Source organism: Nonomuraea sp. NPDC049655, from assembly GCF_044465465.1.
Taxonomy (GTDB): Bacteria; Actinomycetota; Actinomycetes; order Streptosporangiales; family Streptosporangiaceae; genus Nonomuraea.
The window spans coordinates 164706-219866 of sequence record NZ_JBITLS010000011.1 but is presented as its reverse complement, the minus strand read 5'-3'; the positions used below and the strand labels follow the sequence as shown (position 1 = coordinate 219866).

At 72.6% G+C, this 55161-nt stretch carries 53 protein-coding genes (2 of these 53 running past the window's edge); 25 read left to right on the top strand and 28 right to left on the bottom strand.

All coding sequences use genetic code 11. From position 1 onward, the window contains the following. Together ACIBQ6_RS32855 and ACIBQ6_RS32850 are read left to right on the top strand one after the other, a co-directional pair. Positions 1 to 1112, top strand: the 3' portion of a protein-coding gene (locus tag ACIBQ6_RS32855; protein ID WP_358284713.1) for an ABC transporter permease. It extends 151 nt beyond the left edge of the window; the window shows 1112 of its 1263 coding nt (coding positions 152-1263); its start codon lies off the left edge, out of view; its stop codon occupies positions 1110 to 1112. Between the two features lie 35 nt (positions 1113 to 1147). After that, positions 1148 to 2353: an ROK family transcriptional regulator gene (locus tag ACIBQ6_RS32850; RefSeq protein ID WP_352325906.1), complete on the top strand. Its 1206-nt coding sequence runs from the start codon at positions 1148 to 1150 to the stop codon at positions 2351 to 2353. Here the strand turns inward: ACIBQ6_RS32850 and ACIBQ6_RS32845 are convergent. The 3 genes from ACIBQ6_RS32845 to ACIBQ6_RS32835 are packed head-to-tail and all read right to left on the bottom strand — an operon-like array spanning position 2350 to position 4898. Beyond that, entirely contained in the window at positions 2350 to 3099 is a 750-nt protein-coding gene (locus tag ACIBQ6_RS32845; RefSeq protein ID WP_358284715.1) for a neutral zinc metallopeptidase, read from the bottom strand. The two genes, ACIBQ6_RS32850 and ACIBQ6_RS32845, sit on opposite strands and share 4 nt — an antisense overlap. Before the next feature lie 36 nt (positions 3100 to 3135). Beyond that, positions 3136 to 3948, bottom strand: coding sequence for a neutral zinc metallopeptidase (locus ACIBQ6_RS32840; RefSeq protein ID WP_358284717.1), 813 nt, complete (start codon positions 3946 to 3948; stop codon positions 3136 to 3138). A gap of 53 nt (positions 3949 to 4001) precedes the next feature. After that, positions 4002 to 4898 carry a neutral zinc metallopeptidase gene (locus ACIBQ6_RS32835; RefSeq protein ID WP_397216582.1) on the bottom strand — a complete coding sequence of 299 codons (897 nt, stop codon included), beginning with the start codon at positions 4896 to 4898 and terminating at the stop codon, positions 4002 to 4004. Between the two features lie 140 nt (positions 4899 to 5038). Here ACIBQ6_RS32835 and dxs point away from each other — a divergent pair, with 140 nt between their 5' ends. Beyond that, on the top strand, positions 5039 to 6931 hold the full coding sequence (gene dxs, locus ACIBQ6_RS32830) for a 1-deoxy-D-xylulose-5-phosphate synthase (RefSeq protein WP_397176389.1): 1893 nt from the start codon (positions 5039 to 5041) through the stop codon (positions 6929 to 6931). Here dxs and ACIBQ6_RS32825 read toward each other — a convergent pair. Continuing rightward, positions 6876 to 7514: a DedA family protein gene (locus ACIBQ6_RS32825; RefSeq protein ID WP_397216580.1), complete on the bottom strand. Its 639-nt coding sequence runs from the start codon at positions 7512 to 7514 to the stop codon at positions 6876 to 6878. The two genes, dxs and ACIBQ6_RS32825, sit on opposite strands and share 56 nt — an antisense overlap. Positions 7515 to 7604: 90 nt before the next feature. Between ACIBQ6_RS32825 and ACIBQ6_RS32820 the strand changes: the two genes are divergently transcribed. Further along, positions 7605 to 9068 carry an amino acid permease gene (locus ACIBQ6_RS32820; protein ID WP_358284725.1) on the top strand — a complete coding sequence of 488 codons (1464 nt, stop codon included), beginning with the start codon at positions 7605 to 7607 and terminating at the stop codon, positions 9066 to 9068. Positions 9069 to 9110: 42 nt separating this feature from the next. Here the strand turns inward: ACIBQ6_RS32820 and ACIBQ6_RS32815 are convergent, their stop codons facing one another. The 4 genes from ACIBQ6_RS32815 to ACIBQ6_RS32800 form a co-directional block, all read right to left on the bottom strand. Next, on the bottom strand, positions 9111 to 9506 hold the full coding sequence (locus ACIBQ6_RS32815; RefSeq protein WP_358284727.1) for an SSI family serine proteinase inhibitor: 396 nt from the start codon (positions 9504 to 9506) through the stop codon (positions 9111 to 9113). Positions 9507 to 9594: 88 nt separating this feature from the next. After that, positions 9595 to 11682 (bottom strand): 3-hydroxyacyl-CoA dehydrogenase NAD-binding domain-containing protein, encoded by a 2088-nt coding sequence (locus tag ACIBQ6_RS32810; protein ID WP_397216578.1) that lies wholly within the window; start codon positions 11680 to 11682, stop codon positions 9595 to 9597. Beyond that, positions 11679 to 12842, bottom strand: a complete 1164-nt coding sequence (locus ACIBQ6_RS32805) for a thiolase family protein (RefSeq protein WP_397216805.1) — start codon at positions 12840 to 12842, stop codon at positions 11679 to 11681. Before ACIBQ6_RS32805 ends, ACIBQ6_RS32810 begins: the two co-directional genes overlap by 4 nt. 61 nt (positions 12843 to 12903) lie before the next feature. Then, positions 12904 to 13632, bottom strand: a complete 729-nt coding sequence (locus ACIBQ6_RS32800) for a hypothetical protein (protein WP_358284731.1) — start codon at positions 13630 to 13632, stop codon at positions 12904 to 12906. Between the two features lie 353 nt (positions 13633 to 13985). On the opposite strand from ACIBQ6_RS32800, the gene ACIBQ6_RS32795 reads away from it, so the two are divergent. Beyond that, positions 13986 to 15371, top strand: a complete 1386-nt coding sequence (locus ACIBQ6_RS32795) for an LCP family protein (RefSeq protein WP_397216575.1) — start codon at positions 13986 to 13988, stop codon at positions 15369 to 15371. A gap of 13 nt (positions 15372 to 15384) precedes the next feature. On the opposite strand, the gene ACIBQ6_RS32790 is transcribed toward ACIBQ6_RS32795, so the two are convergent. Further along, a complete protein-coding gene (locus tag ACIBQ6_RS32790; RefSeq protein WP_352365580.1) occupies positions 15385 to 15678 on the bottom strand; it encodes a helix-turn-helix domain-containing protein in 294 nt (97 codons plus the stop codon). A 93-nt stretch (positions 15679 to 15771) separates the two neighbouring features. Here ACIBQ6_RS32790 and ACIBQ6_RS32785 point away from each other — a divergent pair, with 93 nt between their 5' ends. The 8 genes from ACIBQ6_RS32785 to ACIBQ6_RS32750 all read left to right on the top strand — a co-directional run bounded on the left by ACIBQ6_RS32785 (position 15772) and on the right by ACIBQ6_RS32750 (position 25127). Next, a complete protein-coding gene (locus ACIBQ6_RS32785; protein WP_397216573.1) occupies positions 15772 to 17199 on the top strand; it encodes an FAD-dependent monooxygenase in 1428 nt (475 codons plus the stop codon). A gap of 91 nt (positions 17200 to 17290) precedes the next feature. Next, the gene (locus tag ACIBQ6_RS32780) at positions 17291 to 18400 is read left to right on the top strand and encodes a hypothetical protein (protein ID WP_397216571.1); all 1110 of its coding nucleotides are present in this window, start codon (positions 17291 to 17293) and stop codon (positions 18398 to 18400) included. Between the two features lie 124 nt (positions 18401 to 18524). Then, on the top strand, positions 18525 to 19526 hold the full coding sequence (locus tag ACIBQ6_RS32775) for a LacI family DNA-binding transcriptional regulator (protein WP_358284741.1): 1002 nt from the start codon (positions 18525 to 18527) through the stop codon (positions 19524 to 19526). A 31-nt stretch (positions 19527 to 19557) separates the two neighbouring features. Next, positions 19558 to 20331, top strand: coding sequence for a TIM barrel protein (locus tag ACIBQ6_RS32770; protein WP_358284743.1), 774 nt, complete (start codon positions 19558 to 19560; stop codon positions 20329 to 20331). An 8-nt stretch (positions 20332 to 20339) separates the two neighbouring features. Continuing rightward, complete coding sequence (locus ACIBQ6_RS32765) at positions 20340 to 21257, top strand: alkaline phosphatase family protein (RefSeq protein ID WP_397216569.1); 918 nt, start codon at positions 20340 to 20342, stop codon at positions 21255 to 21257. 34 nt (positions 21258 to 21291) lie between these two features. Continuing rightward, entirely contained in the window at positions 21292 to 23862 is a 2571-nt protein-coding gene (locus ACIBQ6_RS32760) for a PEP/pyruvate-binding domain-containing protein (RefSeq protein WP_397216567.1), read from the top strand. Positions 23863 to 23879: 17 nt separating this feature from the next. Next, on the top strand, positions 23880 to 24026 hold the full coding sequence (locus ACIBQ6_RS32755) for a hypothetical protein (RefSeq protein ID WP_397216565.1): 147 nt from the start codon (positions 23880 to 23882) through the stop codon (positions 24024 to 24026). A gap of 57 nt (positions 24027 to 24083) precedes the next feature. Beyond that, complete coding sequence (locus tag ACIBQ6_RS32750; protein ID WP_397216563.1) at positions 24084 to 25127, top strand: glycoside hydrolase family 88 protein; 1044 nt, start codon at positions 24084 to 24086, stop codon at positions 25125 to 25127. On the opposite strand, the gene ACIBQ6_RS32745 is transcribed toward ACIBQ6_RS32750, so the two are convergent. The 5 genes from ACIBQ6_RS32745 to ACIBQ6_RS32725 form a co-directional block, all read right to left on the bottom strand. Further along, positions 25124 to 25984: a sugar phosphate isomerase/epimerase gene (locus tag ACIBQ6_RS32745; RefSeq protein WP_358284754.1), complete on the bottom strand. Its 861-nt coding sequence runs from the start codon at positions 25982 to 25984 to the stop codon at positions 25124 to 25126. The genes ACIBQ6_RS32750 and ACIBQ6_RS32745 overlap by 4 nt on opposite strands. Next, on the bottom strand, positions 25981 to 27141 hold the full coding sequence (locus ACIBQ6_RS32740; protein WP_397216561.1) for a DUF993 family protein: 1161 nt from the start codon (positions 27139 to 27141) through the stop codon (positions 25981 to 25983). The genes ACIBQ6_RS32745 and ACIBQ6_RS32740 overlap by 4 nt, the downstream gene beginning before the upstream one ends. Further along, a complete protein-coding gene (locus tag ACIBQ6_RS32735) occupies positions 27138 to 28283 on the bottom strand; it encodes a Gfo/Idh/MocA family oxidoreductase (RefSeq protein WP_358284758.1) in 1146 nt (381 codons plus the stop codon). Before ACIBQ6_RS32735 ends, ACIBQ6_RS32740 begins: the two co-directional genes overlap by 4 nt. Before the next feature lie 132 nt (positions 28284 to 28415). Continuing rightward, positions 28416 to 29630 carry an HRDC domain-containing protein gene (locus tag ACIBQ6_RS32730; RefSeq protein WP_397216559.1) on the bottom strand — a complete coding sequence of 405 codons (1215 nt, stop codon included), beginning with the start codon at positions 29628 to 29630 and terminating at the stop codon, positions 28416 to 28418. 45 nt (positions 29631 to 29675) lie between these two features. After that, a complete protein-coding gene (locus tag ACIBQ6_RS32725) occupies positions 29676 to 30272 on the bottom strand; it encodes a DUF3000 domain-containing protein (RefSeq protein WP_352365603.1) in 597 nt (198 codons plus the stop codon). A gap of 629 nt (positions 30273 to 30901) precedes the next feature. On the opposite strand from ACIBQ6_RS32725, the gene hemE reads away from it, so the two are divergent. Continuing rightward, positions 30902 to 31924, top strand: coding sequence for a uroporphyrinogen decarboxylase (gene hemE, locus ACIBQ6_RS32720; protein WP_397163606.1), 1023 nt, complete (start codon positions 30902 to 30904; stop codon positions 31922 to 31924). 3 nt (positions 31925 to 31927) lie between these two features. Here hemE and ACIBQ6_RS32715 read toward each other — a convergent pair whose 3' ends face one another. After that, entirely contained in the window at positions 31928 to 32875 is a 948-nt protein-coding gene (locus tag ACIBQ6_RS32715) for a DUF4349 domain-containing protein (RefSeq protein WP_397216557.1), read from the bottom strand. 107 nt (positions 32876 to 32982) lie between these two features. On the opposite strand from ACIBQ6_RS32715, the gene hemG reads away from it, so the two are divergent. The 3 genes from hemG (at position 32983) to ACIBQ6_RS32700 (ending at position 36267) form a co-directional block, all read left to right on the top strand. After that, positions 32983 to 34386, top strand: a complete 1404-nt coding sequence (gene hemG / locus ACIBQ6_RS32710; protein ID WP_358284764.1) for a protoporphyrinogen oxidase — start codon at positions 32983 to 32985, stop codon at positions 34384 to 34386. A gap of 5 nt (positions 34387 to 34391) precedes the next feature. After that, positions 34392 to 35093, top strand: a complete 702-nt coding sequence (gene hemQ / locus ACIBQ6_RS32705) for a hydrogen peroxide-dependent heme synthase (RefSeq protein ID WP_352365611.1) — start codon at positions 34392 to 34394, stop codon at positions 35091 to 35093. A gap of 328 nt (positions 35094 to 35421) precedes the next feature. Beyond that, on the top strand, positions 35422 to 36267 hold the full coding sequence (locus ACIBQ6_RS32700) for a hypothetical protein (protein WP_397216555.1): 846 nt from the start codon (positions 35422 to 35424) through the stop codon (positions 36265 to 36267). 195 nt (positions 36268 to 36462) lie between these two features. Here ACIBQ6_RS32700 and msrB read toward each other — a convergent pair whose 3' ends face one another. After that, the gene (gene msrB / locus ACIBQ6_RS32695; protein ID WP_352325044.1) at positions 36463 to 36864 is read right to left on the bottom strand and encodes a peptide-methionine (R)-S-oxide reductase MsrB; all 402 of its coding nucleotides are present in this window, start codon (positions 36862 to 36864) and stop codon (positions 36463 to 36465) included. Positions 36865 to 37235: 371 nt separating this feature from the next. Between msrB and ligD the strand changes: the two genes are divergently transcribed. Then, entirely contained in the window at positions 37236 to 38246 is a 1011-nt protein-coding gene (gene ligD / locus ACIBQ6_RS32690; protein WP_364328479.1) for a non-homologous end-joining DNA ligase, read from the top strand. A gap of 112 nt (positions 38247 to 38358) precedes the next feature. Here the strand turns inward: ligD and ACIBQ6_RS32685 are convergent, their stop codons facing one another. Further along, positions 38359 to 38658: a hypothetical protein gene (locus tag ACIBQ6_RS32685; RefSeq protein WP_358284770.1), complete on the bottom strand. Its 300-nt coding sequence runs from the start codon at positions 38656 to 38658 to the stop codon at positions 38359 to 38361. Between the two features lie 323 nt (positions 38659 to 38981). Here ACIBQ6_RS32685 and ACIBQ6_RS32680 point away from each other — a divergent pair, with 323 nt between their 5' ends. After that, a complete protein-coding gene (locus tag ACIBQ6_RS32680; RefSeq protein WP_397216553.1) occupies positions 38982 to 39554 on the top strand; it encodes a hypothetical protein in 573 nt (190 codons plus the stop codon). Positions 39555 to 39873: 319 nt separating this feature from the next. On the opposite strand, the gene ACIBQ6_RS32675 is transcribed toward ACIBQ6_RS32680, so the two are convergent. From ACIBQ6_RS32675 to ACIBQ6_RS32660, 4 genes are all read right to left on the bottom strand, one after another. Next, entirely contained in the window at positions 39874 to 40686 is an 813-nt protein-coding gene (locus ACIBQ6_RS32675; protein ID WP_358284774.1) for an MBL fold metallo-hydrolase, read from the bottom strand. 5 nt (positions 40687 to 40691) lie between these two features. Beyond that, positions 40692 to 40886 carry a hypothetical protein gene (locus ACIBQ6_RS32670; protein WP_358284776.1) on the bottom strand — a complete coding sequence of 65 codons (195 nt, stop codon included), beginning with the start codon at positions 40884 to 40886 and terminating at the stop codon, positions 40692 to 40694. 94 nt (positions 40887 to 40980) lie between these two features. Next, the gene (locus tag ACIBQ6_RS32665) at positions 40981 to 41628 is read right to left on the bottom strand and encodes a response regulator (RefSeq protein ID WP_397216551.1); all 648 of its coding nucleotides are present in this window, start codon (positions 41626 to 41628) and stop codon (positions 40981 to 40983) included. Beyond that, positions 41625 to 42800, bottom strand: a complete 1176-nt coding sequence (locus ACIBQ6_RS32660) for a sensor histidine kinase (RefSeq protein ID WP_397216549.1) — start codon at positions 42798 to 42800, stop codon at positions 41625 to 41627. The genes ACIBQ6_RS32665 and ACIBQ6_RS32660 overlap by 4 nt, the downstream gene beginning before the upstream one ends. Positions 42801 to 42948: 148 nt before the next feature. On the opposite strand from ACIBQ6_RS32660, the gene ACIBQ6_RS32655 reads away from it, so the two are divergent. After that, the gene (locus tag ACIBQ6_RS32655; protein WP_397216547.1) at positions 42949 to 43485 is read left to right on the top strand and encodes a YceI family protein; all 537 of its coding nucleotides are present in this window, start codon (positions 42949 to 42951) and stop codon (positions 43483 to 43485) included. Here ACIBQ6_RS32655 and ACIBQ6_RS32650 read toward each other — a convergent pair. Next, complete coding sequence (locus ACIBQ6_RS32650) at positions 43445 to 45550, bottom strand: acyl-CoA dehydrogenase (protein ID WP_397216545.1); 2106 nt, start codon at positions 45548 to 45550, stop codon at positions 43445 to 43447. The two genes, ACIBQ6_RS32655 and ACIBQ6_RS32650, sit on opposite strands and share 41 nt — an antisense overlap. A 321-nt stretch (positions 45551 to 45871) precedes the next feature. Here ACIBQ6_RS32650 and ACIBQ6_RS32645 point away from each other — a divergent pair, with 321 nt between their 5' ends. Then, positions 45872 to 46240 (top strand): RNHCP domain-containing protein, encoded by a 369-nt coding sequence (locus tag ACIBQ6_RS32645; protein ID WP_397216543.1) that lies wholly within the window; start codon positions 45872 to 45874, stop codon positions 46238 to 46240. Between the two features lies 1 nt (position 46241). After that, a complete protein-coding gene (locus tag ACIBQ6_RS32640) occupies positions 46242 to 46643 on the top strand; it encodes an RNHCP domain-containing protein (protein ID WP_352365635.1) in 402 nt (133 codons plus the stop codon). 73 nt (positions 46644 to 46716) lie between these two features. Here ACIBQ6_RS32640 and ACIBQ6_RS32635 read toward each other — a convergent pair whose 3' ends face one another. After that, positions 46717 to 47604 (bottom strand): tetratricopeptide repeat protein, encoded by an 888-nt coding sequence (locus ACIBQ6_RS32635; RefSeq protein ID WP_397216541.1) that lies wholly within the window; start codon positions 47602 to 47604, stop codon positions 46717 to 46719. Positions 47605 to 47621: 17 nt separating this feature from the next. Then, complete coding sequence (locus tag ACIBQ6_RS32630; RefSeq protein WP_397216539.1) at positions 47622 to 49067, bottom strand: aldehyde dehydrogenase family protein; 1446 nt, start codon at positions 49065 to 49067, stop codon at positions 47622 to 47624. A 57-nt stretch (positions 49068 to 49124) separates the two neighbouring features. Between ACIBQ6_RS32630 and ACIBQ6_RS32625 the strand changes: the two genes are divergently transcribed. Together ACIBQ6_RS32625 and pgeF are read left to right on the top strand one after the other, a co-directional pair. Further along, entirely contained in the window at positions 49125 to 49709 is a 585-nt protein-coding gene (locus ACIBQ6_RS32625; protein ID WP_397216537.1) for a GNAT family N-acetyltransferase, read from the top strand. 9 nt (positions 49710 to 49718) lie between these two features. Then, positions 49719 to 50426 carry a peptidoglycan editing factor PgeF gene (gene pgeF, locus ACIBQ6_RS32620; protein WP_397216535.1) on the top strand — a complete coding sequence of 236 codons (708 nt, stop codon included), beginning with the start codon at positions 49719 to 49721 and terminating at the stop codon, positions 50424 to 50426. A 21-nt stretch (positions 50427 to 50447) separates the two neighbouring features. On the opposite strand, the gene ACIBQ6_RS32615 is transcribed toward pgeF, so the two are convergent. Genes ACIBQ6_RS32615 through ACIBQ6_RS32605 form a run of 3 tightly spaced genes read right to left on the bottom strand, consistent with a single transcriptional unit; the run spans position 50448 to position 52669 of the window. Next, positions 50448 to 50786 carry a hypothetical protein gene (locus ACIBQ6_RS32615; protein WP_357964915.1) on the bottom strand — a complete coding sequence of 113 codons (339 nt, stop codon included), beginning with the start codon at positions 50784 to 50786 and terminating at the stop codon, positions 50448 to 50450. A gap of 27 nt (positions 50787 to 50813) precedes the next feature. Continuing rightward, positions 50814 to 51950 carry an ATP-dependent DNA ligase gene (locus ACIBQ6_RS32610; RefSeq protein ID WP_364328449.1) on the bottom strand — a complete coding sequence of 379 codons (1137 nt, stop codon included), beginning with the start codon at positions 51948 to 51950 and terminating at the stop codon, positions 50814 to 50816. Further along, positions 51947 to 52669, bottom strand: a complete 723-nt coding sequence (locus tag ACIBQ6_RS32605) for a pyrimidine reductase family protein (protein ID WP_364328446.1) — start codon at positions 52667 to 52669, stop codon at positions 51947 to 51949. Before ACIBQ6_RS32605 ends, ACIBQ6_RS32610 begins: the two co-directional genes overlap by 4 nt. A 132-nt stretch (positions 52670 to 52801) precedes the next feature. On the opposite strand from ACIBQ6_RS32605, the gene ACIBQ6_RS32600 reads away from it, so the two are divergent. After that, positions 52802 to 53203, top strand: coding sequence for a hypothetical protein (locus ACIBQ6_RS32600; protein WP_358284798.1), 402 nt, complete (start codon positions 52802 to 52804; stop codon positions 53201 to 53203). Between the two features lie 28 nt (positions 53204 to 53231). Here the strand turns inward: ACIBQ6_RS32600 and glgX are convergent, their stop codons facing one another. Beyond that, a protein-coding gene (glgX, locus tag ACIBQ6_RS32595) for a glycogen debranching protein GlgX (RefSeq protein WP_397216533.1) crosses the window boundary here: on the bottom strand, positions 53232 to 55161 show its 3' portion. It continues 200 nt past the right edge of the window; only the last 1930 of its 2130 coding nucleotides appear in the window; its start codon lies off the right edge, out of view; it ends in the stop codon at positions 53232 to 53234.

Below are 55161 nucleotides of genomic sequence, written 5' to 3'. Positions count from 1 at the left end.
CGGTCTTCGCCCTGGCCCGGCCCGCGTTCGTCACGTCGATCAACTTCGCCAACCTGTTCACCCAGGGCGCGAACGTCACGCTCATCGCCATGGGCCTGGTGTTCGTCCTGCTGCTGGGCGAGATCGACCTGTCGGCCGGCTTCGCCAGCGGCGTCTGCGCGGCGGTGCTCGCCGTCACGCTGGCCACCTTCGGCCTGCCCTGGTACGTCTGCGTACTGGCCGCCATCGCCACCGGCGTGCTCATCGGCATCGTCCTGGGCACGCTGGTGGCCAAGGTCGGCATACCGTCGTTCGTGGTCACGCTGGCCGCCTTCCTGGCCTTCCAGGGCCTGGTCCTGGTGCTGGTCAACGAGGGCACCAACATCTCCGTCCGGGACAGCGTGATCGTCGCCGTGGCCAACAAGAACCTGCCGCCGCTGCTCGGCTGGATCCTGTACGCGGTGTGCGTGGCGGGCTTCGCGGCCGTGCAGCTCCTGCGGGCCAGGAACCGGTCCGCGCGCGGCCTGGTCGCCGACCCGCTGTCGCTGATCGCGGCCCGTGTGGGCGCCCTGGCGCTGCTCGGCGGGCTCGCGGTCTACGTGCTCAACCTGGAGCGCAGCCGCAACCCCGCGCTGGTCTCGCTCACCGGCGTGCCGATCGTGGTGCCGGTGATCGTCGTGCTGCTGGTGGTCTGGACGCTGGTGCTGCGGCGCACCGCGTTCGGCCGGCACCTGTACGCGGTCGGCGGCAACACCGAGGCCGCGCGCCGGGCGGGCATCCCGGTGGACCGCATCAAGATCGCGGCGTTCGTGATCTGCTCCGCGATGGCGGCGGTCGGCGGGATCGTGGCCGCCTCCCGGGCCAGCTCGGTCGACCCGAACACGGGCGGCAGCTCGGTGCTGCTGTACGCGGTCGGCGCGGCCGTCATCGGCGGCACCAGCCTGTTCGGCGGCAAGGGGCGGGTGCTCGACGCGGTGCTCGGCGGCGCCGTGGTGGCCGTGATCGAGAACGGCATGGGCCTGATGGGCTACGGTGCGAGCGTGAAGTACCTGGTCACAGGGTGCGTGCTGCTGCTCGCCGCGGGCGTCGACGCCCTGGCGCGCAAGCGGGCGGCGGCTGCTGGTCTAAGGTGATCAGCGACCCGCAGCCCCTGAAGGAACCCCAGACGATGCGTGCCGGACCGTCCCAGGAGGACATCAGGCGCCACAATCTCGGCGCGCTGCTTCGCCATGTCCATCTGGGCGGGCCGATCTCGCGCGCCGAGCTGACCTCGAAGATGGGGCTCAACCGCAGCACCATCATGGCGCTGACGTCCGACCTCACCGCCGCCGGGCTGGTGCGGGAGGAGCTGCCGCGCGAGACCGGCCGGGCCGGCCGGCCCTCGCTGGTGGTGCGCCCGGAGTCGGCGCGCGTCTACGTGTTCGCGTTCGACGTGGGCCCCGACCGGCTCGTGGCGGCGCGGGTGGGGCTGGGCGGCGTCATCCTCGACCGCAGGGAGACCACCCGCGACCGGGGCAGGTTCGCCCTCGACGAGCTGGCCGGGGTGCTGTCGGGGTTCGCCAGGCAGATGCGGCGCAAGACGCGCGACGACACCGTGTGCGTCGGCGCCGCCGCCGCCGTGTCCGGCGGGGTGCGCAAGGGCGACGGCGTGGTGACGTTCGGGCCCAACCTGATGGCCCACGACGTGCCGTTCGGCGAGGAGCTGGGCCGCAGGCTGGGCCTCGGGCTGCCGGTCAGCGTGGGCAACGACGCCAACCTGGCGGCCCTGGCCGAGCACAGCCGGGGCCTCGGCGTGGGCGTGCGCGACCTCATCTGCCTGCATGGCGACGTGGGCATCGGCGGCGGCATCATCACCGGCGGCCACCTGCTCGGCGGCTTCGACGGCTACGGCGGCGAGGTCGGCCACATGGTCGTCAACCCCGGCGGGCGCGAGTGCTCCTGCGGCTCGCACGGCTGTCTGGAGGCCGAGGTGGGGGAGCGGGCGCTGCTGGAGCTGGCCGGCCGGTTCGGGCCCGGCCAGCACGGCCGCGACGCGGTCCGCGCCGTGGTCGACGCGGCCGACCGGGGCGACATCGTCGCGCAGGAGGCGCTGAGCCGGGTCGGCGACTGGCTCGGGCTCGGCGTGGCGAACCTGGTCAACATCTTCAACCCGGAGATGGTGATCTTCGGGGGCATGTTGCGGGAGGTCTACCTCGGCTCGGCGGCGCAGGTCCGCACCCGGCTGGCGCTGCACGCCATGGCCCCCCAGCGCGAGCACGTACGGCTGCGCACGTCGGCGCTCGGCGACCACGTGACCCTGGTCGGGGCGGCCGAGCTGGCCTTCGCCCACGTGCTGGCCGACCCGCTGGAAGTGCTGGCCAGGGTCAGCTCCTAGCGCACCCGGGCCTTCGGGGCCGTCCAGGTGTCGCAGGCGGCGGCGGAGCCGTCGCGGTAGCCGCGGTTCTGCCAGTAGGCCAGGTTGCGCGGGCGTCCGTGGATCTTGCTGTAGTCCGCCCGGCGGACGGCGTCCAGCCATTCGCGCCAGGTGACGTCGGGTTTGATCGAGGCGAGGGCGGCGCTGTAGAAGACGCCGGCGAAGCACTCGGCCTGCATCTCCAGCCGGTGGCTGAGCAGGGTGCGGGCCCCCGTGGAGGCGGGCTGGTACAGGGCGTTCTGCGCGTCCAGCACGCCGGTGAGCTCCTGGACGTGGTGTCCCCACTCGTGCGCGACGGAGTGCGCGACGTTCATCCGGAACGGGTCGTCCAGGTCGTGCTTCATGACGCGGATGACGATCGTGCGCTGCACCGGGCAGTACTGCGCGCCGTTGGCGGTGATCCGGCCGCAGACCGAGTCGGCGCCGGTGGTGACGGTCACCTCGGGCGGGGTGTAGGTCAGGCCCGCGGCCGCGAACCGGCCGGCCCAGAACCGGTCGGCGCACCTGGCCATGGCCCGGTGGAAGGACTTGAGCGAGGCGGCGCTGCCCGCCCGGATGGCGGGGACGGCGCAGGCCAGGCGTTCCCGTGAGACGACCGGCGCGGCCGACAACCCCCCTCGCGCCGGGCGGCCCGCCGCGGCCGACGGAGCCGGCGACAGAAGAACCGCGATCATGCACATGGCGAGCGCCATGAGGGGAATGCGCACGATCGCGGATCTTAGAGGAGTTTGTACGAGTTTGGCTTAGCTGACCTTGCCCTTGGGGGCGGCCCAGGTGTTGCAGGAGCCCGCCGACTTGCCGGTGAAGCCGCGCTTGAGCCACCACGCGACGTTGGCGTCCGAGCCGTGGCTCAGGTCGGCCGAGGAGCGCGTCTTCACGCCGAGCGCGCTCAGGTCGGCCGGGTCGTGCGTGCCCTTGAGCAGGGAGTCGAACTCCTTCTGGCTACGGCCCAGCGAGTCCCAGACGCTGCCCATGAACACCCCGGCGTAGCACTCGGCCTGCAGCTCGGTACGGCGCACCGGCTCCAGGTTCCGCGGGTTGTCCAGGACGTACTCGCCGCGCTTGTTGTGCCGGAGCATGCCGGTGAGCTTCTGGACGTGATGGCCGTACTCGTGGGCCACCACCAGCATCAGCACCGGGTCCGACGGCTCCTCCACGACGTTCGGGCTGAGCAGGAGGGTCATCGTCTTGTTGACCGGGCAGTACAGCGCCTGCGCGCCCTCCGGGAAGCCGCCGCAGCCCGTGGGGGCGCCCAGCTTGGTGATCACCTGGAACTTCGGCTTGCTGAAGGCGAAGCCCGCCTGCTTGAGCTTGGGGGCCCAGGCCTTGTCGAGGCATTCGAGCACCGCCTCGAAGTAGACCCGCGCCTCGTCCTCGGTCCCGGACCGGACCGGCGGCTCCTCGCACGTCCTGAGCGCGAGCCGGCCGGTCTTGTAGATCGGGTTCTTCGTCAGGACCGGCTTGCTCGCCGGGGCGGCCACGGCCGCGTGGGCCGTACCGGCGACGAAAACGCTCGCCAGGGCTCCGGCAATGATCGCCAATCGGGGGGTACGCATGGGAAGGCACACTACAAAAGAGAGAGATCAAGGTAAAGCGGAAATGCCAGACGTCACTGGACGTTTCGTGCAGCCGCCGCCCACGTGTTGCACGAGCCCGGCGCGCCCCGGTTGAAGCCCCTGGTCATCCAGGCCGCCTGCGTCGGGCCCTTGCCGTGGTCGTTCTGCGGCCAGCCCTTGGCGCCGTTCTTGTAGAACCACTCCACCGTGTAGGCCCAGTCGGACTGCGTGACCAGCGGCGACTCCTTCATCGTGCTCATGAAGATGGAGGAGAAGCACTCGGCCTGGAGCTCGGAGTTGCGCGACAACTGCAGGCGCCTGGCCTTGCTCGCGGTGGACCTGGCCGTCCAGTAGTAGTTCCAGATGCCGGAGGCCTGCTGGACGTGGTGGCCGTACTCGTGGGCGACCAGGCGGGTGATGCCGAGCGGGAACGGGTTGCGGAGCTGGTCGCGGCTGATCATCAGGTACATGGTGCGGTCCGTGGAGCAGTAGACGCCGTCGGCGCCGGTGTTCCACGCGCCGCAGGGCGTCCTGACCTTCTTGGTGATGATGCGCAGGCGCGGCTTGGTGAACGGCAGCCCCGCCTTGCGGAACTGGGCCGCCCACGTCCTGTTGAGGCAGTTCGTGACCCGGGTGAGGTAGCGGCGGTAGGCGATCATGCTGCCCGGGGGCAGGTCGCCGGGCTCGCAGTTCACGTCCACGAGCTTGCCGGTCCTGTACAGCGGGTTGGCCGTGGCCAGTGTCCTGCCGCCGGAGGTGGTCGGTCCCTTGCTCTTGGCGGTCGCCTTGGCCGGCGGCGAGGCGACCTGCTGGGCCTCGTTGATCGGCGAGCGCCCGGTCGAGGTCGTGGCGACCTCGGCGAGCACGAGCACCAGGGAGGCGGCGGCCAGGGCGAGCGCGACGGCCGCGCCGACCAATGCCGCGACCTTACCTTTTGGGACGGAGTTCATATGTCCTGCAAGACTAGGTCAAGATCTGACATAGGTGGGCGGATTTGACTCGATGGAGTCAGCGAGACGTCGGCGAACTAGACTCTTCTGCGTCGTCGAAAAGGAACAGACGGCGAACGAGGCAGAGGGGAGTCGCATCCGTGAGCGGGTTGCTGGGCTCGATAGAGGGACCGCACGACGTCAAACGGCTCGCTGTCGATGAGCTGCCGCGGCTCGCGGGGGAGATCCGTGACCTGCTCGTCGACGCCTGCGCCAGGTTCGGCGGCCACCTCGGGCCGAACCTGGGCGTGGTCGAGCTCACCATCGCCGTCCACCGCGTCTTCGACTCCCCGCGCGACCCGGTCATCTGGGACACCGGCCACCAGGCGTACGTGCACAAGCTGCTCACCGGCCGCGCGGCCGGCTTCGAGGCGCTCAAGCAGGAGGGCGGCCTGTCCGGCTACCCGAGCCAGACCGAGTCCGAGCACGACTTCGTCGAGAACTCCCACGCCTCCACCGCGCTGTCCTACGCCGACGGCCTGGCCAAGGCGTTCAAGCTGCGCGGCGAGCGCGAGCGCACGGTCGTCGCGGTGATCGGCGACGGCGCGCTCACCGGCGGCATGGCCTGGGAGGCGCTGAACAACATCGCCGCGATCAAAGACCTGCCCGTCGTGATCGTGGTCAACGACAACGGCCGCTCCTACTCCCCGACCATCGGCGGCCTGGCCTCCCACCTGTCCTCGCTGCGCGTCAACCGCCGCTACGAGGACATGCTCGAATACGTCAAGGACAAGCTCGGGAACGTTCCCGTCCTCTACGACGCCCTCCACGGCTTCAAGAAGGGCGTCAAGGACGTCCTGGCCCCCCAGGTCATGTTCGAGGACCTCGGCCTGAAGTACGTCGGCCCCATCGACGGCCACGACGAGCAGGCCATGGAGGCGGCGCTGCGCAAGGCCCGCGCCTTCCGCGGCCCGGTCATCGTCCACGCCCTCACCCAGAAGGGCCGCGGCTACACCCCCGCCGAGAACCACGACGAAGACCAGTTCCACTCGCCCGGCGCCTTCGACCGCGCCACCGGCGCCGAGAAGCCCAAGCCGCGCATCTGGACCAACGTCTTCAGCGAGGAGCTGGTCAGGCTCGGCAAGGAGCGCGAGGACCTGGTCGCCATCACCGCGGCCATGCTCCACCCCACCGGCCTCAACGCCTTCGCCGACGCCTTCCCCGACCGCATCTACGACGTCGGCATCGCCGAGCAGCACGCGCTGACCAGCGCCGCCGGTCTGGCGCTCGGCGGCCTGCACCCGGTCGTGGCCGTCTACGCCACCTTCCTCAACCGGGCCTTCGACCAGCTCCTGATGGACGTCGCCCTGCACCGGCTGCCGGTCACCGTCGTCCTCGACCGGGCCGGCGTCACCGGCGACGACGGCGCCAGCCACAACGGCATGTGGGACCTGTCGATCCTCCAGGTCGTGCCCGGCCTGCGGATCGCGGTGCCGCGCGACGGCGACCGCGTCACCGAGCTGCTGCGCGAGGCCGTGGAGGTCACCGACGGGCCGACCGTGCTGCGCTTCCCCAAGGGCCCGGTGGCCGAGCCCCTGGAGTCCGTGGGCCGCCTGGGCGAGATGGACCTGCTGCGGGCCGCCGAGGGCGAGCCGGACGTGCTGCTGGTGGGCGTCGGCCCGATGGCGCACGTGTGCATGGAGGCGGCCGTCCTGCTCGACGCGCAGGGCATCTCGGCCACCGTGGTCGACCCGCGCTGGGTCAAGCCGCTCGACGAGGCGCTGACGCTGGCCGCCGGCGCCCACAAGCTGGTCGCCGTGGTCGAGGACAACGGCCGGGTGGGCGGGGTGGGCGACGCCGTGGCCCGCCTGCTCCGCGACGCCGACGTCGACGTCCCGGTGCGCACCTTCGGCATCCCGCAGGAGTTCCTCGACCACGCCAAGCGGGCCGCGATCCTCGGCCGCATCGGCCTGACCGGCCAGGACCTCGCGCGCCAGATCACCGAGGCCGTCGCGAAGCGGACCTCCCGCGTGGAGCAGCCGGTCCGCCGTTGAGCACCCGGCGGACCACGGCGGTGATCGCCAGCATGACGACCACCGCCGCGGCCGCCGCCGGCAGCAGCAGGCCCGCCTCCCGCCGCGCCATCTGCCCGGCCACCGCCCCCAGCACGATGTACGTGCTCACCCACGCCGTGCTGCCCAGCAGGGCCCACGGCATGAACCGGCGGTAGGGCATGCCCACCGCGCCCGCCAGGGCCGGCGTCAGCGCGTGCACCACCGGCAGGAAGTAGGCCAGGGCCAGCGCCCAGCCGCTGCGCCGCAGGATCTGCTCCGCCCGGCTCCAGCGCTCCTCGCCGACGCGCCGGCCGAGTCTGCTGTTGCGCAGGCGGGGGCCGTACCGGCGGCCCAGGCGGTGGCCGCTCGTCGCGCCCAGGAGGCAGGCCAGCACGCCGGTGCCGATCAGGGCCAGCGTCTCCGGCACGCTGCCCGACGTGGCGCCCGCGACGATCAGCAGGCCGTCGCCCGGCGTGATCAGGCCGATCCCGACCGAGGCGTCCAGGGTCAGGAAGACCAGGACGAGCGCCAGCACCACCGCCACGTCCTGACCGGCCAGCGTGTCCAGCAGGTCGTCCACCATGATGCGGGTCCGCTACCCCCGACGAGGCGCTTCACCGGCCGGCGCGGCCCGAGCGCATGATCACGGAGGGTCTGGGAAGGATCGCTGATCGTGGACATCTTTCGCACGAAGAGCGTCGAACAGTCGATCCGCGACACCGAGACTCCCGAGCATCAGCTGCGTAAACGCCTGACCGCCATGGACCTGATGGTGTTCGGCATCGGCGTGATCGTCGGCACCGGGATCTTCGTGCTCACCGGCCAGGTGGCCAAGGAGGTGGCCGGGCCGGCGGTCGCGGTCTCGTTCGTCGTGGCGGCCGTCGTGTGCGGACTGGCGGCGCTGTGCTACGCCGAGTTCGCCTCGACGATCCCCGTGGCCGGGTCCGCCTACACCTTCTCCTTCGCCACCCTCGGCGAGTTCCCCGCCTGGGTGATCGGCTGGGACCTGATCCTGGAGCTGGCGCTGGCCGCGGCCGTGGTGTCGGTCGGCTGGTCGGGCTACTTCGCCTCGATGCTCGACTCCGTCGGCATCCACCTGCCGGCCTCCATCGCGGGCGACGATCCCGTGGTCAACGTGCCCGCGGTGGCCATCGTGCTGATCCTCACCGCGATCCTGGTGGCCGGCATCAAGATCTCCTCGCGGGTCAACCTGATCCTGGTGATCACCAAGATCACTGTGGTGCTGCTGGTCATCGTGGCCGGGCTGTTCTTCGTCAAGGCCGCCAACTACACGCCCTTCATCCCCGAGCCGGTGGCCTCGCCGCGGGTCGAGGGGCTGAAGGCGCCGCTGATCCAGGTGCTGTTCGGGGTCACGCCCGTCGCGTTCGGCGTGATCGGCATCTTCTCGGCCGCGGCGATCGTGTTCTTCGCCTTCATCGGCTTCGACATCGTGGCCACCGCCGCCGAGGAGACCGTGCGCCCGCAGCGCGACGTGCCGCGCGGCATCATCGGCTCGCTGGCCGTCTGCACGATCCTCTACGTCGCCGTCTCGCTGGTCGTGGTCGGCATGCAGCCGTACAAGCAGCTGAGCACCAGCGCGCCGCTGTCGGACGCGTTCACCGCCGTCGGCCACCCCTGGCTGGCCGCCATCATCAGCGTGGGCGCCATCGCCGGTCTGACCACCGTGGTGCTGGTGCTGCTGCTCGGGCAGACCCGGGTGTTGTTCGCCATGTGCCGCGACGGCCTGCTGCCGCGCCGGCTGGCCGTCGTCCACCCGACCTTCGGCACGCCCGCCAGGCTCACCGTCCTCATCGGCCTGGTGACCATGGCGCTGGCCGGGTTCGTGTCGTTCGGGGAGCTGGCCGAGCTGGTCAACATCGGCACGCTGTTCGCGTTCATGGTGGTGTCCGTCGGCGTGATCGTGCTCCGGCGCACCCGGCCCGACCTGGAGCGGGCCTTCCGGGTGCCGATGGTGCCGCTGCTGCCGATCCTGTCGGTGCTGGCCTGCCTCTACCTGATGCTCAACCTGCCGCTGGAGACCTGGCTCAGGTTCGTCGTCTGGATGATCATCGGCGTGGTCGTCTACTTCGCCTACGGCTACCGGCACAGCAGGCGGGGCGCCGTGCCCGGCCGGTGACGCGCGAGAGGGGCGGGCCGGCCGCCCGCCCCCCTCACCCGCTCAGATCGCCAGGAGCGTTCCGAGGCCCGCCTTCATCGTGCAGGCGTTGGTGTAGACCTTGCCCCACTGGACGGTCTTGCCGTACCACTTGCCGAGGATCATGACGGCGCGCGGCTCCACCTCCTTGCCGCAGGCCGCGGCCGCCTTCGGCGAGACGTTGATCTTGGCCGGGTCGCCCTTCACCTTGCGCAGGAGCTCGCAGGCGGCGTGGGCGGAGGGGTGGGTGCCGCCGTCGGGGCTGCAGTTGAGCCAGGCGCCCTTGGTGGGGCCGTTCTTCACTGCCACGGTGACCTTGAGGACGACCTTGGGGGTGGGGGGCGCCGCCGCCAGGGAGGGCGACGACGCGCCCAGCACGAGGGCTCCGCACAGAGCGATCGTGCCGACTGCTCGCATCATGGTTACTCTCCGTTCGTAGGACGGCACAGTACGCTACGGCGAAGGCGGCCATGACGTACGGAGACCCGCCGGGCGGGCCTCCGTAAAATCACGCGGGCAGCGAGGCCACACCGGGCGGAAGGAACCGGGGCTGGGCGATCCCCGACCTGTCCAGATAAGGCGTGATGCCACCCAGATGGAACGGCCAGCCGGCGCCCAGGATCATGCACAGGTCGATGTCCTGCGGCCCGGCGACGACGCCCTCGTCCAGCATGATCCGGATCTCCCGGAACAGCGCCCCGAGCACGCGCTCGCGGACCTGCTCGGCCGTGGACGGCGACGTGCCGCCGGCGAACAGGGCCACCGCCTCCGGGTCGAGCGAGAAGTCCGGACGGTAGACGCCGGGCTTGCCCGAGGCGACCAGCTTGGCCATGTTCTCCGAGACGCCGAACCGCTCGGGGAAGGCCGCGTGCAGCGTCTCGGCGACGTGCAGGCCGACGGCCGGGCCGACGAGCTGCAGCAGCGCGAACGGTGTCATCGGCAGCCCCAGGCCGTCGAGCGCGTGCTCGGCGACCTCCAGCGGCGTGCCCTCGTCCACGGCGGCCACGACCTCGCCCATGAAGCAGGTCAGCAGCCGGTTGACCACGAACGCCGGCGCGTCCTTGACCAGCACGGACGACTTCCGCAGCGACTTGCCCACCGCGAACGCCGTGGCCAGCGTGGCGTCGTCGGTCGAGGCACCCCTGATGATCTCCAGCAGCGGCATCACGGCGACCGGGTTGAAGAAGTGGAACCCGACCAGCCGCTCGGGGTGCGCCAGCCCGGCGCCCATCTCGGTGAGCGAGAGCGAGGAGGTGTTGGTGGCGAGCACGCACTCGGCCGACACCACGGCCTCGACCTCGGCGAACACCTGCTTCTTGACCGCCATGTCCTCGAAGACGGCCTCGATGACGAAGTCGGCGTCGGCGAAGGCGTCCTTGGTCAGGGAGCCGGTGACCAGGGACTTGAGCCGGTTGGCCTGGTCGGCCGAGACGCGGCCCTTGCCCAGCAGCTTGTCGACCTCGGCGTGCACGTACCCCACGCCCTTGTCCAGGCGGGACTGGTCGAGGTCGGTCAGCACGACCGGGACCTCCAGGCGGCGGGCGAACAGCAGCGCCATCTGCGAGGCCATCAGCCCGGCGCCCACGACGCCGACCTTGGTGACCTTGCGGGCCAGCGACCTGTCCGGCGCGCCGGCCGGACGCTTGGCCCGGCGCTGGACCAGGTCGAAGGAGTAGAGCCCGGCCCGCAGCTCGTCGCCCATCAGCAGGTCGGCCAGCGCCTGCGTCTCGGCGGCGAAGCCCTCGTCGCGCGAGGCGGTCGCGGCCAGGGCGATCAGGTCGAGCGCCCGGTAGGGGGCGGGAGAGGCGCCGCGCAGCTTCATGTCCACCAGGAAGCGCGCGTCGGCGACGGCCTTGTCCCAGCCGTCGTGCTCCTGCCGCTCGACGGCGACCTCGCCCTTGACCACGCGGGCGGCCCAGCGCAGCGACTCCTCAAGGAAGTCGGCCGGCTCGAACATCGCGTCCACGACGCCCAGCTTGTACGCGTCCGCGCCCTTGATCATGCGGTTCTGCGACAGCGGGTTCTCGATGATCAACTTGATCGCGTTCGCCGGGCCGATCAGGCGGGGGAGCAGCTGCGTGCCGCCCCAGCCGGGCACCAGGCCGAGGAAGCACTCGGGCAGCGCCACCGCGGGCACGCCGGAGGAGATCGTCCGGTACGCGCAGTGCAGCGCGATCTCCAGGCCGCCGCCCATGGCCGCGCCGTTCACGAACGCGAACGTCGGGATCGGCAGCTCGCCCAGCCTGCGGAAGACGTGGTGGCCCAGCGCGCCGATGGCCTCGGCCTCCTCGCGGGAGGCCACGGCGGCCGCGCCCTTGAGGTCGGCGCCGACGGCGAAGATGAACGGCTTGCCGGTGACGCCCACGGCGGCCAGGTCGGTGCGCTCCGCGATCCGCGACAGGGCCTCCTCCAGCGCGAACAGGCCGTGCGGGCCGAAGGTGTTGGGCTTGGTGTGGTCGAAGCCGTTGTCCAGGGTGATCAGGGCCATCGTGCCGGCGCCGCCGGGCAGCGGCACGTCGCGCACGAGGGCCTTGGTGACGACCTCGTCGGTGTTGCGCCCGCTCAGCAGCGCGCGCCAGGTCTCGATGTCGCTCATGCCAGGTTCTCCCAGATCACAGTGCCGCCCATGCCCATGCCGACGCACATGGTGGTGATGCCGTACCGCACGTCGGGCCGCTCGCCGAACTGGCGGGCGAGCTGCGTCATGAGCCGCACGCCCGAGGAGGCCAGCGGGTGGCCGAAGGCGATCGCGCCGCCGTAGGGGTTGACGCGCTGGTCGTCGTCGGCGATGCCGAAGTGCTCCAGGAAGGCCAGCACCTGGACGGCGAACGCCTCGTTGACCTCGAACAGGCCGATGTCGCCGATGGACAGCCCGGCCAGCCGCAGCGCCCGCTCGGTGGACGGGATCGGGCCCACGCCCATCACCTCGGGGTCCACGCCCGCGAAGGCGTAGGAGACCAGGCGCATCTTCGGCGTCAGGCCCAGCTCGCCGGCGACCTCGCGGGCGGCCACGATGCAGCCGGTGGCGCCGTCGTTGATGCCGGAGGAGTTGCCCGCGGTGACGTTGCCGTGCGGGCGGAAGGGCGTCTTGAGCGCGCCCAGCGCCTCCATCGTGGTGCCGGGGCGCGGCGCCTCGTCCTCGGCGGCCAGGCCCCAGCCCTTCTCGGCCGTCCGGACCGCGGTGGGCACGAGGTCGGGCTGGATCTTGCCGTCGGCGTACGCCTTGGCCGCCTTCTCCTGCGAGAGCACCGCGTAGGCGTCGGCGCGCTCCTTGGAGATCGACGGGTAGCGGTCGTGCAGGTTCTCGGCGGTCATGCCCATGACCAGCGCGCTCGGGTCGACCAGCTTCTCCGACAGGAACCGCGGGTTGGGGTCCACGCCCTCGCCCATGGGGTGGCGGCCCATGTGCTCGACGCCGCCGGCGATGGCCACGTCGTAGGCGCCGAAGGCGATGCCGCCCGCGACCGTGGTGACCGCGGTCATCGCGCCCGCGCACATGCGGTCGATCGCGTAGCCGGGCACGCTCTTGGGCAGACCGGCCAGCACCGCCGCAGAGCGGCCGATGGTCAGGCCCTGGTCGCCGATCTGGGTCGTCGCGGCGATGGCCACCTCGTCCACGCGCTCGGGAGGCAGACCGGGGTTGCGCCGGATGAGCTCGCGGATGACGCGGACGACCATGTCGTCGGCGCGGGTCTCCGCGTACAGTCCCTTCGGCCCTGACCTGCCGAAGGGCGTGCGTACGCCGTCGACGAACACGACGTCACGAGAGGAAGGCACGGATTCGCTCCTCGTTCTTGGATGGGGTTCCGCGCCTATGCTACTCGTCGGTAACCACCCCGCAGACGAGGGCGGCGGTCAGCAGCGCGTAAACGATCGGCATGGGCGGTTCCCAGAGATGGGCGCGGGCTCCGAGCAGGGCGGCGACCGCCACGGCCGCGCCCGTCCAGAGCGCCGCGCCCCCTCGTGGACGCGCGCCCCGGCCGGGATCCCACGGATCGCCAGGTGATCCTCCCGGACGACCGGCGCGCGCCACTATCCCCAGGGCGTCCCGTGCCCACCAGATGAGGAACGACACCCCCGCGGCCAGGCCGATCACCATGGCGGCCTCGACGGCCCAGCTCAGGGCGTCGGCGAAGGCGTACAGAGCGGCCGCCCTGAACTGGCCGGGAGAGGTGGCGCCGAGGAGCAGCAGCACGGCCCAGCCGGACGCGACGCCGAGCCGGCTCAGCGGACGCCGCCGGGCCGAGGGTGGCACGGCGAACAGCTCGCGCTCGCGCCGGCGCACCAGGCGCGCCCGCGCGCCCCACACCAGCTGGGTGACCGCCAGGACGGGCACCGCGATCGCGAACACCACCAGCGAGAGCACGGCGAGCGGTAACGTCTGCTCTCTGGTCGGCGCGCGGTCGGCCAGCACCTGTGACGTGGCCAGCAGCGCGATCGAGCCGGCGAGCGCGACGAAGACGGCCCGGCGGGCGGTCCGGGCGGCGGTGCGCAGCCCGGCCAGCGCCTCGGCGCCTGGAGGGGGCGCCATCTCGGTCAGAAGCATGGACGTCATGATGGCGTCACGGACCGTAGTGACGCCGTGGATTCGCGCGCATTGCATGGAGCCCTCGCCGGACGCGTCCGCCGGAGGCTGCTATGGGGTGAAATTTGCGACACGCCGTATATGCGGCGGATTATCAGTATGCTGCGCGTCACACCAGAGGGGGCCGCGCTCTGCGAGGGGCGCGCGGGGTTGCGTCCTGTGCGGGCGCGCGTAGAGGGGGGCGCGTGAGCGAGGGCCGGAGAGCGCCGGAACGGCCGCAGCATCGCCCCGACCGCCGCCCGGACCGCCACCCCGATCAGCGCCCCGACCGTCGCCCGGGCCGGCCTCCGGGGCGCGTGCGGCGGATCACGCCGATGGCGTGGGTGAGCATGGTGCTGACGTTCGTGCTGGTCGCCGTCACGCTGGGCGGGTACGCGTACTACCGCAGCATCGACAACGGGATCCCGCGCATTTCCGTGGACGCCGGGCCGTCGCGGCCGCCCGAGACCGGCGCGCTCAACGTGCTGCTCGTCGGCTCGGACTCACGCGAGGGCGACAACAAGAAGTACGGCGCGAAGTCGCAGGGCCTCGGCGAGCGCACCGACACGATCATGGTGCTGCACATCTCCCCCGACCGGGACAAGGCCACCATGATCAGCTTCCCCCGGGACACCATGGTCATGATCCCGCAGTGCCGGAGCCGCACCGGCACGATGCTGGCCGGCGGGCTGCGCCAGATCAACTCCGCCTTCAACGACGGCGGCATCGACTGCACGGTCCGCACGCTGGAGTCGCTCACCAACATCAAGATCAACCACATCGTGAAGGTGGACTTCACCGGCTTCAAGGGCATCGTCGACGCCCTGGGCGGCATCGAGATCTGCCTGCCCAAGGCGGTCGACGACCCCAAGGCCAAGCTCGTGCTCAGCGCGGGCAAGCACGTCGTCAAGGGCGAGCAGGCCCTCGGGTACGTGCGCACCCGCTACACCCTCGGCGACGGCAGCGACCTCGGCCGCATCCAGCGTCAGCAGGTCTTCCTCACCAAGGTGCTGGACAAGATCACCGATGGCGGGCTGCTCACCGACCCCATCAAGGCCGACGGGTTCCTCAGGGCCGCGATCAAGGCCGTCACCGTGGACGACAAGCTCACGCTGTCGCGGATGCTGGAGATCGCGGGCAGCGTCAAGGGGCTGACCGCCAAGGAGCTCAAGGGCATCACCGTGCCGGTGGAGGCGTACCCGGCCGACAAGAACCGGGTGCAGCTCAAGCAGCCGGACGCGCGCAACTTCTTCGAGGCCGTGCGCTCCGACGTCAACGTGACCCCGCCCTCGGCCGCCGCCAAGCCGAAGGTAGAGAACGGGCGGGTGCGCGTCCAGGTGCTCAACGGCACCACCGAGCTCGGCAAGGCCGGCCAGGTGGCCGACGAGCTGGCCGACCAGGGGTTCGCCGTCGTCCAGGTCGGCAACGCGGCGCCGGTGGCCACCACGTCGATCCGGTACGCGAAGAAGGACGCCGACAACGGCGCCGTCTACGGGGACGCCGTGGCCGCCCGGCTGTCGAAGGACAAGCGCACGCCGGTGGCGGGCAAGGTCGCCCCGGTGAACCCGAAGCCGTACGCGACCAAGGTCACCCCGCTGCCCGACGGGCCGATCGTGCAGCTCGTCATCGGGGCCGACTGGCCGGGCGTGCGGGTGGCGTCGGCGATCCCGGGCTCGCTCAAGGACAAGGTGGTCGACTCCACCACGAACCCCTGCCTGTGACCCGGCCGGCGGGTTAGAGGTCCTCGGCCAGCAGCAGATCGACCAGGCCGGGGAAGCGGGCGTCGAGGTCGTCGCGGCGCAGCCGGATGAACAGCTTGCGGCCCTCCGGGCGCTGGCAGATGACGCCGGCCTCGCGCAGCACCCGCCAGTGGGCGGTCAGCGTCGACTTCGGCACGTCGGCCACGACCTCGCCGCAGAACAGCTCGTCCCCCGAGGCCAGCGCGCGCACGATCTTGGCGCGTACGGGATGGCCGAGCGCGGCGAGCACCTCCACCAACTGGATCTGGTCACGCGACGGGTGCAGCATGCCGCCATTGTACGGATAACACGAACGGTGATTTGACGGACATTGTTCGTATGTACGAGGATTACGTACTCATTTGGGTTCGAGGAGGCTCCTGTGTTCGATGTCGCCGTGGTGGGTGGCGGGCCCGTGGGCATGTTGCTCGCCGCCGAGCTGGGCCTGCAGGGGGTGCGGCCGCTGGTGCTCGAACGGCTCGCCGTGCCGACCGGCCAGTCCAAGGCCGGGACGCTGCACGCGGGCACGGCTCGGAGTCTGGACCGGCGCGGGCTGCTGGAGGCGGTGGGGCGGTCCACGTACGGGAGCGTGAGCTTCCACTTCTCCGGCATGTTCGGGCTCGACCTCGGCGCGGTCTCGGACGGCGGCCCGAGCATCGTGGGCAGCCCGCAGGCGTGGGCCGAGCAGGTGTTCGCCCGCCGCGCGGCGGCCCTCGGCGCGGAGATCCGGCGCGGCCAGGAGGTCACCGGCCTGGAGCAGCGGGACGACCACGTCGCCCTGACCGTGAACGGCCGCGAGCTGACCGCCCGCTACGTCGTCGGCGCCGACGGCGCGCGCAGCGTCGTGCGCAAGGCCGCCGGCATCCCGTTCACCGGCGCCGGGGCCCGCGTCGCCGCGCTCATGGGCGACGTGCGGCTGCTCGACCCGTACACGGTGCCGCCGGGTTACACGCGTACGCCGCGGGGCTGGGCCATCGTCTGGCTCGACCCCGCCGGGCACAGCCGCGTCACCACCTACGACTTCCGCGCGCCGCACGCCGACCGGGAGGCGCCCGTCGCGATCGAGGAGCTCCAGGAGGCGGCCGAGCACATCCTCGGCGTCCCGGTCCCGATGGCCGGCGCGCGCAACCTGTCCCGGTACGGCGACGCCGCCCTGCAGGCCGAGACCTACCGCGCGGGCCGCGTCCTGCTGGCCGGGGACGCCGCGCACGTGCACTTCCCGTGGGGCGGCCAGGGGCTCAACACCGGCCTGGGGGACGCCTTCAACCTGGGCTGGAAGCTGGCCGCCGAGGTGCGCGGCGAGGCCCCCGCCGGGCTGCTGGACAGCTACCACATGGAGCGGCATCCGGTCGGCGCGCGGGTGTTGTGGAACGTGCGGGCCCAGAGCGCGCTGGCCCACCCCGACCCGGCCGTCGACCCGCTGCGCGAGCTGTTCGCCGAGCTGATGCGGTTCGACCAGGTCAACGAGTACCTGAGCGGGATGATCGCCGGGGTGGACACCGCCTACGACGTGGGCGTGCCCGGAGCCGGGCGGATGGCTCCCGACCTGCCGGTCAAGACGGCCGGCGGCGTGGTGCGCACCGCGGAGCTGCTGCGCGGCGGCCGGGCGCTGCTGCTGGACCTCGGCGGGCGCGACGACCTGGTGGCGGCGGCCGCTCCGTGGGCGGACCGGCTGGAGATCGTGCGGGGCGGCGCGGAGCACGACGCCGAGGCGCTGCTCGTGCGGCCCGACGGCTATACGGCCTGGACGTCGGAGGCGCGGGGGCACCCGCTGGAGGCCGCGCTCGCCCGCTGGCTGGGACGAATGTGACGCTGAGTAACTTTAGTGAAACATGTGAAATTTCCGGACAAGTCTGTTAAGAAAGGTCGCGGTCCGTATTCAGAGCTAGAGAGGTTCCATCGTGGCGCGCGACGAGAACGACAGGCCGTACGAGGATGGGCAGGGTAAACCGTTAAACCCGGAGCTGACCGGAGACGTGCTGTCCCCCCGGTGGAGCACCGAGGACACCGACGAGCAGCCCGCGATCCAGGTCTCCGGCAACGAGACCTACATCCTCCCGGCCGGCCAGGCCGCGCAGCCCGTCGAAGCCCCGGCGACCCCCGCGCCCCCCGCGCCCCCGGCCGACGCGCCGCACGACGTGCTCGACGGCCCGAGCGGCCCGCACGACGTCCTGGACGGGCCGAGCGGGTCCCACGAGGCCCTGAGCGGGCCGCACGAGACGCTGGCCGGGCCGTACGAGAGCCGGAGCGGGCCGCACGCCGTCGTCGAGGCGGACGGCCCCGACGTGCCCGACGCAGACCGCGCGGCCGACGACGACGACCTGCCCTACCTGCCGCTGGACCAGGGCTACAAGCCCGACGGCGACGACGACGCGGGTGAGACCAGGCGCGGCTTCCTCGGCTCCGGCTGGACCGACGACGCCGACGACCGCCGGGGCGGCGCCGGGCGCGATCGCGAGGTGCGCCGGCGTACCAGGGTGCTGGTGCTGGCGGCCGCCGCGGTCGTGCTGGTCGGCGCCGGGGCGGGCTGGCTGCTCACCGGCACCTCCTCCGACGACCCGTGCGGGGTCGGCGCCTGCGCCGGCGCGAGCCAGGTCACCGCCCCGCCGCAGACCGCGCTCCCGGAGGAGACCGAGTCCGCCCCCGAGCCCGAGGAAACGGACACCGCCGAGCCGACCGTGTCCGAGACCGTAACCCCCACCCCCGTGGCCCGGCGCCCCCGTCCCACCCGCGAGCCGTCGGCGCGGCCCACCGCCACCCGCGAGAGCCGTCCGACGGCCACGCCCGACGAGAAGGTCACCCACGGCCCGCAGGACGGGATGAACGAGACCTCCGACGGCACCCCCGAGGACTCGGCCGAGGACTCGGCTGCCAAGGCGCCCGCCACCAGGCAGCCGGAGCGGCAGGAGAGCGCACCCCCCACCCAGGCGCCGCCCGCGCAGCAGGAGCAGCCCGCCCCCACGCCGAGCGAGAAGAAGGGCCTGTTCGACATCCTGTTCCCCTGGGCGTGAGGGTCCCGTCGCCGTCCTGGTAAGCGCGGTGCCGCGAGTTGTGTCACCGCCGCGGGCGGGCGTGCGAGGATGCGGAGCCAGGTCGTCGTCTGGCAGACTTGGAAACCGCTTTCCGGGAGGTCTCGTGGTCACGCTTGAGGACGTCGCCAAACAGGCCGGCGTCTCCCTCGCCACCGCCTCGCGGGTGCTCAACGGCAGCACCCGCCAGGTGGGCGCGACCCTGCGGGCCCGCGTCGAACGGGCCGCCGACGAGCTCGGCTACCGCGCCAACATCGCCGCCCAGACGCTGGCCCGGGGGGCGAGCAACGTCATCGGCATCGTCGTCCACGACCTGACCGACCCCTACTTCGCCGCGCTGGCCGACGGCGCGATGCGGGCCGCCGCCACCGAGGGCATGCTCGTCATGGTGGGCACCACCCACCGCGACCCCGAGCAGGAGATCGCCTACGTCGCCACCATGAACGCCCAGCGCGTGCGCGCCGTGCTGCTGGTCGGCTCGCGGGTCGCCGACCCCGTCGTGACCGGGCGGCTGCGCGAGGAGCTGGCCCGCTACCAGGAGGGCGGCGGGCGGGCCGCGTGCGTCGGCCAGGACCTGCTCGGCGTGGACACCGTCGCGCCCGCCAACCGGGCCGGCGCCGCGGCCCTGGCCCGCGCGCTGGCCGGGCTCGGGCACACCCGCTTCGCCGTGCTGGCCGGGCCGCCCCACCTGGTGACCGCCGCCGACCGGTGCGAGGGGTTCACGCAGGCGCTGCGGGAGCTGGGCCTGCCCGAGCCCGTCGTGGTCCACGGGCCGTTCGACCGCGACGGCGGCTACCGGGCCGCGACCGAGATCGGCGCGGCGACGACCTGCGTGTTCGCGGTCAACGACGTGATGGCCGTGGGCGCGCTGGCCGCCTGCCGCGAGCGCGGGATCCGGGTGCCCGAGGACGTCTCGGTGGCCGGGTTCGACGACATCGTCACGCTGCGTGATCATGTGCCCGCGCTGACGACCGTGCGGCTGCCGTTGACGGACATGGGGGCGCGGGCCCTGGAGCTCGCGCTCGGCCGCGAGGACGCCGCCGCCCCCGTGGTCGAGCACGTCGCGGGCGAGGTCGTGCTGCGGGAGAGCGTCAGGAGGATGGCGTGAGAGTGACGGGCGCGGAAGCCGGGGTGACGGCGTGAAGCCGGCGGTCAGCACGTTGGGGATGCCGGGGGAGGGGCTGGAGCGGGCGGCCGGGATCGCCGTCGCGCACGGCTGCCAGGGGCTTGAGCTGCGGCTGCATCCGGACACCGGCGTCCATGCCGGGCTCACCGCGCGGGAGCGGCGCGCGGTGCGGGAACGGGTGGAGCGGGCGGGGCTGGAGATCGCCGCCCTGGCTGGATATGTCGGCATATGTGAGCCGGGACCGGACGCGCCGGTCGCCGACGCGCTCCTCGCCGACCTGCGGCTGGCCGCCGATCTGGGCGCGCCGGGCGTGCGGGTGTTCCCGCGCGGCGACGATCCGGCGGTCGGCGCCCGCCGGCTGAGGTCTGTGGCCGGTACGGCCGCCGCCCTCGGTGTACGCGTCCTGGTCGAGACGCACGACCGGATGCCCACCGGCGCGGCCGTGGCCGGGCTGCTGGCCGAGGCGGGCCGCCCCGAGGTCACCGGCGCGCTGTGGGACCTGCTGCACCCCTGGCGGCACGGCGAGTCCCCGGCCGCCACGCTGGCGGCGCTCGGCCCCTCGCTCGCCTACGTCCAGGTCAAGGACGCCGTCTCGGCCGAGGACACCACCCCGGTCCCGATGGGGACGGGCTCGGTCCCGCTGGAGGAGGCCGGCGACCTGCTGCGCGCGGCCGGATACGCCGGATGGGTCTCGCTGGAGTGGGAGCGCACCTGGTACCCGGACGTGGCGCCGGTCGAGGAGATCCTGCCGGGCGCGGTCGCCTGGGTACGACGGTTCACCGCTTAGATAGGGGAATGCCCCTTAACAAGAACAAAGTCCTCGTGGTCGGCATGGACGGCCTGCGCTTCGACCGGCTCGTCGCCCTGGCCCCGCCGGTCCTGTCGTCGCTGATGGCCTCCGGCGCGTACGGCACCAGCAAGCTCCCGTACGGCGAGGCGGCGGCCCCCAGGACGGAGTCGCCCGGCGAGGTCGTGCCCAAGGCTGCGGAGCCGCCGGCGGCGGGCCGCGTGATCAGGTCGCGCACGGACTCGGGCCCCGGCTGGTCGTCGATCGCCACGGGCGCCTGGCCCGACAAACACGGCGTCGTGGACAACAGCTTCACCAGCCCCCAGTTCACGAAATTTCCGGACTTTTTGAGTCGTGCGAAGAATGCCCGCCCCGACCTCGTGACCGCCGCCTTCCTCTCCTGGGCCGCCCTCGGCGAGCACGGCGCGTTCGGCCCCGCCATCGACCACCGCATGGTCCTGGACGGCTACGCCCTCACCTGGACCGCCGCCGACCGGCAGATCGCCGACGCCGCCGAGCGCCACCTCGCCGAGACCGGCCCCGACCTCGCCTTCGTCTATCTCGGCGACACCGACGAGGTGGCCCACGCCCTCGGCCCCCACTGCCCCGAGTACGCCGCCGCCCTGCACGCCCAGGACGCCTACCTCGGCCGCCTGCTCGACGCCGTCCGCGCCCGTCCGGGGGAGAGCTGGACCGTGCTGGTCACCACCGACCACGGCCACGTGGACGAGGGCGGCCACGGCGGCACCTCGGCCGAGGAGCGCACGGTGTTCGTCATCGCGAACCGGCTGGACGCGGACCTCGGCGGCCGCCCGCTGGCCGAGCCCCGCCTGGTGGACGTCGGCCCGACCGCGCTGGCCCTGCTCGGCGTGCCGCTCGACCCGGCCTGGGAACTGGACGGGAAGCCGCTGTTCAACAGTTGGTGAATTTGTGGCAGACTCCGGAGAAGGGGTGCCTTCCATGAGGACCACACTCGACCTCTCCGAGATCGACGCCACGATGCTCGCCGAAGTGGGCGGAAAGGCCGCCAACCTCGGCGAGCTGACCCGCGCCGGCCTGCCCGTCCCGCCCGGCTGGGCCCTGACCACCGACGCCTACCGGCAGGTCGCCGCCGGGCTCGACCTCGCCCCGGACGACGGGCTCGCCGCGCGGGCCAGGCGCCACCTGCTGCGGGCCGAGATGCCCGCCCCGGTGCGCGAGGCGATCGTGACGTCCTACGCGCGGCTCGGCGCGGACGTCCCGGTGGCCGTGCGCTCCTCGGCCACGGCGGAGGACCTGCCGTTCGCCAGCTTCGCCGGCCAGCAGGACACCTTCCTCAACGTGGTGGGCGCCGAGGCGGTGCTCGACGCCGTGCGCCGCTGCTGGGCCTCGCTGTGGAGCGACCGGGCCGTGGCCTACCGGGAGGCGAGCGGCGTCGGCCACGCCGGCGTCCGGCTCGCGGTGGTCGTCCAGGTGATGGTGGACGCGCGGGTGGCCGGGGTGATGTTCACCGCCAATCCGGTGACCGGCAGGCGGCGCGAGACCGTCCTCGACGCCGCCCCCGGACTCGGCGAGGCGGTCGTCTCCGGAGCCGTCGATCCCGACCGGTTCGTCGTCTCGGGCGGCGAGGTGCTGGAACGGCGGGCGGGCGGCCCGAAGCCGGCCGTCCGGCCGCTGCCCGGCGGCGGCGTCGAACGCGTCGAGACCGCCGCCGGGGGTCTGTGCCTGACCGACGCGCAGGTGCTCGCCCTGGCCGAGCTCGGCGCGCGCGTCGAGGACCACTACGGCACGCCGCAGGACACCGAGTGGGCCATCGGCCAGGACGGCACGCTCTGGCTCACCCAGGCCAGGCCGATCACCACCCTCCATCCGCTGCCCCGGCCGGCCGGGCCCGGCCTGCGCGTCCACCTGTCGCTCAACGTCGCCCAGGGCGTGATGGGGCCGTTCACGCCGATGGGGGTGTCGGTGTTCAACCTGGTCGCCTCGGGGGCGGCGGCCCTGTTCGGGCACGCGCCCGCCGACCGGCTCGACGGCCCGGCGTTCCTGTCCGAGGCGGGGCAGCGGTTGTGGATCGACCTGACCACGCCGCTGCGCAGCCGTACCGGCCGGGCGGTCCTGACCCGCATGATGCCCCTGGGGGAGGCGCGGGCCGCGGCCGTCGTGCGGGAGCTGGCGGGCGACCCGCGGCTGTCGGTCGTCCAGACCTCGCCGCGCCCGTTCCTGCGCGGGCTGCGCCGCTTCGCGCGCCGCGTGCACGCGCCGGCGCGGGTCCGCGACGCGCTGCTGAGCCCGGCCAGGGCGCTCGCCCACGCCGCCCGCGTCGGCGAGGAGCTGGACCGCAGGCTCGAACCGCCGCCCGGCGCCACCCCCGCCCAGCGCCTCGACCACGCCGAACGCCTGCTCGCCGGGACGTTCCCGGCCATCGTCTCGATCATGCCGATCGTGATCACCGGCTACGCCCTGCTCGGCCTGGCCGCCCGGCTCTCCGGCACGCGGGTGGGCGACCTGCAGGACGTCCTGCGCGGCGTCCCGAACAACCCGACCACCGAGATGGACCTGGAACTGTGGGACCTGGCCGGCCGCGTCGAGCCCGAGGCGTTCCGTGAGGCGCCCGCGGCCGAGCTGGCCCGCCGCTACCGGGCCGGCGAGCTGCCGCCGCGGGCCCAGAAGGAGCTCGCCGCCTTCCTCGGCCGGTACGGCCACCGCGGCGTGGCCGAGATCGACGTCGGCGTGCCCCGCTGGTCCGACGACCCCACGCACATCCTCGGCGTACTGGCCAACTACCTGCGCATGGACGCCGGCTCCGCCCTCGCCCCCGACGCGCTGTTCGCCGGGAGCGCGCGGGCGGCGCGGGAGGAGGTCGAGCGGGTCGCCGCGCTGGCCGCCCGCAGGGGCCGGTGGCGGGCTCCCGTGGTGCGCTTCGCGCTCGGCCGCACCCGGGCGTACGCGGGGCTGCGCGAACTGCCCAAGTACCACGCGGTCAGGGCCATCGCCGCCGTCCGGCACAGCCTGCGCGCGGTGGGGGAGCACCTGGTCGCCGCCGGCGTCCTGGACGACGCCGCCGACGTGTACTTCCTGCGCCTGGAGGAGGCCAGGTCCGCCCTGTCCGGCGGCGACCTGCGCGACCTGGTGCGCGAGCGGCGGACGGCGTACGAGCGGGAGTCGCGCCGCCGGCACGTGCCCCGGATCATGCTCTCCGACGGCACCGAGCCCGAGGCCCTGGCCGGACCCGTCCCCGACGGCGCGCTGACCGGCACGGCGGCCTCGGCCGGCACGGTCACCGGCCTCGCCAGAGTGGTGCTCGACCCGAACGGCGCCCACCTCGAACCGGGCGAGATCCTGGTCTGCCCCTCGACCGACCCCGGCTGGACCCCGCTGTTCCTCACGGCAGGCGGCCTGGTGATGGAGATGGGCGGCGCCATGTCGCACGGCGCCGTGGTGGCCCGCGAGTACGGCATCCCCGCCGTCGTCGGCGTCCGCGACGCCACCGGCCGCATCGCCACGGGCCAGGAGATCACCGTCGACGGAGCGGCGGGCACGGTGACCCTTTAGAGCATTATGGTGATCAGGTGCCCGATCCGTACTGGAATCACAACGTGCACTACCAGCGGCTGGTGCTCAGCCTGATCCCACCCGGCTCGTCCCGCGCCCCCGGCTGCCGGTTCCGCCGGTTGTTGCTGCGGCGCCACCTGATCGTCTGGGACGCGTCCCGTTAAGCCCGTGCCGCCCCGGGTAACCGGAGGAGGCATCACGTTTCCGGATGAGGCGGTTCCATGCTGGTCACAGAGCTGGTGCGCAGGGTCGGCGGGACCCTCGCGCAGTCTCAAGGACGCTTCCCCCTCTACGCCGACCCCGTGACGGGCGAATGGACCTGGTCCGAGGACGGAGACTGGTGCGGCGGCTTCTGGGGCGGCCTGCTGTCCCTGGCCGCGGCCGCCACCGGCGAGCCCCGCTACGCCCGCGCCGCCGGCCAGGTCGCCGAGCGGCTGGCCGCCCGCACCGACGCCCCCACGCTGCTGCGCGGCATGTTGTTCTGGTACGGCGCCGCGCTCCCGGCCGTGCTCGCCGGCGACGAGGACCCCGGCGCCACGACCGCCGTGGCCGCCGCCCGGTCGCTGAGCATCGGCTTCGACCCGCTGGCCGGCCTGCTGCCACCCCAGGAGGAGGACGTCGTCAAATACGGCTGGCCGCGCCCCGGCGCCTGCGTGGACGGCCTGCCCGGCACCGTCCCGCTGCTGGCCTTCGCCTGCGAACGCACCGGAGCCCGCGAGCTGCTGGTGATGGCCGAGTCCCACGCCCGCACCGGCTACGCCATGTGCGTACGGGAGGACGGCTCGGTCGCCCAGACCTCGGCCGGCGCCGTCAACGGCTCCTCTCCTACCAGCACCTGGGCCCGCGCGCAGGCGTGGGCCATGCTGGGCCTGGCCCAGGCCGCCCACCTGTCGGCCGAGTTCATCGGCCCGGCCACCGAGGTCGCCGACTGGTACCTGGCCCACGTCCCGTCCGACCTGATCTGCTACTGGGACTTCGACGACCCCGGCATCCCCGCCGCGCCCCGCGACACCTCGGCCACCGCGATCGCCGCCGCCGCCCTGGCCAAGCTCGCGCCGCTGGCCAAGGACGGCTACCGCGAGCAGGCCGCCCGCACGCTGGACGCGCTGGCCCGCGACCACCTCAACGAGCACGGCGGCCTGGTGGACGGCTGCTACGACCGGCGCAAGGGCCTGGCCACCGCCCACGAGCTGGTCTGGGGCGACTACTTCCTGCTCGAAGCCGCCCTCACCCTCGACGGCGCGATCGACCCCGGCCGCGTCTAGACCACCAGCTCGGCGTAGCGGGCCTTCATCGTGGCCAGCACCTCGTCCGGGTCGGCCGCCCAGACGTCGGCGTTGAAGATCTCGACCTCGATGTCGCCCGCGTACCCGGCGGCCAGCACGGCCCGGGTGATCGGCGCGAAATCGATCACCCCGTCGCCCATCATGCCCCGCCCGAGCAGCACGTCGGCGGGCAGCGGGTGCAGGTAGTCGCACACCTGGTACGACGCGATGCGCCGCCCGGCCCGCGCGACGTCCTCGGCCAGCCTGGGGTCCCACCACACGTGGAAGGTGTCCACCACCACCCCGACCTGCTCCTCCGGGTAGGGCAGGCTGAGGTCGAGCGCCTGGCCCAGCGTGGACAGCACCGCCCGGTCGGGGCAGTAGATCGGATGCAGCGGCTCCAGCGCCAGCCTGACGCCGCGCTCGCCGGCGTAGGGCGCCAGCACCGACAGCGCCTCGGCGACCCGCTCCCGCGCACCGGCGACGTCCTTGGAGAAACCGGACGGCAGCGGCTCGCCCGGCCGCACCCCCGGCAGCCCGCCGACCACCATCACCAGGCACGCGGCCGCCAGCTCGGCCGCCTCGTCCACGGCCCGCCGGTTGTCGTCGAGCGCCCGCTCGAACGCGCGCCGCCCCTCCTCGCCGGGCAGCCCGCCCGCCGTGAGGAAGCCGCCCCGGCACAGCGAGGACACCCGCAGCCCGGCCTCGCGCACCAGCTTGGCGCTGCGCGCGAGCCCCTCCTCGGCCACCTTCTCGCGCCACAGCCCGATCGCCTCCAGGCCGTGCCGCGCGCAGCCGTCCACGGCCTCGGCGACCGACCAGCGCCTGGTCGTCCACTGGTTCAGCGACAGGCTCACAGGCCGTTCACCGCCAGCAGCGCCGTCATCCTGCGCACGGCCAGCTCCTGGTCGGCCAGCAGCCCGGCCCGGTCGGCCAGCCTGAACACCTCCGCCAGGTGGCGCAGCGAGCGCGCCGACTGGGCGCCGTTCACCATGGCGAACGCGTCCTGGTGGCCGTTGAGCCAGGCCAGGAAGACGATGCCGGTCTTGTAGTGGTACGTCGGCGCCTCGAAGATCTTCCGCGACAGGGCGACCGTGGGGGCCAGGATCTCGTCGTAGCGGGCCAGGTGGCGGGCCGCCTCCTCGCCACTGGTTGCTTCGGCGGCGTCCAGCTCGCGCAGGGCGGCGGCGGCGGCCGGGGCGATCGCGTCGAAGATGCCGAGCAGCGCGTGCGAGCCCGACCTGATGAGGGAGGGGTAGTTGAAGTCGTCGCCGGTGTAGAGCCGGACGCCCTCGGGGAGCGCGGCGCGCAGCCGCACCTCGTGCTCCTCGTCCAGCAGCGACACCTTGACGCCGTCCACCACGGCGGCGTGGGCGTGGACCAGCTCCAGGAACGACTCCGTCGCCGCGTCCACGTCCGGCGCGCCCCAGTAGCCGGCGAGTTGCGGGTCGAACATCTCGCCCAGCCAGTGCAGGATCACCGGGCGGTCGGCCAGGCCGAGGACCTTGCCGTACACCTGGTGGTAGTCGGCGGGCCCGGCCGCCACCCCGGCCAGCTGCCGGGAGGCCATCACGATCACGCCCGCCCCGGCCGCCTGGACGGCCTCCACCTGCTCGGCGTACGCGGCGGTGATCGTGTGCAGGTCGGCGGCGCCGGGCGCGTGGTCGGTGCCCGCGCCGCAGGCCACCAGCGCCGCCGGGTCGCCGAAGGCGCGCGCCTCCTCGGCGCTGAGCCGGATCAGCTCCCTGGTCGCCGCCCAGTCCAGGCCCATGTTGCGCTGGGCGGTGTCCATGGCGTCGGCCACCCGCAGGCCGTGCGACCACAGGTGGCGGCGGAAGCGCAGCGTGGCCTCCCAGTCGACGGCGGCGGGTGAGCCCGGCGTGTTGTCGCCGAGCGGGTCGGCGACGACGTGCGCGGCCGCGTAGACCACCCGGCTCGCGGCCGGGGCGGCCGAGGCCGGCCAGGTCACCGGCTCGCGCAGCTCGTACGCGCCGCCCGGCAGGTCGATTCTCACAGCTGCGGCACCTCGATCCGGCGGCCCTCGGCGTTCGAGCGCAGGCCCAGCTCGGCGAGCTGCACGCCGCGCGCCCCCGAGGCGAAGTCGTTGGGGAACGGCGCGTCCTCCAGCACGTGCCGGACGAACGCCGCCCACTGGACCTTGAACCCGTTGTCGAACTCGGCGTTGTCCGGCACCTCCTGCCAGTCGTCGCGGAAGCGGGCCGTGGCGGGCAGGTCGGGGTTCCAGACCGGCTTGGGGGTGGCGGCCCGGTGCTGGAAGCGGCAGTTGCGCAGGCCCGCGACGGCGCTGCCGTGCGTGCCGTCCACCTGGAACTCGACCAGCTCGTCGCGGTTCACGCGGACCGTCCAGGAGGAGTTGATCTGCGCGATCACGTCCCCTTCGAGCTCGAAGATGCCGTACGCGGCGTCGTCCGCGGTGGCCTCGTACGCGCGGCCCTGCTCGTCCACCCGGGAAGGGACGTGCGTCACGGCCTTGGCGTAGACCGACCGGACCCGGCCGAACAGGTTCTCCAGCACGTAGTGCCAGTGCGGGAACATGTCGAGCACGATCCCGCCGCCGTCCTGCGCCCGGTAGTTCCAGGACGGGCGCTGCGCCTCCTGCCAGTCGCCCTCGAACACCCAGTAGCCGAACTCGCCGCGCACCGACAGGATCCGGCCGAAGAACCCGCCGTCGATCAGCCGCTTCAGCTTGAGCAGGCCCGGCAGGAACAGCTTGTCCTGCACGACGCCGTTCTTCACACCCCTGGCCGTGGCGGCCTCGGCCAGCGCGACGGCCTCCTGCACCGACTCGGCCGTGGGCTTCTCGGCGTAGACGTGCTTGCCCGCCTCGATGGCCTTGAGCACGGCCTTGACGCGGGCGCTGGTGACCTGGGCGTCGAAGTAGATCAGGTTGTCGTCGTCGGCGAGGGCGGCGTCGAGGTCGGTGGTGAAGTCGGGGATCCCGTGCCGGTCGGCGATGTCGGCGAGCTTGTCGGCGTTCCGGCCGACCAGGACCGGGCGCAGCCTGACCCGGTCGCCGTCCGAGAGCGTGACGCCGCCCTGCTCGTTGATGGCCAGGACGGAACGGACGAGGTGCTGGCGATAGCCCATTCGTCCGGTGACGCCGTTCATCACGACGCCGATGGTGCGCACGCTCATGGGGATCCCTTCAGGCAACGGATGGGGAAAGCGCTTTCCCGAAACGTACGGCCGTCCCCCTCCGAGCGTCAAGTGGGACGGTGACGCCGGCGGGCGGAGGCGGGCCCTCCGCCCGTACGCCGGCGGGGAAAGCTAACCGTCGAGCCGGGCCAGCGCCTTGGCGATGGGATGGGCCGTGAGCGAGAGCTGCCACTCACGCGCCCCGAGCGCCCGCAGCCGCGCGGTCACGCTCTCGTCGGTGATCTCAGCGGGGGGTTCCCAGGTGAGCCTGCGCACCGCGTCGGGCTGGAGCAGGTTCTCCGTGGGCATGCGGTGCTCCTCGGCCAGCGCGGCCACCACGGCCCGCGCCGCCGCGAGACGCTTGGCCGCCGCCGGGTCGCGGTCGGCCCAGCGGTTGGGCGGGGGCGGCCCGTCGCCGGGCGTGCTCGGCTGGGGCAGCTCGCCGTCGGACAACGTCCGCGCCCGGTTGACGGCGGCCAGCCAGTCGTTCATGTACCGGCGGGCGCTGCGGCCGGTGAAGGCCGAGATCTCGGTCAGGGCCTTCTTCGTGCGGGGCCCCTCAAGGGCGGCGGTGACGATCGCGGCGTCGGGCAGCACCCGGCCGGGGGCCAGGTCGTTCTCCCTGGCGATCGTGTCGCGCATGGTCCACAGCTCGCGCACGATGGCCAGCGCGCGCACGTTGCGCACCTTGTGGATGCCCGACGTACGCCGCCACGGGTCGGAGCGCGGCGCCGGCGGCGGGGTGTTGAGCACGGCCGCGAACTCCTCGCGCGCCCACTCCAGCTTCCCCGACCCGGCCAGCTCCTGGTGGAGCATGTCGCGCAGCTCGACCAGCACCTCGACGTCGAGGGCGGCGTAGCGCAGCCAGTCCTCCGGCAGCGGCCTGGTGGACCAGTCGGCGGCCGAGTGGCCCTTCTCCAGCCGCAGCCCGAGCACGGTCTCGACCATCGTGCCGAGCCCGACGCGTTCGTAACCGAGCAGCCGGCCGGCCAGCTCGGTGTCGAAGATCTCGCGCGGCTTGAAGCCGACCTCCATCAGGCACGGCAGGTCCTGGGACGCGGCGTGCAGCACGACCTCGGTGCCGGTGAGCGCGGCGTCGAGCGCCGACAGGTCGGGGCAGCCGACCGGGTCGATCAACGCGGTGCCGGCGCCGGCCCGGCGGAGCTGGACCAGGTAGGCCCGGTTGCCGTAGCGGTAGCCGGAGGCGCGCTCGGCGTCGACCGCCACGGGGCCGGTGCCCGCGGCGAAGGCGTCGACGACCCGCGCCAGCCCGTGCGCGTCGGCGATCACCGGGGGGATGCCCTCGCGGGGTTCGAGCAGGGGCTCGACGATGCGTTCTTCTGTCATGAGCTAACCGACCTCATGACGCTGGTGCTGTCTTGACTGGTGCCCTCACTTCGTACGGTCACTCTCCGGATCATCACGTCGGCGCGGCAGCGCGGCCACGTCGGGCGGGAGCGGCGGGATCCCCGCCGCCAGGCACATGAGGTCGCACCAGGCGGCGACGTGGCCGGACAGATCCTCCTCGGCGGGCGACCAGGACGCACGCAGCTCGAGCTCGGTCGTGACCGGGTCTTCCGCCTTGTTGCCGAAGCCCTCGGACACGGCTCTAGTCACGGTACCGCCCGCGGCGGAGTAGTCGGCTTCGTGCGCCTCCAGGGCCTCGGTCAGCCAGCTCCACACGACCGGGCCGAGCAGCGGGTCGGAAGTGATCTCCGGCTCCATGTCGGCCCGGACGTAGGCGACCAGCCGGAACGGGCCCTCCCAGCCGCGCTGGCCGTCGGGGTCGTAGAGCAGGATCAGCCGGCCGACCGCGAGCTCGTCGTCGTCGCGGTAGACCGAGGCGCCGATGGCGGCCGAGTAGGGGGCCAGCCGCTGCGGCGCGGGGAGGTCCTCCAGCTCGATCTCCGGCCTGACCTCGGACAGCCGCAGGCTCTGCGCCGCGCGGGTGAACGCGGCGGGCGGCGGTGGCTGGTCACCGAGGGTCATAGCCGAAGCGTAGGTCGAGGACGGACGGAAGGGGACCACGGGGGTGCTCATCCTTGGTGATCAAGCCGCTGCCGTAACCAGCTGGCGAACCGGTCGGGTGGTCTCGGCCGAGCCGAGCAGGATCGCGTGGCCGCATTCGGCGCAGGCCCATTCCGGGCACTCGCCAGGACCGTGTCCGTCGAAGCAGGGCGGCTGCTCGAACAGCCGCTCGCCGGCGCAGGCAGCACAGCGCTCGCTGCGAACCTCCGGGGAACTCCACAACGCGGTCATCGCACCAGTCATCGAACCGGGGCCTTTCTTCGGGTCGTGGCTCCGACGTTGGCACGAGCCGCTGACAATTCCCCGCAACGCGCTCGGCGTGTCCCGAAAGTGGTCGCTGAATCGGTGCCGCGCGGTGGGTTGGTGAACATTTGGTCCAGTCGAGACCGGCTCTCTGGGCGGGCATGGGGTGTGTTCGACCCGTGTGCGACGCCGCTGCCGGGCAGACCGGTAAACCTTCATCTGGCTATCTGATCATGATTTTGGGTATCCAATGCATGTTTTTCCGACACCCCGCGCCGATGTCCCGGCCGATCCGGTCACCCCGCGCCGATGTCCCGGCCGATCGGGTGCCATGGCACCCTTGGAGGGTGAATCTCGCCGACTCAGCCTTCCTGCGCGCCTGCCGCAGGCAGCCCGTCCCGCACACCCCGGTCTGGTACATGAGGCAGGCCGGGCGATCGCTGCCCGAATACCTGAAGGTCCGCGAGGGTGTGCCGATGCTCACCGCCTGCGCGACGCCCGACCTGATCGTCGAGATCACCATGCAGCCCGTGCGCCGCTACGGCGTCGACGCGGCCATCTTCTTCAGCGACATCGTCGTCCCGCTCAAGGCCATCGGCGTCGATCTCGACATCAAGCCGGGCGTCGGCCCGGTCGTCGCCGACCCGATCCGCGACGCGCGGGCCGTGGAGGCGCTGCGCCCGCTGGAGCCGGGCGACGTGCCGTACGTGACGGAGGCGATCTCGGCCCTGGTCGGCGAGCTGGGCGGCACCCCGCTGATCGGCTTCGCCGGCGCGCCCTTCACGCTCGGGTCCTACCTCATCGAGGGCGGCCCGTCGAAGAACCACGACCGCACCAAGGCCATGATGTACGGCGAGCCCGCCCTGTGGCACTCCCTCATGGAACGCCTGTCCGACATCGTGCTGGAGCACCTGCGCATCCAGATCGCGGCCGGCGCCTCGGCGATCCAGCTGTTCGACTCGTGGGTGGGCGCGGTGGCCCCGGAGGACTACCGCGAGTTCGTCCTGCCCCACACCCGGCGCATCTTCGAGGGCGTCGCGGGCGTGCCCCGCATCCACTTCGGCGTGGGCACCGGCGAGCTGCTCGGCGTGCTCGGCGAGGCCGGGGCCGACGTCGTGGGCGTCGACTGGCGGGTGCCGCTCGACGAGGCGGCCCGGCGCGTCGGGCCGGGCAAGGCGCTGCAAGGAAACCTCGACCCGGCGATCCTGCTCGCGCCGTGGGAGGTCGTGGAGCGCAGGGCCCGCGAGGTGCTGCGGCGCGGCGCGGCGGCCGAGGGGCACGTGTTCAACCTCGGCCACGGCGTGCTCCCCTCGACCGACCCCGACCAGCTCAAGCGCCTGACCGACCTGGTGCACGAAGCGGGCGCCTGACCCTCACGCCGCCGACGGCCCGGGCTCGGCGGGCTCGGGCTCGGCAGGGCGCGCGGGGCGGCGCGCGCGGTTGCGCCGCACCAGGAACACCGCCACGGCCACCAGCGGCGCCAGGACGAGCAGCCACGGCAGCAGCGCGCCGACCACGGTCAGCGCCGTCTTGGTGAACGACACCAGCGCCTCCCACCCGGTCCTCAGCCCGCCGAGGAAGCCCGCCGGCTCCTCGGCCGGGTCCTCGACCACGGTCACCGGCCCGACCAGCCGGAGCGTCAGCGTGGCCATCGCGACCTGGGTGGCCAGCTCCTTCTGCTGCGCCTGCAACGCCTCCAGGTCCGCCTCGCGGGAGTTGATCTCCCGCTCCACCTGCAGCACCTGCCCGATGGTCTCGGCCTTCTTCAGCAGCGTGCGCAGCGACTCCAGCGACTTCTGCGCCGACTTCAGCCGGCTCTCGACGTCGGCGACCTGGAGGGTGACGTCCTGGGTGCCCTGGGTCATCGAGAGCTGCTTGCCCAGCTCCTTGCCCAGCCTGGCGGTCACGTCGGCGTACCGGGTGGGCGGGATCTTGAACTCCAGCAGGGCCGAGTCCTCGGTGTCGCCGGCCGACTCGGCCTCCTCCTTCGACAGGTAGCCGCCCGCCGCCGTGACGAGCTGCTTGGCCTGCTGCGCGGCCGAGGTGACCTGCTTGGCGCGTATGGTCATGCTGCCGGTGTAGATCACCTGCCGGTCCAGCTGCCGCTGGGCCAGTTTGACGCCGGAGACCGCGCTGTCGCCGTCCTGCGGCGCGGCCTGCTTCTGCGGCGCGGCCAGGTCCCGCGACTCGGGGGCGGCCATGCCCTGCGAGGCCACCGCGGGCGAGCCGCCCGACGTCATCTCGGCGCTGCCGCCGCCGCAGCCCGCGAGCAGCAGAGTGGCGCAGGCCGAGAGCGCGATGCCTAACCGGATTCTCCTCATGCCCCTATGACGGAAACTGGATCACCCCGGTTTGGCGACATACATCACGGTAGGGTCACGTGCCCCGATCAGCTGGGCGGTCTGCCGAGGCGGTAGCGTCAGGAGACGTGGAAGGGAAACGGGCGCACGTCGTCGTCATCGGCGGTGGGATCTCCGGCCTGGCGGCCGCGTGGTTCCTCCGTCAGGGTACGAGCGAGCAGGTCAAGGTGACCGTGTTGGAGGGCAGCCCCCGCCTCGGCGGCAAGCTGCACGCCTCCGAGGTCGCGGGGGTGAGCCTCGACGCCGGGGCCGAGGCCATGCTGGCCCGCCGGCCGGAGGGCGTCGAGCTGGCCAAGGCCGTCGGGCTGGAGGACGAGCTGGTCCTCCCCGGCACCGTGCGGTCGGCCGTCTACTCCAGGGGCGCGCTGCGGCAGATGCCGAAGGGGCACGTCATGGGCGTGCCTGCCGACCTGGCGGAGCTGGCCAGGTCCGGCATCGTCTCGCCCGGCGGCCTGCTGCGGGTGCCGCTCGACCAGGTCCTGCCGCCCACGCTGGTGCGCACCGACGTGTCCGTGGCCTCCTACATCCGGGCCAGGATGGGCGGTGAGATCGTCGAGCGCCTGGTCGAGCCGCTGCTCGGCGGGGTCTACGCCGGCCGTTCCGACATGCTGTCGCTGGAGGCGACGATGCCGCAGGTCGCGGCCGTCGCCAGGGCCGAGCGCTCGTTGCTGAGCGCCGCCCGGCACATCGTCGAGGAGGCGCCCAAGAACGGCGGGCCGGTCTTCACGACGCTGCGCCAGGGCCTGGGCGGCCTGCCCGAGGCGGTGGCCAAGGCGTCCGGGGCCGACGTCCGGACCGGCGTGACCGTGCGCGAGCTCCACCGCACCGAGCACGGCTGGCGGCTGGTCGCCGGGCCGGTGCCGCGGCCCGAGGTGATCGAGGCCGACGCCGTCATCCTGGCCACGCCCGCGCCCGCCGCCGCCCGCCTGCTCAAGGCCGAGGTGCCCAAGGCCGCCGCCGAGCTGGCCAGGATCGAGTACGCCAGCATGGCCGTCGTCACGCTCGCCTACCCGATCGACGCGCTCCCGCAGCCGCCGACCGGCAGCGGCTACCTGGTGCCGCCGGTGGAGGGCCGGCCGGTCAAGGCGGTGACGTTCAGCTCGGTCAAGTGGCCCCACCTGGCCCAGGACCTGCTGCTCGTCCGCTGCTCGGTCGGCAGGATCGGCGAGGAGCACCTGCTCCAGCGCGACGACGCCGAGCTGGTGTCGCTGGCCACGGCCGAGCTGGCCGACGTGATCGGCGTGCGCGGCCTGCCGGTCGACAGCCGGGTCACCCGCTGGGGCGGCGGGCTGCCGCAGTACAACGTGGGCCACCTCGACCGGGTGGCCAGGGTGCGCGCCGCGGTCTCGGGCGCCGCCGGGCTCGCCGTGTGCGGCGCGGCCTACGACGGCATCGGCGTCCCCGCCTGCATCGCGACCGCCCGCACGGCCGCGGCCCGGATTCTGGACCACCTGTCGCGAGAAGGAGAATGAAGGACATGACAGAGGGCGCGCCGCGGCCGAAGGCCCGCGATCTCAACCAGGTGATCCGTTACACCATGTGGTCGGTCTTCCAGGTGACCGAGCAGGTCCCGGGCAACCGCGAGAACATGGCCGACGAGGTCGAGGAGCTGCTCGCACAGGCGGCCGGCAAGGACGTCGTGACCAGGGGGGTCTACGACGTCGCCGGCTTCCGTGCCGACGCCGACTACATGTTCTGGTGGCACGCGCCCACGCCCGAGGACCTCCAGGACGTCTACTCCCGGTTCCGCCGCACCGGCCTCGGCCGGCACAGCAGGCCGGTCTGGTCGGCCATGGCGCTCCACCGGCCGGCCGAGTTCAACAAGTCCCACATCCCGGCCTTCCTGGCCGAGGAGGAGCCGCGGGCGTACGTCAGCGTCTACCCGTTCGTCCGCTCCTACGAGTGGTACCTGCTGGAGGACTCCGAGCGGCGGGCGATGCTGGCCGAGCACGGCCGGATGGCCCGCGACTACCCCGACGTGCGGGCCAACACCGTGGCCTGCTTCTCGCTCAACGACTACGAGTGGATGCTGGCGTTCGAGGCCGACGAGCTCCACCGCATCGTCGACCTGATGCGCACGCTGCGCGGCGCGCAGGCCCGCCGCCACACCCGCGTGGAGATCCCGTTCTACACGGGCGCCCGCAAGCCGGTGCAGGAGCTCGTCGCGGCCCTGCCCTAGCGGTCACGGCGGCCCGGGGCGGCCCGGGGCGGCCCGGGGCGGCGAGGAACGTCGCGGGCCAACTTGACGATCTCCCTGAAGTGATCTATCCCCTTTGTCACAATCGAGGGTGAATTCCCTTTCGGTGGCGTGACGTCGGTGGCACGGTCCACGCAGGGGCTAGGAGGGCCGGGTGGAACAGTCCGCGGAAGGTCAGGGCCCCGGGCGCCGGCGCGCGCCAGGCCGTCATGCGGCGTTACGGGACACGACACCGTCCGCCCAGCAGCCCGGCGACCGGGCGGAGCCTCGCACCGGCGGCCGGGCTGAGGCGCGTACGGGTCACGCGCGGGTGACCGGCGGCCCGGCGGAGGCGCGTGCGGGACGCGGGCGGCGTGGGCGGCGGCGGCGCGGGCGTGCGGGAACACGGGGCCTGGCCGCGGGCGCGGTGGCGCTGGCCGGGGGAGTGGCGCTGCTGCTCGGCCTGAACGGCGCGTTCGGCGGGACGGTCGCCGCCTCCGGAGCCCCGGCCGGCGCGGACGGCGCCACGGCCCGGCAGGACCCGGCGGCCGAGGGCGGCGTCCCGGCGAACCCGGGACGGGCGCCGGCCAGCGGCAAGGGCGCCGCGGAGGCGCGCGAGCTGCCGAAGGGCCAGAATCGGCCGAGCACGCCGGCCGCCGCCGACCCCGCCGGCTCAGGGACGCCCGCCCGGACCGGCGCCGCCGACCCCGCCGCGAAGCCGGACGCCGTCCAGGGCAAGCCGGACACCGTCCTGGGAAAGACCGAGACCGGCGACGCCCAGGTCAGCCTGCCCGAGGCCGACGACCCGGGCGCGGCCAAGGGCGGCGACTCGGCCGGTTACAAGGCCGACGGACCGTCGCGGCACACCGATCGGGAGGCCGCCGAGTACTTCCGCGCCCGTTGGGGGCGGGGCGACAAGGCGATGAAACACCTCAAGGACATCCGCACCGTAGGCGGATATCTGCGCATTTACACGAACTTACCGGACAGCGCCGACAACTCCGCCGCGGCCATCACGCTGTGCAAACGCGGCCTGGAGTACCTCAGGGCGAACGGCGTGAAGCGTCCGATCGTGTTCGTGCAGGCGGAGTTCGGCGAGAACGGGAACCCCGTCCTCGCCAACATCCTGGGCCCGTCCGATCACAGCTGCCGTGTCACGTACCCCCGGCCGAACTGACGCGCGCCGGGAAACCGCGAGAACCCCCGAGGCGGGCTAGCGCACCCGGACCCTCGTCTTCGAGCACACCTCACACCGCTGAGTCACGACACGCCCGATCGTCTCAATCGTCACCCAGCGGTGGCGAAGATGGACACGGCCCACAAGCAGGCCCCTACCCCTTGTGGACGATCGGTACGCTCTGTCGCTGATCGATCACCCCTTGGGTTCGAGCCTCAGCGAGACCGAGTTGATGCAGTAACGGTCGTCGGTCGGCGTCGGATAACCCTCGCCGTGGAAGACGTGACCGAGGTGGGAGTCGCAGCGGGCGCAGCGCACCTCCGTGCGCACCATGCCGTGACTGTTGTCCTCGATCAGCCTCACCGCCTCCGACCCCGACGGCTCGAAGAAGCTCGGCCATCCGCAGTGCGACTCGAACTTCGTGTCGGACCGGAACAGCTCGGCGCCGCAGGCGCGGCACGAGTACACGCCCTCGGTCTTGGTGTCGACGTACTCCCCCGTGAACGGGCGCTCGGTCCCGGCCTCCCTGAGCACGTGGAACTCCTCAGGAGAGAGCCTGGCCCGCCATTCGGCCTCGCTCTTGACCACCTTGTCCATGCGTCCAGACTACGAGATCCGGCAAAAAGAGATCTCCGCAGGGTGAAGCATCCTTTCTCGGCCGAATTCGCGTCTTTGTCGGTAAGGGGGTGTCATCGCCTCCTGCCAAGGGGTGAGATCGTCCGCGGCTCGCCGTAGCGGCACAGCCCACGCCCGTGCTGGCGCCGCTGGCGACCCGAGATGGCCGGCCGGGTGGCGCGCCAGCGCCCGGAACGGCGATGGATGATCTTAGGTCCGTCCCGTCGAGCCCCGGTCCCGCCACCGACGCGGCTCCGGGACGGGCCCACCTCTCACGTCGGCCCTGTCGTCGGCCCTGTTTGTCGGCTCTGTCGTCGGCTGTTCTGTCGGTGCGGGGGAGTAGGTTCGGTGGCATGGCATCGCCGTTCATAGAGCTCAAGGTGGGGGAGCGGACCGTCAAGGTCACCAATCCCGACAAGGTCTACTTCCCGGAGATCGGGGCGACAAAGCGGGAGCTGGTCGAGTACTACGTGAGCGTCGGCGAAGGGGCCCTGCGCGCGCTCAGAGACCGGCCGACCAACATCAAGCGCCATCCCGACGGCGTCCAGACCGAGGCCATCTACCAGAAGCGCATGCCGCCCAGGCATCCCGAGTGGCTGCAGTCGGTCACGGTCACCTTCCCCAGCGGCCGCACCGCCGACTCGCTCCGGGTCACCGAGGTCGCCGCGATCGCCTACTGCGCCAACCTGGGCACCATCGACTTCCACCCCTGGCAGGTGCGGGCCGCCGACGTCGAGCACCCCGACGAGCTGCGCATCGACCTCGACCCGCAGCCCGGCCTGGAGTTCGACGCCGCGCGCCGGGCCGCCGAGCGCACCCGCGAGGTGCTCGACGAGCTGGGCATGGCGGGGTTCGTCAAGACCTCGGGCAACCGCGGCGTGCACATCGCGGTGCGCATCGAGCCCCGCTGGGACTTCGTCCAGGTGCGTCACGCCGGCATCGCGCTGGCCAGGGCGGTCGAGGCCCGCGATCCCGACCTGGTGACCACCGCGTGGTGGAAGGAGGAGCGCGGCGACCGCGTCTTCATCGACTTCAACCAGAACGCCAGAGACCGCACCGTCGCCAGCGCCTACTCCGTCCGGGCCCAGCCGCACGCCCCCGTCTCGACCCCGCTGACCTGGGACGAGCTGGCCGACGCCGACCCGCGCGACTTCGACATCCGCACCGTCCCGGCCCGCTTCGCCAAGCTGGGCGACGTGCACGCGGCCATCGACGACCGGGCGTACTCGATCGAGCCCCTGCTGGAGATGTACGCCGCCGACGACCGCGGCGACCTGCCCTACCCGCCCAACTACCCGAAGATGCCGGGCGAGCCCAAGCGCGTCCAGCCCAGCAAGGCCAGGAACGCGCCGGAGGAGAAGTGATCACTCACCTGCCGGGCGCGGCGGGAGTCCCGGTCACCGACGGCTGACCTTCGGTGTCGGCAACCCGAAAGGCCGGCCCCCGTCGTGGGGCCGGCCTTTTCGCGGGAGCCGGTCAGCAGGTGTCGGCTCCGTCGAAGGTGCGCACGCCGCGCGGCACGCGCGAGTAGATGGTCTCGCCGGGGTCCACGGTCTGGCAGGCGCCGTCCGTCCCACGCGCCCAGATGATCTTCAGTCGGAGCCGGTAGCCGCAGTCGTTGCGGGCGTAGCCGGTCTTGGTGATGGTCCCGGTGTTCTGCCAGACGGTCACGCACGACGGCGCGTTCCCGGCCGGCGCCGCCCAGGCCGGCAGCGAGCTGAAGGTGCAGCACGCGACGGCGAGGGTGGTGAGGGCTGCTCGGGTGGCTGGGCGCATGTGAGGTGTCCTTCCGTTCCGGCCTCGGCCAGGCGGCTGCCTGGGCAGGGGGCGAGGTGGAGACATAAGCGAACATCTCAGATCGATAACGGCGGTGGCGATCGTGAGCTGGTACAGGATGCGAGCCGCAGGTCTGGGCGTGTCGCGCGTAACGCTGGGACGACGCTTCCGAAAATGTGGTCGAGTCCCCGCAAAGCCCTGCGCCCCTTCCGCCTGGCGAAACGCACCGGATGGCATGACGGACAAGCTGCTCCGGACGGCATGACGCCGGAAGTCACGCGGTTCGGCCGAACTTGTCAGGCGTTTCCCGCATCGAAACGGTCATGAACTCAAGCGCCACGCACAAGAGCAGCCCGATGGCCCGCCGACTCCGCGTCTGGGCGTCGACCGTCGCCCTGTCGACCTCACTGGCGCCGATCCTCGCCACGGGCGCCGCCTTCGCCGCGACCGGCCCGGCGGCGACCGACCCGTTCCAGGGCATCGACTGGGCGCCCGTCGTGGAGCGGGCGCTGCACTGCCCCAAGCCAGGGCCGAAGGACAAGTGGTACGTCGTCCGCGCCCGGGTCGCGGCCGTCGGCGACCTCACGCGGGACGGGCGTCCCGACACCGTCGTCACCTCGTCCTGCCCGAGCCCCACGGCGGGCAACCCGGTGCTGGCCTTCGTCTACGACGGCGCGTCCCGGCGTTCGGCCCCGCGGCTGATCGGCACGCTCGGCAAGAACCGCTACTTCAAGACCCAGACCGTCGCCGTCCAGAACGGCGAGGTGCGCCTGAGCGGCAAGGTGGTCAGCGACAAGGCTCCCCGGTGCTGCCCCGACCTGCTCGTCCGCCAGACCTACAAGTGGACCGGCAAGGCGTTCAAGCGGACGTCGGAGAAGCTGGCCAAGCTCTCCTGAACAGGGCGGCGGCTGTGGGCCGCACGGCCGGACCCGGCGCCTGGGACGGGACCCGACGGCCCGGCCGTGCGGCGGCACAGGAGGTGCGGCCGAGATCGAAGGTAACTCCGGTACCTCCCGCTGGGGGAGAAATCGGATATGTAAACTTCCGCCCCCGGTAGGGGATTCCCCATCCGGGTAGAAGAAACTTCATCCCCGCCAAACGCCGAAGCACCCGTCCCGAAACGGCCTCGGACGGGTGCCGCGCCTCGGACGGGTGCAGGTTCGGACAGGTGCAGGTTCGGACGGATGCAGGTTCGGACGGGTGTGAAGCGAGCGGTCAGCGGCGCACGAGGTGGTGCGGCGCCAGTTCGCGGGTCTCGCCGCGTTCCAGGTAGACCACCCGGTCGGCCAGGCCCACCTGCTCGATGTGGTGCCGGAAGTCGTCCAGCGGTGAGCTGAAGACGCCGTAGTCGTCGTAGTGCACCGGCACCACGGTGTGCGGGTTGATCAGGTCGACCCAGGTCGCGCCCTGCTCGCCGTCCATGGTGACCAGCAGGGTGCCGAGCAGGCGGGTGCCGCCCAGGTGCACGAGCGCGAGGTCGACCTCCGGGAAGCGACGCGGGATCGCCTCCAGGCGGCGGTCGAGCAGGGTGTCGCCGCTGATGTGCAGGCGCAGCTCCACCAGGCCCTCGGGGCCGCGGAACTCCAGCATCGTCCCGATCACCGGCGGCAGCAGCGTCTCGGCGGGGCCGGGCGCGTGCCTGGCGGGCAGGGCGGTGACGGTCACGCTGCCCTGCGGGCCGCTCAGCTCGTGCTGCTCCCACACCTCCAGGCCCGTGCTGCGGCCGAAGCCGCGGCGGCGCAGCGTGCGCGCCGCCTGCCGGGTGGTGATGATCTGGGTGCCCTTGTCCAGGCCCTTCTCCGTCACCCGGTCCCAGTGGTCCCCGTGCAGGTGCGACAGCACCACCGCGTCGATGGGCGGCAGGTCCGACACGTCGATGGCCGGGTCCTTCAGCCGGCGCGAGCTCAGGCCGTAGCCCAGGTACGCCCGCTGGCCGCGGTGCAGGAAGTTGGGATCCGTCAGCAGCGTGAAGCCGTTGTAGCGGATCAGCGTGGTCGCGTTGCCGATGAACTGCAGGCTGCCCTTCATCCCGCTCACCCCGGATACGGCGGGTGCTGGCCCGGAGGCACGCCGCCGCCCTTGCCGCCGCCCTTGTGTCCCTTGTCGCTGCCGTGCGGACGGCCGGCCCGCTTGCCGCCGCTCTTGGACTCCGGCACGGCGTCGGCGGATTTCGAGTTCGCGCCGGACTTGCCCGACCGGCGAAGTTCGGGCTGTTGCGGATTACTCATGGCTTTTGTCCCCCTTTGCGGCTTATCACCTACCTCGCTGCTCCGCCGCCAAACCCTCCGCCAAACCCTCCGCCGAACCCGCCGCCCGCGGCGCCTACCGGGTCAGGCCCGCGTCGTGGGCGATGAGGCCCGCCTGGGTGCGGTTGTGGCAGCCCAGCTTGTCCAGCAGGCGCGACACGTACCCCTTGACGGTGGGTTCGGCCAGGTGGAGGCGGGCGGCGATCTGCGCGTTCGACAGGCCCTCGCCGAGGCAGGCCAGCACCTCGCGCTCGCGTCGGGTCAGCGACTCCAGCAGCTCGCGGGCGCGGGCGCGGGCCGGGTCCGCGGCGGCCGAGGCCGCCACCAGCCTGCGGGCGGCGATGGGCGACAGCACGGTGTGCCCCTCGGCGGCCACCCGGACGAGCCCGATCAGGTCCTCCGGCGGCGTGGACTTGACCAGGAAGCCGGCGGCCCCCGCGCGCAGGGCGCGCAGGACGTACTCGTCGGCGTCGAACGTCGTCAGCACCACGACGACCGGCGGCCGGGGCAGCTCGGCCAGGCGTTCGATCGCGGTGAGCCCGTCCACGCGGGGCATGCGCAGGTCCATCAGCACGACGTCCGGACGGCTGCGCACGACCGCCTCGACGCCGGCGGCGCCGTCGTGGGCCTCGTCCACGACCTCGATGTCAGGCGCCGAGCCGAGGATGGTGCGCAGGAAACGGCAGACCATCGGCTCGTCGTCCACGACCACGACCCTGATCATGTCGCCACGTACGCCGGGAGAACGGCCTCGACGGTGAACCCGCCGTCGGGGGCCGGTCCGGCGCGCAGCGTGCCGTGCACGACCTCGACCCGCCGCTGCAGGTCGGTGATGCCGAGGCCGGAGCCGGTGCCGGCCAGGGGACCGCCGGGCAGGCCGGTCGGCGGCGTGTTGCGCACCGTGAGCCGTACCCGCGCCTGGCCGTACTCGATCCGCACCTCCACCCGCGCGCCCGGCGCGTGCTTGCGCACGTTGGTCAGCGCCTCGCGCACGATCCGGTACGCCGTGCGCCCCACCACCGGCGAGGCCAGCGCCCGGTCGCCCTCCTCGACCAGCTCGGCCGGGGTGCCCACGGAGGCGGACTCGGCGACCAGCGCGGCGAAGTCGGCCGCCGACGGCGGCACGTCCGGCTCCGGCGCGGTGCGCAGGACGCCGATCAGGTCCCGCAGCTCGTCGAGCACCTGGCAGCCCGCGGCCCGCAGCTCCTCGGCGGTCTGCCGGGTGTGCTCGTCGGCCGTGGTGACCCGCAGCGCGCCGGCCTGCAGCACCATGAGGCTCACCCGGTGGGTGACGACGTCGTGCATCTCGCCGGCCAGCCGGGCGCGCTCCTCGGCGCGGGCCTGCTCGGCCAGCAGGTGCCGCTCGCGTTCGGCCCGCTCGGCGCGTTCGACCAGCATCCTGAGCACCCGCCGCCGTCCGTCGAGGTAGAGCGCGAGCAGCGGGCCGACGGCCGTGCGCAGCACCCCGTCGACCAGCACCCCTGCCGACGGGTCCCACACCCGCGCGATCACCATCGTGTACGCGGCCAGCGCGGCGACGGCGATCCGCCGGTCCCCGCGGTCGTAGAGCGGTCCGTACGCCGCCGCGATCGTCGCGAACGGCGCCCACACGTTCCCCTGCCCGGCCGGGACCAGCACCCCGCCCGGCGAGATCAGCAACGTCACCACCAGCGTGTACGTCCCCAGCACGCCCAGGACCGTCAGCGGCGCCCGGCGGCGGGCCACCAGCGACAGGCACGCGGCCGCCTGGACCGCCAGCAGCGCCCAGGCGAGCGGACCCGGACGCTCGGGCCACCACGACAGCCCGAGCAGCGTCGAGCCGGTGTCCAGCAGCGCGAATCCGCCCGCGATGACCACGTCCAGCACGCGGGAACGGCGACACGCCCCTGCACCCATGCCGCAAACGCTACGACATCCCCGCATGTCGTAAATATCGGGTAAGTGGGAAACCATACGAAAGTCGCATGCGCTCCCGCCGATCGTCGCCCCCATCAGCGACGGCCCGCTCTGCCGCACGGCCATCCCGCCGCCGTGCAATGGACCCATGACGAACCTCCCCCCGCTGGGCCGCTACGAGATCGACACCGAGAACTCCGCGATCCACTTCACCACCCGGCACCTGTACGGCCTCGCCCGCGCCCGCGGCACCTTCGACGTCAGAGGCGGCACCGTGGACGTCGCCGAACCGCTCGCCGACTCCCGCGTGCGCGTGGAGATCGACGCCGCCGGCTTCCACACCGGCAACCACCGGCGCGACGAGACCGTGCGCTCCTCCCGCTTCCTCGACGCCGACCGCCACCCCCTCATCACCTTCACCGGCGGGCCCACCGGCGACGGGACGCTGACCGGCACGCTCACCGTCACCGGCGTCGAGCGTCCGCTCACCCTCACCCTTGAGCGCTGCGACGTGACCGCGAACGGCTTCACCGTCGTGGTCGCCGCCCGCGTGGACCGGACCGCCTTCGGGGTGACCGCCATGCCCGGGCTCGCCGCCCGTCACCTGGCGATGTCGGCCGAGGTCAGGTGCGTGCGGGCGGGCGTCACGGATCGCGGGGAAGGCCCAGCGCGCGCTCGGCGATGATGTTGAGCTGCACCTCCGTGGTGCCGCCGCCGATGGTGAAGGCCCGGGTGGTCAGGATCATGCGGTTCCAGTGGCGGTCGGACGGCGCCAGCGACCAGCAGAACTCCGAGACCGCCTGCGCGTGCCGCATGCCGAGCAGCTTGCGCACGCTGGAGGCGGGCCCCGGGTCGGCCCCGGCCAGCCTGGACAGCGTCACGCGCAGCCCGAGCGCCGAGATCGCCTGGCCCTCGGCCCACAGGCGGCCCGCCTGCTCGCGTTGCGACTGCCGCAGCGGCGGCAGGGCCCCGACCAGCCGGATCATGTCGGTGTGCCGGGAGCCGGGCCCCCAGGAGTCGCCGAGCGCGACCCGCTCGTGGGAGAGCGTGTCGCGGGCCACCCGCCAGCCGCCGTCCACCTCGCCCACCACCAGGTCGTCCGGGACGAAGACGTCGTCGAGGAAGACCTCGTTGAAGATCTCGTCCCCGTTGATCTCCTTGAGCGGCCTGACCGTGACGCCGGGGGCGGACATGTCCACCAGGAAGTACGTGATCCCCTCGTGCTTGGGTCTGCCGGGGGAGGTGCGGGCCAGGCAGATGCCCCAGTGGGCGTACTGGGCGAGGGACGTCCAGATCTTCTGGCCGGTCAGCGACCAGCCGCCCGCCACGCGGGCGGCCCTGGTGGACAGGCCGGCCAGGTCGGATCCGGCGCCCGGCTCGCTGAACAGCTGGCACCACACGAGCTCGCCGGTGAACGTCCTGGGCAGGAAACGGTCCCGCTGCTCGGGGGTGCCGTACGTGACGATGGACGGGACGGCCCAGGCGGCGATCCCCAGGTTGGGACGCTTGAGGTCGCGGAACTCCTGGTGGATGATCACCTGTTCCAGCGGCGTGGCCGCGCGGCCCCACGGCCTGGGCAGGTAGGGCATGATCCAGCCCTCCCGCGCGAACCGGCCCAGCCGGGCGAGCGGCTCCTCGCGCCGCAACGACTCGGCCTCCGCCCTGATCGCCTCCCTGAGCGGGACGGACTCCTCGGGCAGGTCGGGCTCCATCGCGCGGCGGGCGCCCGCCAGGGCCAGCTCGGCGACCTGCTCGGCCCACGGCCCCGGGTCGCCGGCGAGCATGCGGCCGGACAGGGCGCGGCGGTAGTGGCGGTGGGCGTCGTGCTCGAAGGTGTAACCGATGCCGCCGAGCACCTGGATGGCGTCGGCCGCGCAGCGCACCGCCGCGTCCGGCCCCAGCACCGCCGCCACCCCGACGGCCAGCCGCACGTCGTCACCGAGCCCGCCGGCTTGACCGAGCCCGCCGAGCCCGCCGGGTTCGCCGGGCCCGCGAGACGCGCCGGACGCGTCCGGCCCGTCCGTGGTTGAGGTGTCCAAGGCGCGGGCGGCGTCCCAGACGGCGGCGCGGGCCTGCTCCAAGGCGACCAGAGCGGCCGCCACCCGGTGCTTGACGCCCTGGAACTGGCCGATCGGGCGGCCGAACTGCTCGCGTACCTTGGCGTGGGCGGCGGCCGTGCCGACCGCCCAGGCGGCGGTGCCGCACGCGTCGGCGCCCAGCAGCACCGCGGCCAGCTCCCGCACCGGCACCGGCCCCAGCAGGCGCTCCGGCGGGACGTCGCGGCCCGCGACGGCCGTGACCGTGCACAGGTCCCGGTCCAGGTCGACGCCCTCGGCGGGCTCGGCGCGCACGCCGGCCCGGTCGAGCAGCGCCCACCCGTCACCGTGCGGAACGAGGAACAGGTCGGCCCCGGCCGACCCGAGAGCGAGCGGCCCGAGCGCGACGGCCGCCGTCAGCGACCCGTCGGCCAGCCCGCGCAGCAGGCCGGGCGCGGGCGGCCCCCCGGACCGGGCGAGCGCCGCCGAGGCCAGCACACCCGGCAGGTACGGCCCCGCCACCCGCAGCTCGCCCAGCACCTCCAGCGCCACGCACAACTCGACCAGCCCGTACCCCTGCCCGCCGTGCTCCTCCGGCAGGTGCAGCCCCAGCAGCCCCTGCCCGGCCAGCGCCCGGTGCTCGACGGTACGGCCCGAAAGCCCCCGCACGGAGGCCGCCAGCGCCCGGTGTTCCTCGGTCAGCCCGATCCCCATGGACGAACACTAGAACGATATTCGGTCGATCTCCAGGCCCCGCGAAAAACCGTTGGCGCGCGACCGGAGGGGGTGGTTAGCCTGGCAATCGTCCTGTTCGGTGCGACTTGTGGAGGTGGGTTGATGACCGGCACGGCGCCCAGCGCGCCTCTCTCGTGCCACGGGTGTGCTCGCCTCCCTGTGTTCCAGGGCCTGAGGACGAGCATCTGAAGTCCTGGCCTCAATGGGCCGGACCGCCTGTGGCACCAGCGTGCCTGTGAGGCCCGCTCGGCGCTCCCTTGCTGCCTTTTTTCACGACAAATCCGGCAAGGAGAACCCAGGTTGTCTGCCAACGGCAAACCTCGTTCCATCATCAGCACCGACACCTTCGCCTGCGTCCGCTGCGGCCTGACCGTCGCCGCGTACGCGCCCGGCGGCGTCCGCCGTAACCACTGCCCGAGCTGCCTGCACTCGTTGCACGTGCTCGACCGGGTGGAGGGCGGCTCGTCGGAGTGCCGGTCGCGGATGAACCCGATCTCCATCGCGGTCCTCCGCACCGGCGACTGGATGATCATCCATCGCTGCTCGCGCTGCGGCGAGCTGACGTCCAACCCGATCTGCGGGGACGACAACCAGCTCATCCTCATGCGCATGGCCGTACGCCCGCTCGCACAGCCGCCGTTCCCGCTCGAAGCGTTCGGCGACCTGTGACATGCCCAGGAGGAACCCTGGCCGGGCCAGGCCGCAACAGCCCAAGGCCGTGCGACGTGACGAGCGCGGCGACGCGTTCCGCTGCGTCGGCTGCCGGCTGGACGTACCGATGGACGCGCCCGGCACGGCGCACCGCAACCACTGCCCGCACTGCCTGACCAGCCTGCACGTCGACCACCGGATCCCGGGGGACCGGCGGGCGGGCTGCCGGGGCCCGATGGCGGCGCTCAGCGTCACCGTCAGGCCGGACGGGGAGTGGCTGATCATCCACCACTGCCAGGCGTGCGGCGGGCTCAGCGCCAACCGCATCGCCGGCGACGACAACGCGCTGGCCCTGCTGCGCATCGCCGTACGGCCGCTGTCCGACAGCCGCCTGCCGGTGAACGCCCTGCTGGCGCTCTGACCGAAGGCGCTGTCAAAGAGATGCCATCACAACGGCGGGCCGCCCTCCGGGGCGGCCCGCCGCTCGCGACGGCCTAGTCGTCGCCGAACTCCAGGCGCAGGGCCAGCGTGAAGTCGTTCACCGCCTCCTCGTGCCGCTCCATCTCCTGGAAGATCTCGCCGCGCACCCGGTAGGCCCAGATGTACTCAGGGTCCAGCTCGATGGCGCGGTCCAGGTCGCGCAGCGCGGCCTCGTTGTCGCCCATCTCGCTCAGCACCGCGCCCCGGCTGCCGAACGCGCGGTCGTTGTCGGGGTCGAGCTCGACCGCTCGGTTCAGGTCGGCCAGCGCCTCCTGGTAGCGGTCGGTCATGCGCAGCGCCTCGCCGCGCCGGCTGAGCGCCCGCACGTGGTCGGGGTCGGCCTCCAGGGCCCTGGTGTAGTCGGCGATGGCCTCGCTGTAGAGGTGCATGCGCTGGTACAGGTCACCGCGCGCCACCCACGAGTACGCCAGCTCCTCGTTCAACGCGATGATCTTGGCGTGCTCGTCCAGGGCCTCGTCCAGCCGGTCCATGTCCACCAGGGCATCGGCCTTGGCCTCCAGGATCCACGGGGACTCGGGGGCGAGGGTGAGCGCGTGGTCGAAGTCGTCCATCGCCTCCTCCAGCCGGCCGAGCGCCGCGTACGCCTGCCCGCGCGAGCCCAGCGCGTACGCGCTGTCGGGTTCCAGTCTCAACGACTCGTCGAAGTCGGCCAGAGCGGCCTCGTACCGCTCGATGACCCGATGGCTCTCGCCGCGCAGCCGCCAGGCGCGGGCGTTGTCCGGGACCAGCGTTATCGACTCGGTCAGATCGGCGATGGCGGCCTCGTGCCGCGACAGCGCGATGTACGATTCGGCTCGGCTGCGCAGCACGGACGCGCGCGACTGGGCGGCTGCCTCGGACAGCTCGGTCAGCTCGGACTGGTCGTTGATCCCCTCGCTCATGGAGGGAATCTATCTAACTAAATCTGGATGATGGCCGCCTTTTCCCGGGTGTACTCCACGACGGAATCGTGGCCGTACCCGCTGTCCTTCACGCCGCCGAACGGCAGGCCCGGAGGCATCTGGCGGTAGGTGTTCACCCACACGGTGCCGCTCTGCAGATCCCGCACGAACCGGTGCGCCCGTCCGAGATCCCGCGTCCACACCCCGGCCGCCAGCCCGTACGGCGAGTCGTTGGCGATCTCCAGCGCCTGCTCGTCGCTCTCGAACGGGATGGCCACCGCCACCGGCCCGAAGATCTCCTCCTGGCAGACGCGCAGGCCGTTGTCCTCGGTCGTGTAGAGCGTGGGCGCCACCCAGTAGCCGCCCGGCAGGCCGGGCACCACCTCGGCCCCCGACCGCCCGCCGAAGACCAGCTCGGCCCCCTCCTTCTCGGCCGTCTCCAGGTACGAGCGCACCCGCTCGAACTGCCCGGCCGACACGATCGGGCCCATGGTCGTGGCCAGGTCGAGAGGGTCGTCCAGGACCAGGCCGGCGCAGATGTGCCTGATCCGCCCGAGCAGGTCGTCCCAGATCGACCGGTGGACGAGGATGCGTGAGCCGGCCACGCACACCTGCCCGGCGTTGCCGGTGTAGACGGAGTTCACGGTGACGCCCTGCGCGGCGGCGTCCAGGTCGGCGTCCGGGAAGACGATGTTGGGCGACTTGCCGCCCAGCTCGAACGTCAGCGGCTTCAGCGCGTCCGCCGAGGCCCGGGTGATGGCCTGGCCGGTGGCCGTGGAGCCGGTGAGGCTGATCTTGCCGACGTCCCGGTGCCGGACGAGCGCGTCGCCGACCTCCTCGCCGAGCCCGCTGACGATGTTCAGCACGCCCGGCGGGAACACCTCGGCCAGCAGCTCGCCCAGCCGCAGCACCGACGCGCCGGCCTGCTCGGCGGGCTTGACGATCACCGTGTTCCCGGCGGCCAGGGCGTAGGCCGCCTTGGCGGAGAAGGTGGAAATGGGGGAGTTCCAGGGGATGATGCAGACCGCCACCCCGTACGGCTCGCGCCGTGTCAGCCCGAGCGTGTCGGGCCCGAGCAGGACGGTGTCGCCCTTGACCGCCTCCAGGCACTGCCCGGCGGCCAGCTGCCACAGGTACGCCATGCCCGGCAGGTCCTTCTTGAGCGTGTCGCGCAGGATGCGGCCGTTGTCGCGGGTCTCCAGCCGGGCCAGTTCCTCGGCGTGCCGGGTGAACACCTCCGACACCTTGCGCAGGAAGTGCGCCCGGCCCAGGGCGGGCATGGCCGACCAGGCGGGGAAGGCCGCCCGCGCCGCCGCCACGGCGGCCTCGGCCTCGCGCGCGCCACTGGCCGGGATCCGGGCCCACGCCTCGCCCGTGGCGGGGTTGACGGTGTCCATCGTCCGGTCCGCGGGGACCAGCTCGCCGCCGATGAGATTGCGGTAGTCAGGCACGCGCCCAAGCATATGCTTGCTTGTCATGAGCAGGCCAGCCCCGGCTGGATCGGGGCATAATGGTCTTCCGTGAAAATCGACCTGACCTGGCCGGAAACCGCCGACGAGCCCCTGCTCGCCGCCGTCCACCGCGTGCTGCACGCCGTCGTCGAGCTGGGCGGCGCGGTCGGCTACCTCGCACCGCCCACCAGGGACGAGACCGACCCCTGGGTGGAGTCCACGCTCGCGATGGCCAGGAAGGGCGAGGGGCGGCTCGCCCTCGCCACGGTCGACGGCACGGTGCAGGCCATGGGCCTGTGGCGGCGCGGCCAGGAGGCGGTCTTCCGGCACTCCGGCGAGATCGGCAAGGTCATGGCCCACCCGCAGGCACGCGGGCTCGGGCTCGGCCGGGTGGTCGTGTCCGGTCTCGCGGACGACGCCCGCGCCGCCGGCATCGAGACGCTCACGCTGCGGGCGCGCGGCAACAACCACGGCGCGATCGCGCTGTACCAGAGCCTCGGGTTCCGCGAGTGGGGGCGGCTGCCGAACGTGGTCGAGGTGGGCGAATGGCGCTTCGACGAGGTGAACATGTACCTGGAGCTCGGCCGCCCGCCCGGCACCATCCTGCACGGCTCCTCCCCAGGCGGCCCCGGCTCCTCGCCGCAGCCCGGATAGGATCGGGGCATGCTGCTGGCCCCCGGAGTGCACGCCGTCGTCACCGACCGCCACGGAGGGGTCAGCGCCCCGCCGTACGGCTCACGCAACCTCGGCGGCATGGTCGGCGACGACCCGGCGGCCGTACGGGCCAACCGCGAGAGCCTGGCGGCCGAGCTGGGCGTGCGCGCCGTCGTCTACATGCGCCAGGTCCACAGCGCCGACGTCGCCTACGTGAGCGAGCCGTTCGGCGACGACCCGCCGCCGCTCGACGGCGTGTTCACCACCGAGCCGCGCCTGGCGCTGGCCTCGCTGGGCGCCGACTGCCCGGCCGTGCTGGTGGCCGACCCCGAGGCGCGCATGGTCGGCGCCGCCCACTCCGGACGTCCCGGCACGGCGGCGGGCGTGGCCACCGCCCTGGTCGAGGCCATGGCGGCCAAGGGCGCCCGGCCGGGCCGGATGGTCGCGCTGATCGGCCCCGGCGCCTGCGGCCGCTGCTACGAGGTGCCCGAGGACCTGCGCGAGCAGGTGGCCTCGAAGGTGCCGCCGACGTGGTCCACGACGTCGTGGGGGACCCCGGCGCTCGACCTGCGGGCCGGGATCGAGTCCCAGCTCAGGGCGGCGGGCGTCGCCGACGTGCGGCACGACGCCCGTTGCACCATCGAGTCCGCCGAACTCTACTCCCACCGCCGCGAACAGCCCGGCGGCCGCTTCGCCGGCCTCATCTGGCTGACCTGACCCGGAAGCCCCCGGAGGGGGCTACTTCTCGCGGGAGCCGTTGAAGACGACGTTCACGATGATGATCCCGACCCAGATCGGGATCAGCGCCATCGCCCGTCCGCCTCCCGCGAAGGCGAGCGCGACCGTGGACAGCGTGCCCAGCGAGAGCGAGACGATCGCCAGCGCCAGCCGCTGGCCGTCGGACCCCCTGGCGGGCGCCTTGGCGCGCGGGGCCGTGCCGGCCAGGCGCTCGTCGACCCGCCGGTCGACCTCCTGGCCCACCTTGTCGAGGAACGACTCCACCAGGGCGTCCTCGAAGTCGGGGCCGAGGTCGCGCCGCGCGGACACGGCCGCCTTGAGCTCATCACCGGTGGTCATAAGGGAGAGACTAGACCGCTTTGCCCCCTAACGGGCGAGGATGTCGTCGAGGTCGTAGCTGACCGGCCGTTCCAGCTGCTCGTACGTGCACGACTCGGGCGTGCGGTCGGGCCGCCACCGCCGGAAGTGCGCCGTGTGCCGGAACCGGTCGCCCTCCATCTGGTCGTAGGCCACCTCGATCACCAGCTCGGGCCGGAGCGGGATGAACGACAGGTCCTTCTTGGCGTTCCACCGCGACACCGCGCCCGGCACCCGCTGCCCGCCGGTCGCGGGCCCCGCCGCCGGCTGCCCGGCGTTGGCCGTGGCCTGCTCGGCCCAGTGGCCCCACGGGTGCTCGCTCAGCTCCGCCAGGTACGGCTTGAGCTCCTCCACCAGCTCGGCCCGGCGCGCCATGGGGAACGAGGCCGCCACGCCCACGTGATGCAGCCGGCCGTCGTCGCCGTAGAGGCCGAGCAGCAGCGAGCCGACGATGGGCCCGGTCTTGTGCTCGCGGTAGCCGCAGATCACCACGTCGGCCGTGCGCTCGTGCTTGACCTTGAACATCGTGCGCTTGTCGGGCACGTACGGCTGGTCGCCCGGCTTGACGATGATGCCGTCGAGGCCCGCCCCCTCGAAGGCGTCGAACCATTCGCGCGCCTGCTCGTCTGCGGTGGTGACCGGGGTCAGCCGGACGGACCCGCCCTGGTGCGGGAACAGCTCCTCCAGCCGCCGCCGCCGCTCGGCGAACGGCTCCTCCATCAGCGACTCGTCGCCCACGGCCAGCAGGTCGAAGGCGATGAACTGGGCCGGCGTCTGCTCCGAGAGCAGCTTGACCCGCGAGGCGGCCGGATGGATGCGCTGCTGGAGGGCGTCGAAGTCGAGCTGCGCCCCCCGGGGCAGCACGATCTCGCCGTCGATCACCACCTTGCCGGGCAGCTCGGCCTTGACCGCCTCGACCAGCTCGGGGAAGTAGCGGGTGAACGGACGCTCGTTGCGGCTGCCGAGGTAGACCTCGTCGCCGTCCCTGAACACGATGCAGCGGAAGCCGTCCCACTTGGGCTCGTAGAACAGGGTGCCGTCCTGCTTGGGCATGGCCTTGACCGGCTTGGCCAGCATCGGCGGCACGGGCGGCCGGACCGGGAGGTTGGGCACCGGCTCCGGCTCTTCGACGGGCTGCTCGGTCATGGGCTCTGCTCCCTCGTGTATCTGCAGAAGAGGACCCCCTCCTCTTCCAGGACCTGGCGGAGGTCAAGCGGGACCTGCGCGGCCACGCCGTTCAGTATGCGGGCCGCGCCGCCCGCGACCAGCATGGGACTCACCGACAGGCACAACTCGTCGATGAGGTCGTCGGCGGACAGCTGCGCGTTGATGCGCGGGCCGCCCTCGCACAGGACGCGGGTCAGGCCGCGCTCGTGCAGCTCGCGCACGGCCAGCCGCATGTCGACGCCGTCGTCGCCGGCGATGATCAGGTCGGACCGCCGGCCGGCCAGCTTGCGGCGCTCGGCGGGCGCGGACTCGCAGGTGATCACGATCGTCGGGTTGGTCGCGTCGGTGAACAGCTCGCCGTCGAGGTCGAGGTCGAGGCTGCGGGTGATCACCGCGATCGGCGGCACGTCGGGACGCCCGGCCCGGATCGACGACCAGGAGGCGCGCGGCTTGACCGGGCCGTAGCCCTCGGTGCGGACGGTCGCCGCCCCCGCGACGATCACGTCGGACAACCCGCGCAGGACGGCGAAGATGCGCTTGTCGCCCCTGCTCGACAGCCCGCCCGAGCGCCCCTGCAGCCACGCCGCGCCGTCGGCGCTGGAGACCATGTTGAGCCGCAGCCAGGGCCGCCCCTCGGGGTAGGCGTAAGCCTGCGGGATGTCCGGATTGTCTTGAAAGTCGGGATAGATGCGCCGCACTCCTCTACCTTGGCACACCCCACCGACAAACCGTCCCCGGGGGTTTTGCGGCTGACAGCACTTTTGAGTAACTGAAGGACGAAAGGCCCGGAGTCTGCATACGGTGGCGGCAGAGCCTCGCCGGGAGGGGACATGGGCCTGCTCACCGCCGTCACATGGACGATCGCCGCACTGATCGGGATCTACCTGCTCTACCGCTGGCTCTCGGCCGGCGGCCTGCGCCGCCAGGAGGCCAAGGTCACCCGCTTCCCGGTGACGCTGCTGCTGTCCCATCCGGCGCTCGCGGCCGCGTCGCTGGCCTGCTGGGTGGCCTACCTGCTGACCGGCCGCGCCCCGCTGGCCTGGCTCGCCCTCTGCGGGCTCACCGTGGCCGCGCTGCTGGGCTTCACGATGTTCACCCGCTGGCTCGGCGGCGGACGCCACCAGCGCCGGGCCACCGGCTTCCCGGTGCTCGCCGTGGTCCTGCACGGCGTGGCCGGGGTGACCACGTTCGCGCTGCTCCTCGTCACGGCCGGCATCGCCCGCGTCTTCTGACGGCCCGGCGGCGACATCGGCCCGGCGGCTAGGGCGTCTGCGGTTCCCTGGGCAGCCGCAGGACCTGGAAGGACCGGCCGGTCACCGCCACCAGGTCGCCCGCCTGCCACCGCTCGTCGCCGAACGCCTCCTCCACCACGTCGTGACAGGTGTCGAGCACCGGCAGCCACTCGGTCCCGAACTCCGGCCCCGGAAGCGTGAACGACAGGTTCTCGTGGTGGGCGTTGATGAGCAGGAGGAAGGAGTCGTCCACGATCCGCTCGCCGCGCGGGCCCGGTTCGGTGATGGCCTCGCCGTTGAGGTAGACCATCAGCGACTTGGCGTAGCCGGTGTGCCAGTCGCCGGCCGTCATCTCCTTGCCGCCCGGGGTCAGCCAGACCAGGTCGCGCTTGCCGTTGTCGGGGTGGCGGCCGTGGAAGAAGCGGCGGCGCTGGAAGACCGGGTGCTCGCGGCGCAGCTTCGACAGCGTCTTGACGAACTCCAGCAGGTCGGACTCGGCGTGCAGCATCGACCAGTCGATCCAGGCCAGCTCGTTGTCCTGGCAGTAGGCGTTGTTGTTGCCCCGCTGGGTGCGGCCGATCTCGTCGCCGTGGGAGAGCATCGGCACACCCTGCGACAGGAACAGCGTGGTCAGGAAGTTGCGGCGCTGGCGGCGGCGGAGGGCGACGATGTGCGGGTCCTCCACCGGGCCCTCGGCGCCGCAGTTCCAGGACCGGTTGTCGTTGGTGCCGTCGCGGTTCTCCTCGGCGTTGGCCTCGTTGTGCTTGTGGTCGTAGGAGACCAGGTCGGTCAGGGTGAAGCCGTCGTGGCAGGTGACGAAGTTGATCGAGGCCACCGGGCGGCGGCCGGAGGACTCGTACAGGTCGGCCGAGCCGGTCAGGCGGGAGGCGAACTCGGGGAGCGCGGAGTTGGTGCCCCGCCAGAAGTCGCGCACGATGTCGCGGTACTTGCCGTTCCACTCCGTCCAGAGCGGCGGGAAGTTGCCGACCTGGTAGCCGCCCGGCCCGACGTCCCAGGGCTCGGCGATCAGCTTCACCTGCGAGATCACCGGGTCCTGCTGGATGAGGTCGAAGAACGCGCTCAGCCGGTCGACGTCGTGCAGCTCCCTGGCCAGGGCCGAGGCCAGGTCGAAGCGGAAGCCGTCGACGTGCATCTCCAGCACCCAGTAGCGCAGCGAGTCCATGATGAGCTGCAGCGCGTGCGGCGAGCGCACGTTGAGCGAGTTGCCGCACCCGGTGTAGTCGAGGTAGTACCGCCGGTCGCCGTCGTGCAGGCGGTAGTAGTTGACGTTGTCGATGCCCCGGAAGCCCAGCGTGGGGCCCATGTGGTCGCCCTCGGCGGTGTGGTTGTAGACCACGTCGAGGATGACCTCGATGCCCGCCTCGTGCAGCGCCCGCACCATCGCCTTGAACTCCAGCACCTGCTGGCCGCGGGTGCCGGAGCCGGAGTAGCGGCCGTGGGGGGCCAGGTAGGCCATCGTGTTGTAGCCCCAGTAGTTGGTCAGCCCCCGGGCCACCAGGAAGTGCTCGGGCACGTAGTGGTGCACCGGCATGAGCTCGACCGCCGTCACCCCGATGGACAGCAGGTGCTCGATGATCGCCGGATGCCCGACCCCGGCGTACGTGCCGCGCAAGTCCTCCGGCACGCCCGGGTGGCGCATGGTCAGCCCCCGCACGTGCGCCTCGTAGATCACCGTCTCGTGGTACGGGATGCGCGGCGGCCGGTCGTTGCCCCACTCGAAGAACGGATTGATCACCACGTTCTTCGGCATGTACGGGGCGCTGTCCTCCCTGTTGCGCACCGACGGATCGGTGAAGTAGTAGGGGAACAGCGCCTCGTTCCAGGTCAGCTCGCCGTCGATGGCCTTGGCGTAAGGGTCGAGCAGCAGCTTGGAGGGGTCGCAGCGACGCCCCTGCGACGGCTCGTACGGCCCGTGGACGCGGTAGCCGTACCGCTGG

What these genes read in the sequence shown, in the direction of transcription:
- ACIBQ6_RS32795 (WP_397216575.1), top strand. Translation starts at nt 13,986, where the DNA reads ATGGCGTGGGTGAGCATGGTGCTGACGTTCGTGCTGGTCGCCGTCACG.
- ACIBQ6_RS32760 (WP_397216567.1), top strand. Translation starts at nt 21,292, where the DNA reads ATGAGGACCACACTCGACCTCTCCGAGATCGACGCCACGATGCTCGCC.
- ACIBQ6_RS32790 (WP_352365580.1), bottom strand. Translation starts at nt 15,678, where the DNA reads ATGCTGCACCCGTCGCGTGACCAGATCCAGTTGGTGGAGGTGCTCGCC.
- ACIBQ6_RS32725 (WP_352365603.1), bottom strand. Translation starts at nt 30,272, where the DNA reads ATGACCCTCGGTGACCAGCCACCGCCGCCCGCCGCGTTCACCCGCGCG.
- ACIBQ6_RS32800 (WP_358284731.1), bottom strand. Translation starts at nt 13,632, where the DNA reads ATGCTTCTGACCGAGATGGCGCCCCCTCCAGGCGCCGAGGCGCTGGCC.
- ACIBQ6_RS32835 (WP_397216582.1), bottom strand. Translation starts at nt 4,898, where the DNA reads ATGAACTCCGTCCCAAAAGGTAAGGTCGCGGCATTGGTCGGCGCGGCC.
- ACIBQ6_RS32600 (WP_358284798.1), top strand. Translation starts at nt 52,802, where the DNA reads ATGGGCCTGCTCACCGCCGTCACATGGACGATCGCCGCACTGATCGGG.
- ACIBQ6_RS32615 (WP_357964915.1), bottom strand. Translation starts at nt 50,786, where the DNA reads ATGACCACCGGTGATGAGCTCAAGGCGGCCGTGTCCGCGCGGCGCGAC.
- ACIBQ6_RS32675 (WP_358284774.1), bottom strand. Translation starts at nt 40,686, where the DNA reads ATGAAGGGCAGCCTGCAGTTCATCGGCAACGCGACCACGCTGATCCGC.
- msrB (WP_352325044.1), bottom strand. Translation starts at nt 36,864, where the DNA reads ATGGACAAGGTGGTCAAGAGCGAGGCCGAATGGCGGGCCAGGCTCTCT.
- ACIBQ6_RS32630 (WP_397216539.1), bottom strand. Translation starts at nt 49,067, where the DNA reads ATGCTTGGGCGCGTGCCTGACTACCGCAATCTCATCGGCGGCGAGCTG.
- ACIBQ6_RS32635 (WP_397216541.1), bottom strand. Translation starts at nt 47,604, where the DNA reads ATGAGCGAGGGGATCAACGACCAGTCCGAGCTGACCGAGCTGTCCGAG.
- ACIBQ6_RS32850 (WP_352325906.1), top strand. Translation starts at nt 1,148, where the DNA reads ATGCGTGCCGGACCGTCCCAGGAGGACATCAGGCGCCACAATCTCGGC.
- ACIBQ6_RS32810 (WP_397216578.1), bottom strand. Translation starts at nt 11,682, where the DNA reads ATGAGCGACATCGAGACCTGGCGCGCGCTGCTGAGCGGGCGCAACACC.
- ACIBQ6_RS32665 (WP_397216551.1), bottom strand. Translation starts at nt 41,628, where the DNA reads ATGATCAGGGTCGTGGTCGTGGACGACGAGCCGATGGTCTGCCGTTTC.
- ACIBQ6_RS32765 (WP_397216569.1), top strand. Translation starts at nt 20,340, where the DNA reads ATGCCCCTTAACAAGAACAAAGTCCTCGTGGTCGGCATGGACGGCCTG.
- hemQ (WP_352365611.1), top strand. Translation starts at nt 34,392, where the DNA reads ATGACAGAGGGCGCGCCGCGGCCGAAGGCCCGCGATCTCAACCAGGTG.
- ACIBQ6_RS32685 (WP_358284770.1), bottom strand. Translation starts at nt 38,658, where the DNA reads ATGCGCCCAGCCACCCGAGCAGCCCTCACCACCCTCGCCGTCGCGTGC.
- ACIBQ6_RS32670 (WP_358284776.1), bottom strand. Translation starts at nt 40,886, where the DNA reads ATGAGTAATCCGCAACAGCCCGAACTTCGCCGGTCGGGCAAGTCCGGC.
- pgeF (WP_397216535.1), top strand. Translation starts at nt 49,719, where the DNA reads ATGCTGCTGGCCCCCGGAGTGCACGCCGTCGTCACCGACCGCCACGGA.
- ACIBQ6_RS32735 (WP_358284758.1), bottom strand. Translation starts at nt 28,283, where the DNA reads ATGAGCGTGCGCACCATCGGCGTCGTGATGAACGGCGTCACCGGACGA.
- ACIBQ6_RS32650 (WP_397216545.1), bottom strand. Translation starts at nt 45,550, where the DNA reads ATGGGGATCGGGCTGACCGAGGAACACCGGGCGCTGGCGGCCTCCGTG.
- ligD (WP_364328479.1), top strand. Translation starts at nt 37,236, where the DNA reads ATGGCATCGCCGTTCATAGAGCTCAAGGTGGGGGAGCGGACCGTCAAG.
- ACIBQ6_RS32715 (WP_397216557.1), bottom strand. Translation starts at nt 32,875, where the DNA reads ATGAGGAGAATCCGGTTAGGCATCGCGCTCTCGGCCTGCGCCACTCTG.
- ACIBQ6_RS32660 (WP_397216549.1), bottom strand. Translation starts at nt 42,800, where the DNA reads ATGGGTGCAGGGGCGTGTCGCCGTTCCCGCGTGCTGGACGTGGTCATC.
- ACIBQ6_RS32730 (WP_397216559.1), bottom strand. Translation starts at nt 29,630, where the DNA reads ATGACAGAAGAACGCATCGTCGAGCCCCTGCTCGAACCCCGCGAGGGC.
- ACIBQ6_RS32840 (WP_358284717.1), bottom strand. Translation starts at nt 3,948, where the DNA reads ATGCGTACCCCCCGATTGGCGATCATTGCCGGAGCCCTGGCGAGCGTT.
- ACIBQ6_RS32640 (WP_352365635.1), top strand. Translation starts at nt 46,242, where the DNA reads ATGCCCAGGAGGAACCCTGGCCGGGCCAGGCCGCAACAGCCCAAGGCC.
- ACIBQ6_RS32815 (WP_358284727.1), bottom strand. Translation starts at nt 9,506, where the DNA reads ATGATGCGAGCAGTCGGCACGATCGCTCTGTGCGGAGCCCTCGTGCTG.
- ACIBQ6_RS32655 (WP_397216547.1), top strand. Translation starts at nt 42,949, where the DNA reads ATGACGAACCTCCCCCCGCTGGGCCGCTACGAGATCGACACCGAGAAC.
- ACIBQ6_RS32750 (WP_397216563.1), top strand. Translation starts at nt 24,084, where the DNA reads ATGCTGGTCACAGAGCTGGTGCGCAGGGTCGGCGGGACCCTCGCGCAG.
- ACIBQ6_RS32610 (WP_364328449.1), bottom strand. Translation starts at nt 51,950, where the DNA reads ATGACCGAGCAGCCCGTCGAAGAGCCGGAGCCGGTGCCCAACCTCCCG.
- ACIBQ6_RS32825 (WP_397216580.1), bottom strand. Translation starts at nt 7,514, where the DNA reads ATGGTGGACGACCTGCTGGACACGCTGGCCGGTCAGGACGTGGCGGTG.
- ACIBQ6_RS32680 (WP_397216553.1), top strand. Translation starts at nt 38,982, where the DNA reads ATGAACTCAAGCGCCACGCACAAGAGCAGCCCGATGGCCCGCCGACTC.